Annotated in this window: 56 protein-coding genes and 1 pseudogene (1 of these 57 only partly in view); 27 read left to right on the top strand and 30 right to left on the bottom strand. The window is 59.1% G+C overall.

The features are described from left to right. The 3 genes in view from NKJ13_RS27095 to NKJ13_RS27085 are tightly spaced (at most 33 nt apart) and all read left to right on the top strand, a layout consistent with a single transcriptional unit that may run on beyond the window. Positions 1-333 carry the 3' end of an ABC transporter ATP-binding protein gene (locus tag NKJ13_RS27095; RefSeq protein ID WP_352509051.1) on the top strand. It extends 765 nt beyond the left edge of the window, so 333 of the gene's 1098 nt are visible here — the last part of the coding sequence; its start codon lies beyond the left edge, outside the window; its stop codon occupies positions 331-333. 33 nt (positions 334-366) lie between these two features. After that, a complete protein-coding gene (locus NKJ13_RS27090) occupies positions 367-1530 on the top strand; it encodes a mandelate racemase/muconate lactonizing enzyme family protein (RefSeq protein ID WP_352509052.1) in 1164 nt (387 codons plus the stop codon). 22 nt (positions 1531-1552) lie between these two features. Beyond that, positions 1553-2302 (top strand): ribonuclease activity regulator RraA, encoded by a 750-nt coding sequence (locus tag NKJ13_RS27085; RefSeq protein ID WP_352509053.1) that lies wholly within the window; start codon positions 1553-1555, stop codon positions 2300-2302. On the opposite strand, the gene NKJ13_RS27080 is transcribed toward NKJ13_RS27085, so the two are convergent. The 3 genes from NKJ13_RS27080 to NKJ13_RS27070 are packed head-to-tail and all read right to left on the bottom strand — an operon-like array spanning position 2303 to position 5865. Next, entirely contained in the window at positions 2303-3124 is an 822-nt protein-coding gene (locus NKJ13_RS27080) for an alpha/beta hydrolase (protein ID WP_352706352.1), read from the bottom strand. A gap of 8 nt (positions 3125-3132) precedes the next feature. Beyond that, on the bottom strand, positions 3133-4620 hold the full coding sequence (locus NKJ13_RS27075) for an NAD-dependent succinate-semialdehyde dehydrogenase (RefSeq protein ID WP_352778848.1): 1488 nt from the start codon (positions 4618-4620) through the stop codon (positions 3133-3135). Between the two features lie 18 nt (positions 4621-4638). After that, positions 4639-5865, bottom strand: a complete 1227-nt coding sequence (locus NKJ13_RS27070) for an iron-containing alcohol dehydrogenase (protein ID WP_352778846.1) — start codon at positions 5863-5865, stop codon at positions 4639-4641. Positions 5866-6052: 187 nt separating this feature from the next. On the opposite strand from NKJ13_RS27070, the gene NKJ13_RS27065 reads away from it, so the two are divergent. The 4 genes from NKJ13_RS27065 (at position 6053) to NKJ13_RS27050 (ending at position 8464) form a co-directional block, all read left to right on the top strand. Next, a complete protein-coding gene (locus NKJ13_RS27065) occupies positions 6053-6754 on the top strand; it encodes a GntR family transcriptional regulator (protein ID WP_352739437.1) in 702 nt (233 codons plus the stop codon). Between the two features lie 153 nt (positions 6755-6907). Beyond that, the gene (locus NKJ13_RS27060) at positions 6908-7501 is read left to right on the top strand and encodes a DJ-1/PfpI family protein (RefSeq protein ID WP_254819857.1); all 594 of its coding nucleotides are present in this window, start codon (positions 6908-6910) and stop codon (positions 7499-7501) included. Between the two features lie 301 nt (positions 7502-7802). Continuing rightward, complete coding sequence (locus NKJ13_RS27055) at positions 7803-8030, top strand: CopG family transcriptional regulator (protein ID WP_352479447.1); 228 nt, start codon at positions 7803-7805, stop codon at positions 8028-8030. Continuing rightward, positions 8027-8464 carry a TA system VapC family ribonuclease toxin gene (locus NKJ13_RS27050; RefSeq protein WP_352706342.1) on the top strand — a complete coding sequence of 146 codons (438 nt, stop codon included), beginning with the start codon at positions 8027-8029 and terminating at the stop codon, positions 8462-8464. Before NKJ13_RS27055 ends, NKJ13_RS27050 begins: the two co-directional genes overlap by 4 nt. Before the next feature lie 712 nt (positions 8465-9176). Here the strand turns inward: NKJ13_RS27050 and NKJ13_RS27045 are convergent. The 4 genes from NKJ13_RS27045 to NKJ13_RS27030 all read right to left on the bottom strand — a co-directional run bounded on the left by NKJ13_RS27045 (position 9177) and on the right by NKJ13_RS27030 (position 12477). Next, the gene (locus tag NKJ13_RS27045; protein WP_352509059.1) at positions 9177-9632 is read right to left on the bottom strand and encodes a type II toxin-antitoxin system VapC family toxin; all 456 of its coding nucleotides are present in this window, start codon (positions 9630-9632) and stop codon (positions 9177-9179) included. After that, a complete protein-coding gene (locus NKJ13_RS27040) occupies positions 9613-9855 on the bottom strand; it encodes a type II toxin-antitoxin system Phd/YefM family antitoxin (RefSeq protein WP_292653697.1) in 243 nt (80 codons plus the stop codon). The genes NKJ13_RS27045 and NKJ13_RS27040 overlap by 20 nt, the downstream gene beginning before the upstream one ends. Before the next feature lie 429 nt (positions 9856-10284). After that, a complete protein-coding gene (locus tag NKJ13_RS27035; RefSeq protein WP_352509061.1) occupies positions 10285-11412 on the bottom strand; it encodes an NAD(P)/FAD-dependent oxidoreductase in 1128 nt (375 codons plus the stop codon). 63 nt (positions 11413-11475) lie between these two features. Further along, positions 11476-12477, bottom strand: a complete 1002-nt coding sequence (locus NKJ13_RS27030) for an SIS domain-containing protein (RefSeq protein ID WP_352509062.1) — start codon at positions 12475-12477, stop codon at positions 11476-11478. Positions 12478-12577: 100 nt separating this feature from the next. On the opposite strand from NKJ13_RS27030, the gene NKJ13_RS27025 reads away from it, so the two are divergent. The 5 genes from NKJ13_RS27025 to NKJ13_RS27005 all read left to right on the top strand — a co-directional run bounded on the left by NKJ13_RS27025 (position 12578) and on the right by NKJ13_RS27005 (position 18387). Beyond that, a complete protein-coding gene (locus tag NKJ13_RS27025) occupies positions 12578-13468 on the top strand; it encodes a PfkB family carbohydrate kinase (protein WP_352509063.1) in 891 nt (296 codons plus the stop codon). Between the two features lie 134 nt (positions 13469-13602). After that, entirely contained in the window at positions 13603-14439 is an 837-nt protein-coding gene (locus tag NKJ13_RS27020; protein WP_352509064.1) for an ABC transporter substrate-binding protein, read from the top strand. Positions 14440-14515: 76 nt separating this feature from the next. Then, the gene (locus NKJ13_RS27015; RefSeq protein ID WP_352739439.1) at positions 14516-16045 is read left to right on the top strand and encodes an amino acid ABC transporter permease/ATP-binding protein; all 1530 of its coding nucleotides are present in this window, start codon (positions 14516-14518) and stop codon (positions 16043-16045) included. Positions 16046-16134: 89 nt separating this feature from the next. Then, the gene (locus NKJ13_RS27010) at positions 16135-17265 is read left to right on the top strand and encodes a LacI family DNA-binding transcriptional regulator (RefSeq protein WP_352706336.1); all 1131 of its coding nucleotides are present in this window, start codon (positions 16135-16137) and stop codon (positions 17263-17265) included. 975 nt (positions 17266-18240) lie between these two features. Beyond that, on the top strand, positions 18241-18387 hold the full coding sequence (locus NKJ13_RS27005) for a hypothetical protein (protein ID WP_352739441.1): 147 nt from the start codon (positions 18241-18243) through the stop codon (positions 18385-18387). An 811-nt stretch (positions 18388-19198) separates the two neighbouring features. Here the strand turns inward: NKJ13_RS27005 and NKJ13_RS27000 are convergent. The 11 genes from NKJ13_RS27000 to NKJ13_RS26950 form a co-directional block, all read right to left on the bottom strand. Beyond that, positions 19199-19834 carry a ribbon-helix-helix domain-containing protein gene (locus NKJ13_RS27000; protein WP_352739443.1) on the bottom strand — a complete coding sequence of 212 codons (636 nt, stop codon included), beginning with the start codon at positions 19832-19834 and terminating at the stop codon, positions 19199-19201. 216 nt (positions 19835-20050) lie between these two features. Beyond that, positions 20051-20644, bottom strand: coding sequence for a hypothetical protein (locus NKJ13_RS26995; RefSeq protein WP_352739444.1), 594 nt, complete (start codon positions 20642-20644; stop codon positions 20051-20053). Then, positions 20641-21231 (bottom strand): L,D-transpeptidase, encoded by a 591-nt coding sequence (locus NKJ13_RS26990; protein ID WP_352739446.1) that lies wholly within the window; start codon positions 21229-21231, stop codon positions 20641-20643. Before NKJ13_RS26990 ends, NKJ13_RS26995 begins: the two co-directional genes overlap by 4 nt. Next, positions 21215-22378: a CpaE/TadZ family protein gene (locus NKJ13_RS26985; protein ID WP_352739448.1), complete on the bottom strand. Its 1164-nt coding sequence runs from the start codon at positions 22376-22378 to the stop codon at positions 21215-21217. The genes NKJ13_RS26990 and NKJ13_RS26985 overlap by 17 nt, the downstream gene beginning before the upstream one ends. After that, positions 22375-23010: a TadE/TadG family type IV pilus assembly protein gene (locus NKJ13_RS26980; protein ID WP_352739450.1), complete on the bottom strand. Its 636-nt coding sequence runs from the start codon at positions 23008-23010 to the stop codon at positions 22375-22377. Before NKJ13_RS26980 ends, NKJ13_RS26985 begins: the two co-directional genes overlap by 4 nt. Before the next feature lie 2 nt (positions 23011-23012). Further along, complete coding sequence (locus tag NKJ13_RS26975; RefSeq protein WP_352778844.1) at positions 23013-23540, bottom strand: TadE/TadG family type IV pilus assembly protein; 528 nt, start codon at positions 23538-23540, stop codon at positions 23013-23015. A 5-nt stretch (positions 23541-23545) separates the two neighbouring features. Next, positions 23546-25030 carry a TadE/TadG family type IV pilus assembly protein gene (locus NKJ13_RS26970; RefSeq protein WP_352778842.1) on the bottom strand — a complete coding sequence of 495 codons (1485 nt, stop codon included), beginning with the start codon at positions 25028-25030 and terminating at the stop codon, positions 23546-23548. Positions 25031-25094: 64 nt separating this feature from the next. Continuing rightward, the gene (locus tag NKJ13_RS26965; protein WP_352739456.1) at positions 25095-25361 is read right to left on the bottom strand and encodes a hypothetical protein; all 267 of its coding nucleotides are present in this window, start codon (positions 25359-25361) and stop codon (positions 25095-25097) included. Positions 25362-25371: 10 nt separating this feature from the next. Then, the gene (locus NKJ13_RS26960; RefSeq protein WP_502899861.1) at positions 25372-26817 is read right to left on the bottom strand and encodes a type II and III secretion system protein family protein; all 1446 of its coding nucleotides are present in this window, start codon (positions 26815-26817) and stop codon (positions 25372-25374) included. Positions 26818-26871: 54 nt separating this feature from the next. After that, the gene (gene cpaB, locus NKJ13_RS26955) at positions 26872-27909 is read right to left on the bottom strand and encodes a Flp pilus assembly protein CpaB (protein ID WP_352739459.1); all 1038 of its coding nucleotides are present in this window, start codon (positions 27907-27909) and stop codon (positions 26872-26874) included. A gap of 83 nt (positions 27910-27992) precedes the next feature. Further along, complete coding sequence (locus NKJ13_RS26950) at positions 27993-28166, bottom strand: Flp family type IVb pilin (protein WP_352719138.1); 174 nt, start codon at positions 28164-28166, stop codon at positions 27993-27995. A gap of 537 nt (positions 28167-28703) precedes the next feature. Here NKJ13_RS26950 and NKJ13_RS26945 point away from each other — a divergent pair. The 9 genes and pseudogenes from NKJ13_RS26945 to NKJ13_RS31665 form a co-directional block, all read left to right on the top strand. Next, positions 28704-30086 (top strand): TadA family conjugal transfer-associated ATPase, encoded by a 1383-nt coding sequence (locus NKJ13_RS26945; RefSeq protein ID WP_352706318.1) that lies wholly within the window; start codon positions 28704-28706, stop codon positions 30084-30086. Beyond that, positions 30086-31057 (top strand): type II secretion system F family protein, encoded by a 972-nt coding sequence (locus tag NKJ13_RS26940; RefSeq protein ID WP_352542681.1) that lies wholly within the window; start codon positions 30086-30088, stop codon positions 31055-31057. The genes NKJ13_RS26945 and NKJ13_RS26940 overlap by 1 nt, the downstream gene beginning before the upstream one ends. A 21-nt stretch (positions 31058-31078) precedes the next feature. Beyond that, entirely contained in the window at positions 31079-32020 is a 942-nt protein-coding gene (locus NKJ13_RS26935) for a type II secretion system F family protein (protein ID WP_502899860.1), read from the top strand. Positions 32021-32074: 54 nt separating this feature from the next. Continuing rightward, on the top strand, positions 32075-32626 hold the full coding sequence (locus tag NKJ13_RS26930) for a tetratricopeptide repeat protein (RefSeq protein ID WP_502896167.1): 552 nt from the start codon (positions 32075-32077) through the stop codon (positions 32624-32626). Positions 32627-32635: 9 nt separating this feature from the next. Then, entirely contained in the window at positions 32636-33142 is a 507-nt protein-coding gene (locus NKJ13_RS26925) for a prepilin peptidase (protein WP_352706312.1), read from the top strand. 121 nt (positions 33143-33263) lie between these two features. After that, the gene (locus NKJ13_RS26920; protein ID WP_352706310.1) at positions 33264-34061 is read left to right on the top strand and encodes a sterol desaturase family protein; all 798 of its coding nucleotides are present in this window, start codon (positions 33264-33266) and stop codon (positions 34059-34061) included. A 19-nt stretch (positions 34062-34080) separates the two neighbouring features. Next, positions 34081-34710 carry a methyltransferase family protein gene (locus NKJ13_RS26915; RefSeq protein ID WP_352507990.1) on the top strand — a complete coding sequence of 210 codons (630 nt, stop codon included), beginning with the start codon at positions 34081-34083 and terminating at the stop codon, positions 34708-34710. Between the two features lie 80 nt (positions 34711-34790). After that, the gene (locus NKJ13_RS26910; protein WP_352706306.1) at positions 34791-35792 is read left to right on the top strand and encodes a phosphatase PAP2 family protein; all 1002 of its coding nucleotides are present in this window, start codon (positions 34791-34793) and stop codon (positions 35790-35792) included. A gap of 118 nt (positions 35793-35910) precedes the next feature. Then, positions 35911-36009 (top strand): annotated as a pseudogene (locus NKJ13_RS31665) (transposase); the annotation flags it as partial. An 837-nt stretch (positions 36010-36846) separates the two neighbouring features. On the opposite strand, the gene NKJ13_RS26900 reads toward NKJ13_RS31665, so the two are convergent. Continuing rightward, a complete protein-coding gene (locus NKJ13_RS26900; RefSeq protein WP_352706304.1) occupies positions 36847-37071 on the bottom strand; it encodes a hypothetical protein in 225 nt (74 codons plus the stop codon). Between the two features lie 402 nt (positions 37072-37473). Here NKJ13_RS26900 and NKJ13_RS26895 point away from each other — a divergent pair, with 402 nt between their 5' ends. The 3 genes from NKJ13_RS26895 (at position 37474) to NKJ13_RS26885 (ending at position 39887) form a co-directional block, all read left to right on the top strand. After that, the gene (locus NKJ13_RS26895; protein WP_352706303.1) at positions 37474-37695 is read left to right on the top strand and encodes a hypothetical protein; all 222 of its coding nucleotides are present in this window, start codon (positions 37474-37476) and stop codon (positions 37693-37695) included. 110 nt (positions 37696-37805) lie between these two features. Beyond that, positions 37806-38651 (top strand): ABC transporter permease, encoded by an 846-nt coding sequence (locus tag NKJ13_RS26890; protein ID WP_352778840.1) that lies wholly within the window; start codon positions 37806-37808, stop codon positions 38649-38651. A gap of 3 nt (positions 38652-38654) precedes the next feature. After that, positions 38655-39887, top strand: a complete 1233-nt coding sequence (locus tag NKJ13_RS26885; protein WP_352778838.1) for an ABC transporter ATP-binding protein — start codon at positions 38655-38657, stop codon at positions 39885-39887. A gap of 9 nt (positions 39888-39896) precedes the next feature. Here the strand turns inward: NKJ13_RS26885 and NKJ13_RS26880 are convergent, their stop codons facing one another. The 11 genes from NKJ13_RS26880 to NKJ13_RS26830 all read right to left on the bottom strand — a co-directional run bounded on the left by NKJ13_RS26880 (position 39897) and on the right by NKJ13_RS26830 (position 52465). After that, complete coding sequence (locus tag NKJ13_RS26880; protein WP_352739461.1) at positions 39897-40835, bottom strand: glycosyltransferase; 939 nt, start codon at positions 40833-40835, stop codon at positions 39897-39899. Beyond that, on the bottom strand, positions 40832-41710 hold the full coding sequence (locus NKJ13_RS26875) for a glycosyltransferase family 2 protein (RefSeq protein WP_352706295.1): 879 nt from the start codon (positions 41708-41710) through the stop codon (positions 40832-40834). The genes NKJ13_RS26880 and NKJ13_RS26875 overlap by 4 nt, the downstream gene beginning before the upstream one ends. Beyond that, a complete protein-coding gene (locus NKJ13_RS26870; protein WP_352739463.1) occupies positions 41703-42704 on the bottom strand; it encodes a polysaccharide deacetylase family protein in 1002 nt (333 codons plus the stop codon). Before NKJ13_RS26870 ends, NKJ13_RS26875 begins: the two co-directional genes overlap by 8 nt. Continuing rightward, positions 42701-44263 carry a glycosyltransferase gene (locus NKJ13_RS26865; RefSeq protein ID WP_352739465.1) on the bottom strand — a complete coding sequence of 521 codons (1563 nt, stop codon included), beginning with the start codon at positions 44261-44263 and terminating at the stop codon, positions 42701-42703. The genes NKJ13_RS26870 and NKJ13_RS26865 overlap by 4 nt, the downstream gene beginning before the upstream one ends. Beyond that, positions 44260-45357 (bottom strand): NAD-dependent epimerase/dehydratase family protein, encoded by a 1098-nt coding sequence (locus NKJ13_RS26860; protein ID WP_352739467.1) that lies wholly within the window; start codon positions 45355-45357, stop codon positions 44260-44262. The genes NKJ13_RS26865 and NKJ13_RS26860 overlap by 4 nt, the downstream gene beginning before the upstream one ends. Beyond that, positions 45354-46454 (bottom strand): Gfo/Idh/MocA family protein, encoded by a 1101-nt coding sequence (locus NKJ13_RS26855; RefSeq protein WP_352739468.1) that lies wholly within the window; start codon positions 46452-46454, stop codon positions 45354-45356. The genes NKJ13_RS26860 and NKJ13_RS26855 overlap by 4 nt, the downstream gene beginning before the upstream one ends. Further along, the gene (locus tag NKJ13_RS26850; RefSeq protein ID WP_352706284.1) at positions 46438-47430 is read right to left on the bottom strand and encodes a glycosyltransferase family 2 protein; all 993 of its coding nucleotides are present in this window, start codon (positions 47428-47430) and stop codon (positions 46438-46440) included. Before NKJ13_RS26850 ends, NKJ13_RS26855 begins: the two co-directional genes overlap by 17 nt. Further along, positions 47427-48359, bottom strand: coding sequence for a glycosyltransferase family 2 protein (locus NKJ13_RS26845; RefSeq protein WP_352706283.1), 933 nt, complete (start codon positions 48357-48359; stop codon positions 47427-47429). The genes NKJ13_RS26850 and NKJ13_RS26845 overlap by 4 nt, the downstream gene beginning before the upstream one ends. Positions 48360-48418: 59 nt before the next feature. Beyond that, positions 48419-49390 (bottom strand): NAD-dependent epimerase/dehydratase family protein, encoded by a 972-nt coding sequence (locus NKJ13_RS26840; RefSeq protein ID WP_352706280.1) that lies wholly within the window; start codon positions 49388-49390, stop codon positions 48419-48421. Further along, entirely contained in the window at positions 49387-50637 is a 1251-nt protein-coding gene (locus NKJ13_RS26835) for a glycosyltransferase family 2 protein (protein ID WP_502899859.1), read from the bottom strand. The genes NKJ13_RS26840 and NKJ13_RS26835 overlap by 4 nt, the downstream gene beginning before the upstream one ends. A 421-nt stretch (positions 50638-51058) precedes the next feature. Continuing rightward, positions 51059-52465: a polysaccharide biosynthesis/export family protein gene (locus NKJ13_RS26830; protein ID WP_352778835.1), complete on the bottom strand. Its 1407-nt coding sequence runs from the start codon at positions 52463-52465 to the stop codon at positions 51059-51061. Positions 52466-52624: 159 nt separating this feature from the next. Here NKJ13_RS26830 and NKJ13_RS26825 point away from each other — a divergent pair, with 159 nt between their 5' ends. The 3 genes from NKJ13_RS26825 to cysN all read left to right on the top strand — a co-directional run bounded on the left by NKJ13_RS26825 (position 52625) and on the right by cysN (position 55836). Further along, positions 52625-52903 (top strand): inositol monophosphatase family protein, encoded by a 279-nt coding sequence (locus NKJ13_RS26825; protein WP_502899863.1) that lies wholly within the window; start codon positions 52625-52627, stop codon positions 52901-52903. An 84-nt stretch (positions 52904-52987) separates the two neighbouring features. Beyond that, positions 52988-53935, top strand: coding sequence for a sulfate adenylyltransferase subunit CysD (gene cysD / locus NKJ13_RS26820; RefSeq protein ID WP_352739470.1), 948 nt, complete (start codon positions 52988-52990; stop codon positions 53933-53935). Then, entirely contained in the window at positions 53935-55836 is a 1902-nt protein-coding gene (cysN, locus tag NKJ13_RS26815; protein WP_352706271.1) for a sulfate adenylyltransferase subunit CysN, read from the top strand. Before cysD ends, cysN begins: the two co-directional genes overlap by 1 nt. The last annotated feature ends 159 nt before the right edge of the window (positions 55837-55995 follow it).

The following is a 55995-nucleotide window of genomic DNA, read 5'->3' as shown; positions in this document are numbered from 1 at the left end:
ACCGGCGCCGAGGGCTGGCGCCTTGAGCTCTCAGCGCGCAATGCCCAGAAGGTGGCGAAAGCGACGACCCGGAAAGTCGTGCTCGGCGCACGTCACTCGACGATCAAGCTCCACAAGAGTGCGGTACCAGGCAGCGTCCCTGCCAAGGCCTATACGGTGGAGCCGACCGGCGACGTCACCTTTGTTCAGGCGTTCCTGTCCGGCGCCATCGTCAACGTCAGCGTGCCGCCGAACATTGCCGTCGCGCCCGACGAGCAGATCTGGCTCGAGTTCGACCAGGAGCGGATGCATCTGTTCGACGGCGAAACTGAAATGGCCCTCAAGGCCAACTGAGATAGCGCGAATGCGCGTGAAACGTGGGCGTGGATGACTGAGAAGCTTAAGATCACCGCGATCAAGCCCTATCCGGTGTGGGTGGGAACCCGCAATCAGATGCTCGTCAAGATCGAGACCGACCAAGGCATCTTCGGCTGGGGCGAGAGCGGCTTGAGCGGTCGCGAGAGGGCCGTGGCCGGCGCGGTCGAGCACTATCGCGAGTTTCTCATCGGCCGCGACCCGATGCAGATCGGGCGGATCTGGCAGGAGGTTTACCGCAGCCAGTACTTCGAAGGCGGGCGAGTCCTTCAGGCGGCGATTTCCGCCATCGACATCGCCCTTCACGACATCAAGGGCAAGGCGCTGGGCGTGCCGGTCTATGAGCTGCTGGGCGGCAAGCAGCGCGACCGCATCCCCACCTTCGCCTCGACCGGCGACGAGGCCGAAGGCGATGTTGCCATCGAACGGGCGCGCGAGCTTCGCGCACAGGGGTGGCAGGCAATCCGCTTCTTCCCTTTCGGGCAAAACAGCAAGGACATCTTCGAGCCGCGCGAGTCCATCGGCGCTACCGCGAGTATGCTGAACAAGGCGCGCGAGGCGCTGGGCGGCGACGTGGTCCTCGGTCTCGACTATCATCATCGGCTGTCGGTGGCAGAGGCGGCGAGCTTCTGCAACAAGCTCGGCCGCGGCGTGCTTGATTTCCTCGAGGAGCCGATACGGGCTGAGACGCCGGAGGCCTATGAATCACTGCGCACGATGACCGACATCCCCTTTGCCATCGGCGAGGAATTTGCCAGCAAGTGGCAGTTCCTGCCCTACATCGAGCGCGGCATCCATCAGTTCAACCGGATCGATGTCTGCAATGTCGGCGGGCTCACCGAGGCGATGAAAATCGCTGGCTGGAGCGAGGCGCATTATGTGGACCTGATGCCGCACAATCCGCTTGGTCCAGTGTGCACGGCCGCGACCGTGCATCTCGCTGCAGCGGTACCCAACTTCGCGTGGCTCGAGACCAGGGCGCCCGAAACGAAGCTGGGCTTCGACAATTCCGACTTCTTCCCCGTGCAACCACGGCTCGACGGGACCGATTACCCGGTCGGCGATCTGCCGGGGCTCGGCGTCGAGGTCAACGAAGTTGCGGTCCAGGCGCAAAGTCTGCGTTTCTGGGAAGCGCCTCACCTTAGGCGCCGCGACGGTTCTGTTACGAACTGGTAGTTCCATTCAATCGGAGTCCACAATGACGCATACTTCCGACATCATGCGGCCGCCTAAAGACCTGATCGACGCGCTAAGGGAGATCGGCGCCGCGACGGTGGCCGGCACGCTTGGCCACATGGGCTTCCGCAATCCGCACATGGTCGGTCCGGTGGCGCAAAACCACGGGAAATCGATCGTCGGGCCGGCGTTGACGCTGCAGTTCCTGCCGCAGCGGCCGGACCTCTTCACCGAGGGAGAATATGCCGATCCGGAGACGCAACTGCACCGGCACGTGCTCTATCACGCGCAGGAGGGCGATGTGGTCGTGGTCGACGCGCGCGGCGACATGAGCTCGGGCGTCTTCGGCGATATGATGTCGACCTATTTCAAGGGCAGGGGTGGGGCGGGTATCGTCATCGACGGATGCATGCGCGACCGGCCCAATGTCGAAAAGCTCGACCTGCCCCTATGGCTGCGCGGCTGGACGCCAAACTATCATGTGCAGACCAGCATCTATCCCAATGCCGTCAACGTCCCGATTGCCTGCGGCGGTGTCACGGTGATCCCCGGCGACATCATCGTCGCCGACGACGACGGCGTGGTGGTGCTTCCCGTCGTAATGGCCCCGAAGGTGATCGAAGAATCACAGAAGCATCACGATTGGGAGGAGTTCTCGCGAGCGAAGCTCATGGAGGGCGGGCCGTTGCAACGCTACTATCCGTTGCATGACGATGCCCGCGGGGAGTACGAGGAGTGGCGCAAAACAAACCGCCCCGAGAACCCGAGTTAGTCAGCAGGCCTTGGCGATCAGTTTTGCCAGGCAATCGGCAGCCTCAGTCCCCGGCACGCCAAGATCTCTGACACTGTCCATGTGGTTGCGGTTCGGGAGCACATGCGACGTTACTAGCGATCCCTGCCGCAGCAAGCTTGCTTTGAATCGATCGGCTTGCTGATGGAAGGGTGGCGTCTCATTGGCTCCGACCAGAACCGCCGTCTTGGTTTGAGGATCATGCCGACAAGCGAGAGGTGTGAACATGGCGACTTCCTCGTCGGTGATTCCAATCTCGTTGGCGAGAAAGGAATCCTGGAGCGGCTTCAAATCATAGAGCCCGCTCAACAGAAGGGCTGCCCTCACATTCGAGGGGGTATGCTCTCCCTCGAACAGAAACGTTGCAAGATGTGCTCCTGCCGAATGACCACTGACAGTCAGGGCCATCGGGTTTCCACCATGATCGGCGATGTTGGCCAGGACCCACTGCTTGGCGCGGCGCACCTGGTCGACGATCCTCGCCATTCTGACCTTGGGCATCAGAGCGTAATCAAGGATGACGGCAATGGCCCCGGCCTGGGTAATCGTCGTCGCCATATATGAATAATCGCGCTTGGAGAACATTCTCCAGTAGCCGCCGTGGACAAAGACGTGCACTGGCAGGGCCGTTCTTTTGCCTGCGGGGAAGAACAGGTCCATGGTTTCGGTCGGATCCGGTCCGTAGGCCACGTCCGCGGTCATCGCAATAGTGGCGCGGGCGGCCTTGCTGCGATCAACGAAGTCCTGCACGATTTCGTCAAATTCCGCGACGTGGTCGCGGATGCGAAAGGGGTCGCCTTGCATTCTTCTGCTCACATGCTGATGGCGAGGTATTTCGCCTCCATGAATTCCGCAATGCCGTGATGCTGCCCTCCCTCGCGGCCGAGCCCGCTCTGCTTGACGCCGCCGAAGGGGGCAGCCGGATCGGACATCAGCCCGCGGTTGAGAGCAATCATCCCGGCCTCGATCCGGGAGGCCACCCGCATCCCGCCCGCCAGATCGCGCGTGTAGATGTAGGCAGCAAGCCCATATTCAGTGTCATTGGCGCGCGCGATGACCTCGGCCTCGGTTTCGAAGCTGGAGATTGGCGCCACCGGCCCGAATATCTCCTCATGCGCCATCTTTGCGTCGCCTGGCACGTCGCGAAGCACTGTCGGAGGGTAGAAGAAGCCACGTCCGGGCAGGACTGAGCCGCCGCACATGACCCGCGCGCCGCGTGCGACCGCGTCGGTGACAAGGCGGTCTATCTTCTCGACCGCCTTTTTCGTAATCATTGGCCCGCATTCCGTGTCCGGATCAGTGCCGGGGCCGACCTTGAGCGACGACATCCGCTTCTCGAGGCCATCCGAAAAGGCTTCGTAGATGCCGGATTGCACGTAGAGGCGGTTCGCGGCGGTGCAGGCCTCGCCGGCGTTGCGCATCTTGGCCACCATTGCGCCATCGAGCGCCGCTTCGAGATCGGCGTCGTCGAACACGATAAAAGGGGCATTGCCTCCGAGCTCCATCGAACACGAAACCACATGCCTGGCAGCTTCTGCCAGCAGAGCGCGACCCACACCCGTCGAGCCGGTGAAGGAGAGTTTGCGCACTCGCGGATCGGCCAGCATGGCGGCTGTCAAAGGCCCGGGACTGGAAGTTGTCAGGACGTTGACCACCCCCGGTGGAACGCCTGCGTCCTGGTAGAGCGCAGCCAGCGCGTAGGCGGTAAGCGGGGTCTCACTGGCCGGCTTCAGGATCACCGTGCATCCAGCGGCAAGTGCCGGCGCGATCTTGCGCGTCGCCATTGCGGCAGGAAAATTCCAGGGCGTGATCAGGACGCAGATGCCGATCGGTTCGTAGTCGACCACGATGCGGTTGGTGCCGGAAGGCGCAGTACCGAATTCACCGGTAATGCGAACCGCCTCCTCGGCATTCCAACGGAAAAACTCCGCTGCGTAAGCGATCTCGCCTCGGGCATCCCGCAGGGCCTTGCCATTTTCCAATGCGATGAGAGTAGCCAGCGCTTCCGATCGTTCCGTCATCAGTTCAAAGCAGCGTCGGAGGATCTCGGAGCGCTTTCGCGGCGACGTTGTCCGCCAGCCATGGGCTGCCTTGGCAGCGGCGGCAACGGCGGCGGCCGCGTCCTCCAAGGTCGCATCGGGTACGGCAGCGATGATGGCTTCCGTCGAGGGATCGATAACCGGAATTACCTTGCCATCCGCGGACTGCCGCCATTGGCCGTCAATATAGAGCCCGTGCGAAATTGTGTGGAAGTCGCTGACGCCCTGATCATCCGACAGAACCTGTGAAAACGTGTTCATCTCGATATTCCCGATTGTTTACACGGCGCAGCTGGCGAGGTCGCCATCAAAGGCGGCCTGGACCAGGCGTCGCATGGACCTCAAATCGAATGGCCGCGGATTGTTCTTGATGAGGCGCTCGATACCGATCGCTTGTTCCGCCGTCCAATCGAGCTTGTCGGCGGGCAGCCCTAGCTCGGCCAACGAGGGGGTGATCCCGATTGCCCCAAACAGGCGACTGACCTCGCCAATGGTCGCGTCGGCCAACTCGTCCGGCGTCCGGCCCTTTCCATCGAGGCAGAGCGCGCTGGCGATCTCGGCCATCTCGGTCGCTGCGGCTGTTCTGTTGTACTTCATGACATACGGCAACATGGTGGCGACACCCAATCCGTGAGCGGTGTGGGTTATCGCGCCGACCGGATATTGTACGGCGTGCGCTGCCGCCGTGCCGGCCGTTCCGAACGCGCAGCCGGCTGCAAGTGCGCCCATCATCACGTCGGCCCGAGCGTCCTCGTCAGAGGGCCGGCGGTATGCCGTTTCAAGGCTTCGGCCAAGCAGCTTGATCGCCAGCAGGGCGAAATGGTCGGTCAAGGCGGTTTTGCCGATAAAGACATGTTTCTGCGGAAGGCCGGGATCGGTTCCGCGCCTGGCGGCGGTGAAGGCCTCGATTGCATGCGTCAGCGCATCGGCGCCTGCGATCGCCGTCAATCCCGGCGGGCATGTCATCGTCAGTTCAGGGTCGCATATGGCTGCGGCCGCGATCAGATAAGGGCTGGAGATGCCGACCTTCAGTGTGCGATCCGGATCTGAGATCACGGCAACCGGGGTCACTTCAGAGCCGGTCCCGGCTGTCGTCGGCACCGCGATCAACGGCAGCGTTGGACCGGGCACCTTGAACTCGCCGTAGTAATCCTGGAGCTGACCGCCGTGGCTGATGAGCAACGCGGCGCATTTGGCCATGTCGAGACAACTGCCGCCGCCAATGCCGATCACCATGTCGGGCGCGAACTTCCGCGCCTCCTTAACGCAGACGGCAACCGTGTCTCGGGGAACGTCGGGTAGTACTCGGTCATGCACCAGCACATCTATCGCGGCGGCTCGCAGCGCCGCGACAATCTCTGCGAACGAGCCCGTTGCGGCAAAACGTTCATCGGTGCAGACGAGCGCGCGACGCCCGAGCCTGGCCGCGACAACCGGAATGACGTGGCGTTGGCCCTTCCCGAAGAGGATTTCGCGCGGCAGCCTTATGGCAGCGAAAAGGGTCATGACCTGCGTCCTATGATGATGTCTGGAAAGGCTGCGGGCGCGGCACGCTGCTCCCGCAGAACCACCGCTAGCGCCATTGCTTCGTCTCGTAACCGCGGCAAATGATATCCCTATAAAATCGTATAGGATATAGGATTGCATTGGCCGGAGCATCGTGTTAGCAACTCAATGTGTCAAGAGGCAAAACATGCAGGCCATTAACTTGCTCAATGCAGACGATACGAACCTCGGCGGCGGGCGTATCCAGCGCTCCAGCAGCCTGGTTGAGGACGTCTACGAGGCGATTTTTGCGCAACTCATGTCGCTGAAGATTGCGCCGGGCTCGCGCATCACGGTCGACAGCCTGGTCAAGGAATTCAACGTCTCCCACACGCCGATCCGCGAGGCGCTCGGCCGGCTCGAGGGCGAAGGCCTGGTGCTGAAGACGCATCTGATCGGTTACCGCGCTGCGCCGCAGATCACGAAACGGCGGTTCGACGAACTCTACGAGCTTCGCCTGCTGCTGGAGCCTCATGGTGCAGCAAAGGCAGCGGTGCTCATGGATGAGGTAAAGCTCGCACAACTTCAGAAATCCGCCGGCGTCATGGCGCGCCATGAGGGCAAGGACGAGCGCCTGCGGTATTCCAACTTCGCCCGCCAGGATGCCATTTTCCATGACAAGGTCATGGAATTCGCCAACAACGAACTCGTGCGCGAGACACTGGCTCACCAGCATACCCACTTCCACATATTTCGCCTGATGTTCCATTCGCGCGTCACCGAGGAGGCGCTTGACGAGCATGAGGCCATTCTGGCCGCTTTCGCTGCGGCCGATCCTGCTGCTGCCGAGCAGGCGATGCGTCGCCATATTGAGCATTCCCGCGACCGTTTGTTGTTGGCGTTCGACTGAGACTGTCCCGATGTCCCCGTACCCGCCATCGACGATCATCACGCAGGCCAGTGCCAACGAAGACTACTTCCCCGATTCAGCCTTCTAGAAACTCAAGCTTACCGGGCGAGTACAGGTCTCGCCCGGCCCCGTTCTCACAGGAAAGGAAGTACCATGCCAGGCAAAAAGATCCTGATGCTGACCGGTGAATTCACCGAGGAATACGAAATCTTCGTCTACCAGCAGGCTATGGAAGCGGTGGGCCACACCGTTCACGTCGTGTGCCCAGACAAAAGCGCCGGAGACCTGATCAAAACGTCGCTGCACGATTTCGAGGGCGATCAGACCTACACCGAAAAGCTCGGTCACTATGCCCTGATCAACAAGACCTTCTCCGACGCCGAGAAGCAGCTGGAGCAATACCACGCTGTTTACTGCGCTGGCGGTCGTGGGCCCGAATACATCCGCACGGACAAGCGCGTGCAGGCGATGGTGCGTCACTTCCACGAAAGCAAGAAGCCGATTTTCACGATCTGCCACGGCGTGCAGATCCTGATCGCGGTAGATGGCGTCGTGCGTGGCAAGAAGGTCGGTGCACTGGCGGCATGCGAGCCGGAGGTGACGCTTGCGGGCGGAACCTATATCGACCTGTCTCCAACGGAGGCATATGTGGATGGGACGATGGTTTCGGCAAAAGGTTGGACGGCGCTTGCTGCGTTCATCCGCGAATGCCTGAAGGTGCTGGGAACCGAAATCCGCCACGCGTAGACCTTTGCTCCGACGCATCTCAAAGGGGGTGCGTCGGTCCTTGCTGCAGCCTCCGTAGCTTCTGCCGATAGTCTCCCGAGCTGATAAGCTTCCGGAAGGCACGTCCCTTAGGTAGCGCGGCCATAACGGTCCTTTCGGCCCTGCGCAACTTTGTCGGGAGTCAAAGTATGAGGGAATCCGGACAACTCATCTGCTTACGACGCTACGAAGTCGCACCGCTGTCGGAAGTCGCACAGCTTGAGTATCCGACGTCGCTATTCTATATGATGCGTGATGTTTGATGCGCACCAAGGAGGGCGATATGAGAACCACACTTGCGATCGATGACGATGTCCTGGTCGCGGCCAAGGCCATCGCCCAGCAGCAGGATCGCAGCCTCGGCGAGGTCATCACCGATCTCGCACGGCGCTCGCTGCGCCGGCCTCAAGCCGGCGGCGAGCGTAACGGGATTCCTCTTCTGTCGCCTCGGCCGGACGCACCTCCTGTCACGCTTGAGACGGTCAACGCCTTGCGAGACGAACTGCCTTGACGTTCCTGCTCGACGTCAATGTGCTGGTCGCGCTGATCGATCCTGGCCACGTCGCCCATGACGACGCGCATGGCTGGTTCGAAGTGACCGGTAACGCCGCATGGGCTACGTGTCCCATCACCGAAAACGGCGTCCTGCGCATCGTCGGCAACCAAAGATATCCCAATTGTCCCGGCTCGCCCGCCGTCGTTGCGCAAATCGTTAGCAAGTTGCGGACTCTGCACGGGCACAGCTTCTGGCCCGACGATGTGAGCCTGGTTGGCTCTGGCAACATAGATGCAGCGAAAATCCTGACCTCGGCACAGGTCACCGACACCTATCTTCTCGCGCTCGCCAAGGCGCGTGGCGGCCAGCTTGCAAGCTTTGACCGCAAGCTGTCGGCGGCGGCCGTGAAGGGCGGGAAGTCTGCACTCCACCTGATTCCCACAAGGTAGACCACCGGGGTCTTTGTGTCTGTTCCCGCAGTTGAGATAGGCGTAGCCGCGCAGCACCATCAGGCTGTTGCGCTCAGGCGCAAACGCGCGACCGTTGCTCGAAGGCCCGATTGTCTCGATATGCCGCCTCTCATCGAAAGCGGTTGTTCTTGGGCTCCAGAAAGCCCGGCTCGGATTCTACACCGCGGCCACGATCCAAGGTCGCCTCAGCGTCGTTGGCCGGCTCGCGCTTCTTTCTGTTCCGGCCGCTTTTCCGGCGCCGGCCGTTTCGATGCTGCGCTCGCCGACAGTTGGATACGTGTGGATCGTCCCGACGCGGCTTGTGTCTGCCACGCGACTGCTTTGTCGCCGATGGTCCAATGGGTCGGCTTTACCACGCCGGCCTCGTCGAAGTGATGAGGCGGCATGCCAGCAGCATCTGGCCCCCCAGCATTGCAGCCACCCTTGGCCCGCATATCGGCGCGTTATCGAACTGCCAAGGTCGCTTGTGCCCGTTTCTTTCCGCAAATAGGATTTTAACCGGTTTTCCGGGCCGACCGGCGGTCAAGCGCCTCTGGGCACAAAATGCCTTCCTAGCCAGATGGGGCAGGTTCCCAGGGCGCGGGCGTCGTCGGTCAAAGTTCGGCCAGAAACTTGCGGCGATCCAAGGGCAGCACGGAAACGAGAGACTTTGGCACGTCGAACAACATTGGCAGGTGGTCGAGCGAAGAGGTCAGTTGCCATTCGCGAGCGGCCCCAGAATTCGGACTCCCTGGCCGCGCGCGGCAAATGCGAGCTTACGATCGAGGGTGGCCAGGGGCAACTCGGTTTCGATTGCCAGCGCAAGATAGGCGGCGTCATAGACGCTGAGCCCGTGCGAAGCCGCTAGGCTCAGCACCGCGCCGTCCGACCCGCCGCCCGCGTCCTCTAGCGGCAATCGGCGCAGCCGTGCCATGGTGGTGGCAGCTTCGCCCGCCGCGATGCGGCCACACCGCTCGGCAATCAGTACGACGTTCCGCGCCTCGTGCCAGAACAGAGAAGGGACAGGCGCCCTTGTTCCCGGCAATCGTCGCATCAGGGCGGCCGCCGCCTCGCTGTCTTCATCAGGAAGAATCCAGGCAGCCGCCATGGAAAGGTCGACAACGAAAGGCATCACACGATGATCGCCATCAAGCGCGGCGCCCTTCATCGCGCCAGGCCCGAATTTCGTCCTGCGTCACGGGCTTGGCGCGGGCCCGGGCAGCGCTGATCTCTTCGATCACGGCTTCGACATCGTTGCGCCGTTGAATCCGCGACAGTTTAGCGATGGGATCGTTGCCGCGCGAAATAATCACCTCCTCGCCTGCTTCGACTCTTGAAAGCAGTTCCGAGAGATGCGTCTTGGCCTCGCCAACTTTCACCGTGATGGGCATTTTCTGTCCTTGTACACGTCGGGGCCCCTCGCGGCGAGCCGTGTTCATTGCCGTTGAGCTGAGTGTGGATTGCCCGACAATCGCTGTACACAACAATAGGCGCAATGCTGACGCTTGGTCAATGCTTGGTCAAGTCACTAGGCCTGGACATTGCCGACCCCTCGCAGACCGCAAGGCGGGCCGTCTCTCAACAAGGTGAAGTTGTTCGTTCTGGTGGAACGGGGCTTCTGATCGTGCGCGGTTATCTGGTTTTCGAAGATGCAGAGGCTTGCAACTTGTCGCGGTCAGCGCACTCCAATGGATCGCGAGTGGCCATCTGACCATAAGACGACGACCTGATCACGCGATCCTGTCACCCCTCTCTCGGTAAGGGCAAGATTCCCCAGGCCCGCGGCCATCTGGACGGTTCGGCCTTGCCCAATTGCCCTTTCAGTTGAAACGATTAGGGCGGAACGTTGCAAGCATGGGATGCGGATTGCCTGAGGCGATTTCTTTGGCAAGCAATTCGCCGACGATCAATCCAAGCGTGGCGCCGCTGTGGCTAAAGGCGACGTGAAGCCCGGCAACGGTCTCGACGGAGCCAAGCACTGGCTCGCCATCGCCGGGGATCGGCTTCGGGCCAACTGCATAGGTAGCGAGTTGGAGCCGCGGATTGCCCTCGAGCACCGCACTAGCCTCCTCGAGCAGTCCTTTGACGGTCTTGTCGTGCACGGTGTAGGTTCCGTCGGAGTTGACCATGACTTCTTCCTCCGACCACGCCGAATCCAAAACAAGTGCGCCATCCGGCGTCGGGCGCACCGCCACGCGGGGCGTATTCAGCACGGCACGGAGCTCGGTCTTGATCGGCTTGGTTTTCAAGAGAAGTGAAATCGGGGTGGCGTCGGGGACATGAACTCCGACCGTCGCGAGCATGGCGGGCGTCGCTGGCCCAACGGCAAGGACCACCGCATCCGCCTTTAACGGCATACCGTCGGCAGTGACGACGCCACGCGCGCGACCATCTGTGGCATCTATCCGCACGCGTCCAGCGTTCTGCACGAGTTTGCCGCCGCGGGAGCGGAACTCATTGAGCAGCAGATCGATCAGGCAGGGCAGGTCAACCCATCCTTCGCCAGGATTGAAGATGGCACCCTGCGGGGTGATGGCGCTGGCGTTGACGCCGGGCGCCACTGCGCCGACTTCGGCAGGGCCGAGCAGAAGCGCGTCATACCCGATATCCTGCTCCAGCTGGCAGATGGACGCGATCTGGTTCGCCTCGTCATCCGCATCCCAGGTGAGGCCGCCGTCAAAGCGAAGCCAGGCCGCCGTTTCCGGCCTTGTGGCGGCCAGGGTCCGATAACGGTCGATGCCTGCAAGCCTCAGGCGGTGGTAGGCAGTGTCCGCACGTCGTGCTGAGTTCAGCCAGGAAAGTGAACGGCTGGATGCGCCATTGGCGGGCGCGCCGTCGTTGACAATGGTTACATCAACGCCAAGACGAGCGAGGTGCAACGCGGAAGAGATGCCGAAGATGCCCGCGCCGATAACAACGACATGGCGCGGCTTTGGGAATGCAGTCATAGAGAAATCCTTCTTCGCAGAAGACGGGCTGGAGTTGTTAGATCGCTGCAGAGCGCGGCGGAACTAGTAGTCCGTTAGCTTCTTCATGTAGCGCCGGCCCTCGAGCATCGGCCGGCCGCGCAGACCGGCCAGCTCGTAGGCAAAACGCCACAGAGTGTCGAAGAAGACCAAGGGCACGAGATAGGGTTTGATGCGATTGGACATACCGCTGAGGTCGAGTTCCGCTCCATCGAGCACCAGGGTGTTTTCCCGGCTGCCGTACTTGACAAGGAAGTCGCGGGCGCGTTCCGTGAGGCGCCTCGTTTCGTCCAAGCCCAACATCACGACGAAGCCGGCATCCTTGTCCACCACCTCAAAGGGGCCATGGAAAAACTCGTTGGCGTGTATGGCCTGCGAGTCGTACCATTGCATCTCCATCAACACGCAGATGGCGTAGGAATAGGCCGCGCCATAGCTGGCACCGCTGGCAAGTGTGTAGATCCCCTTGCGCGGCGCGAAACGGGGTGCAAAGGCCCGAAACCGGTCGGCATAGATCCGGTGCGCACGTTCGATGGCCGGCTGAAGATGGCTCAGGCTCATCAGCAGGTCGGCGGTTAGCTTGGCATCCTCCCGAGCATCGATCAGGCCAGCGAGCAACATATAGAGCACGCCGTAATTGCTGTAGGCCGCATCGATTGCTTTGCCCGTCGTGTAGGATGCCTGGTAGGCTACCGGGTGGTCGACCGCCCGCGCGAGGGGCGATGTTTGGTCGAGCGTCATACCGATTGTCGTTGCGCCTCGGTGTTTTGCGTGATTGGCCGCCCGCACGGTCTCCGTGGTGGTTCCTGTCTGCGAGCAAAGGACAACGAGCGTGTCAGGTCCCAACCGTCGCGGATCTCGGCAGACGAACTCATCCGCGTTGTAGATGTCGCAGGCGAATGTGCCGCTGTGACGGTCGACGAAGTATTTGCCTGCCATCATGATCGAGAGCGAGCCGCCGCACGCCACGAGGAATAGGTGCGAAAATCGCTTGCCCGTCGTAGCGGTCAGGGCGCGTTCCACGTCGGCGGGCAGGGCGGAAATCATGAGCTTCCTCGTCTCGTTGACAAGCTTGGCCGGGGGCACAATTGACAGATAGTGGTGATTGTGCGAACGTTCTCATATCCTTTAAACTGAAAGTCATGCAATGGTCAAGATTGCCGCGATGGGTGATAACGTGGTCGATTGTTATCTTGCTCGCGGCGAGATGTTCCCCGGAGGAAACTGCCTCAATGTCTCGGTCTATGTGAGCCGCTTCGGCGGGCAGTCGGCCTATGTTGGAGCGATCGGCAAAGACCGGGCCGGGGACCTGATCTGCGCTGCACTGGCGTCGGAACGCGTGGACGTCACCCGATTGCGTCGCCTCGAAGGGTCGACTGCCTACTGCCTCATAGGTCACCGAAACGCTGATCGGATTTTCCTGGACTTCGACCTCGGCGTCTCGATGTTCACGCCAACGCAAGAAGATCTGGATTTTCTCTCGGGCTTTCAGGCCGTCCACATCGGCCAATCCAGCGGGTTAGACCCGTGGGTTGCCGCGGTATCGAGCAAATCCCTGTTATCTTACGATTTTTCTACACGGCGGGAGCCGGGACACCGGCGCGAGATTGGGCGCTATTGCTATCTGGCCTCCGTCTCGGGCGACGGTCTCAACGACGATAAATTGGCTGCAATCGTATCCGAACTGCTTGCATGTGGTTCAAAATGGGTTCTGGTGACTCGAGGTCGAGCTGGCGCGGTGCTTCACAGCGACACCGTCTCCTACAGCACCCCGGCGCGGCTGGTCGAACCCGTCGACACCCTGGGCGCGGGCGACACCTTCATCGCCAGAACGCTATTCGGCCTGCTTAAGGAAGAGGCGCCTCAAGACATTCTCGGCCATGCCGCGGAGGCGGCGGCCGCTACCTGCCAGTACTACGGGGCGATCGGCCACGCGACAGCAATCGAGTTAGGAAAGATGACGCCGGAGATCCTTCGCGGAGCTAGGCACGCTCAAGACTGGAAACCGTCTAGCAGCGAAATTCTCCGAAGCAATTGACGCGAGAAATGGACAATGCTAGTGAAAATGATAACGTTCTCACCTATCTGACCAAAACGCCACCTAAGAGCGTTTAAATGAGACGTCGAGTGGGATCGCAGGGCCGAGTTCGGCCAATCGTAAGAGGAGAAGACATGCACACGAATTTGAGCAGGCGCCAACTGGTGAAATCCGGTCTGGCGCTGACGATCGCGCTGTTGACAGGACTTGGCACGTTGGCCTCGTCAACGCAGGCAAACGCGGCCGACAACCCCTACAACCTCATCGACCCGACGGTGATCAGCGTCGGAACCATGGGCGATGCGAAACCCTATGTCTTCACCGACGCCAACGGTAACTTCACTGGCTTCGACGCCGAACTGTTCCGTGATGTGGCGCGCCGGCTCGGGTTCAAGGAGGAACAGGTCGTTTTCACCGGCCAGGAATTCTCGGCGCTGCTGCCGTCGGTGGCCAACGGCCGCTTCGACGTCGCTGTCGCGGCCATCGGCACGACCGCGGAGCGCAAGAAGACCGTGGATTTTGGCGACGGCTATCTCGCCGGCTACCTGTCGATCATTTCGGCGGATCCGGCACTGACGAGCAATGAGAGCACCGCCGGAAAGCGCATCGGCGTGATCCAGGGAACGCTGCAGGAAATCTATGCCGAGAAGAATCTGAAGGGCGACATTGTCAAATTCCCCGACAACAACACTGCGGTGGCGGCGCTGAATAACGGGACGATCGATGGCCATTTCACTGATTATGAGTCGGCCAAGCAGTATGTGGAGCGCTATAAGAACCTGAAGATAACAATGAACGTGCCGTCCTTCGATGCGCCGGCCGGGTTCGTGGTCAAGAAAGGCAACGATGCCTTCCGCGAGGCGCTGAATAAGGCGCTGCGCGAGGCCATGGACGATGGCACCTGGAAACGGCTGCATGAGAAGTGGTTCCCGGGCACTCCGATGCCCGATCAATATCTGCCCAAGAAGTAAATTCGCGCGTATTCATTTTCGTTTCCGGCCGGGCCCGTGAGCAACGGTGCCCGGCCGAGTTATAGATGGACTTGATATGAGCTGGTTCGATACCTTCGCCCGCAGCTTCCTTGATTTCCAGGCGATGGCAGAAGTTCTGCCAAACATGGTGATGGTCGGCCTCAAGAACACTTTGATCCTGGCCCTTGCCTCGACGTTTTTCGGGACGCTGATCGGTATCGTCCTCGCTGTCATGGGGATTTCCGAAAACCGGCCGCTGAAACTCCTTGCCCGAGTCTACACCGATATCTTCCGCGGGCTTCCCGCCATTGTCACGATCCTGATTATTGGCCAAGGCTTCGCGCGGTTGGGCCGAGATCTGTTCGGTCCATCGCCTTATCCGCTGGGCATTCTGGCACTCAGCCTGATTGCCGGCGCCTACATCGGAGAGATTTTTCGCGCCGGTATTCAGAGCGTCGAGCGTGGTCAGATCGACGCAACGCGCACTCTCGGTATGACGTACGGCCAAGGCATGCGCCTGGTGGTGATCCCGCAAGGCATCCGCCGCGTCCTGCCTGCACTGGTCAACCAGTTCATCGGTAACGTCAAGGACTCCAGCCTGGTCTATTTCCTTGGCCTGCTCGCCTCCGAACGCGAACTGTTTCGCGTCGGCCAGGACCAGGCCGTGCTGACCGGCAATCTGTCACCACTGTTGCTGGCCGGCGTGTTCTATCTCGTGATCACGGTGCCGCTAACCCACCTCGTCAATTACATCGACGCTCGCATGCGCGTCGGCAAACGTATCACCGCTGTGCAGAGCGGCCTCAAGGAAGTCGCCGAGCTTGCCGAAGCGATCGTGCCGGGCGCAGCGACGTTGCCTGCAGCGGCGCCCACACGCTTCAAGGGCGGCGGCATCGAGGTCAAGAATATCGACATGGCCTACGGCGTCGTCCAGGTGCTCCATGACGTCAGTCTGAAAGTGCAGCCCGGGACCGTCACCTGCCTCATCGGGCCGTCCGGCTCGGGCAAGTCGACCTTGCTGCGTTGCCTCAACCGCCTCGTAGAGTGTCGAGCCGGTGACATTCTGCTCGATGGCGAAAACATCTACAAACAGACCCCTGACCAACTCCGGCGGCGCGTCGGCATGGTTTTCCAGCAGTTCAATCTGTTTCCCGACCGCAGCGCCCTCGCCAACATCACCCTGGCGCTGCGCAAAGTTAAACGCATGTCGCGCGAGGAGGCTGAGGGGGCGGCCTTAGCGAGGCTGAATGAAGTCGGACTGCTGGAGCGCAAAGATCATCGGCCGGCTAATCTCTCGGGTGGGCAACAGCAGCGGGTGGCCATCGCGCGCGCCCTGGCCCTCGAACCTGAGGTTATGCTGTTCGACGAAGTCACCAGTGCCCTCGATCCGGAATTGGTCAAAGGTGTCCTGAATTTGATGGCCGACCTCGGGCGGGGCGGGATGACGATGGTGGTCGTTACACACGAGATGAACTTCGCTCGCAAAGTCGCGAACCAGGTCGTATTCATGGACGAGGGGCGGATAGTCGAGGCAGGACGACCAGAGGACCTTTTCGACAATCCGCAGAGTCCACGTCTTCGGCGCTTTCTGTCAGAGGTGCTGTGATTGCAATGGTGTGCGCAACGGCGGGTGCTTCGGTGTTCGGCCTTGCGGCGCGGGCTTAACTGCCGCTAGGTCCCCGTCACAACGCGCGCATGGGCGGCGGGGTTTGCCGAGTGACTCAAAGATCGTCGAAAAACGCAACTATCATAGAGGTCGCTCGCCGGGCCGGGGTGAGTTCCGCCACGGCCGGGCGTGTCCTTGGTGGGTACGGCTACAGCAGCCCCGAGGTTCAGGAGAAGGTGCGCGCCGCGGCAGCTGCGCTGGGCTATCGGCCCAATCGCCTGGCCAAAGGCCTGATCACCGGTAAGACGCAGACTATCGGAGTTGTCGTCGGCGACATCGAAAGCCCCTTCTATGCCAGCGTCCTGCGCGGAATAGGGGATGTCGCGCGCTGTGGCGGCTTCGGGGTTATCGTCACGAATAGTGACGAAAATGCCGAACTCGAGCGAGAGGCGGTGCAGCTCCTGCTGGAAAAGCAGGTCGACGGTTTAGTTGTCTCGTCGACTTTCGTGGACGAACCGGATCATCTTCGTGAGGCAGTCGCAGCCCGCTGTCCCGTCGTGCAGTTTGACCGCATGGTCGCGGGCCTGGAAACCGATACAGTGGTGGTCGACAATGTTTCCATAACGCGTAGCAGCATCGCGGCGATGATCGGCGCCGGACACAGCCGCATCGGAATTCTGGCGGAGCTCGGACCGGGCCAACGCGATGATGTTGGCTCGTTTGTGGCAAACGCCGATCTCTCCAGCGCTGATATTCGCTATCATCATCCAAGCTGGCAAAGGCTATTGGGTTACCTCGAAGCCCATCGCGCTGCGGGCATTACACCGGATCCGCAGTTGATCCGCCGCGTGGCGATCTATTCTAGCGAGGCGGCCCGCAAGGAGGCACTCGACCTGCTGACAATGCGCAATGCGCCGTCCGCCCTGTTTACCGCCGATGGCGTGATGTCGACAGGCGTTCTGGAGGCGACATCGGCACTGAAGCTTGCGATCCCGGGAAACCTTTCGCTGCTTTGCTTCGACGATCTCGACTGGATGCAATTCGTGGCCCACGGCATCACAGCCATCGCGCAGCCAGCACAATTGATCGGAGCGGCGGCGGCGGAGCTTCTCTTGAGGAGGTTAGGGGAGGCCAGTTTGCCTTTCGAGCACCGTGTGCTGGCGGCCCGCTTGGTGGAGCGTAATTCAATTGCGGTTCACCGCAACCGCGAGGCCGTCTGATCTCCGGCCGCGACGGTCTGGCTGGAGCTGAATTGCAGCGCGTCTATGCCGAGGTTGAGGCCATGCACGGATATTGACGTGTCGTATGTCTCTTCGCTTGCCTACAACAACATCGGCCATCGGGATCGGCTCGGCTGAATGACAGCCCAGGCGGACTGCTGGGCACGACTACTACTGCTTGCGATGCCTCGGCGTAAGCTGCGCAAGAAAACGGGTGAGAACATCCGGGTTCCGATTGCGGATCTCGATGTCGCTCTTGCGCCGGATTGCGCCGCGTACAAGTCTGGCGCCGAGATAGCGGAACGGCTCTGGAGGCAATGCCAGCCGCCGGTCGATGCCGACAAGACCGCTGGCGCTCCGCCGGTCCTTGCGCTGAGCACCAGACTGGCGAGCACGCGGCCGCCGATGGGCGTCTGTGCAATGCCGGTTCCGTTGAAGCCCATGTCATAGAAGATGCGGGATGACCGCGCAGATGATCGAAGACGGGAACATGCTCGGGCGCGAGCTAAAGCGATCTTAGCTATGCCTCAGAGTCCTGTCGGATCCGCCAACAATTCGCAAAGTGTTCGGGGTTCCAGTCGGGAGACCGCCAGCGGCTAATCACCCAATCGAGGGATATAGCTGCGGTGCCTACAGCACGAGATCCTTTTTCAAATGCACCAGTTCATTTTTTTGCAAAATTCGCGTGAAACAGCCGCTGTCGCCAGACAGAACAGCCCAAGCGAGCCGGCCCCAAGCCGCGCGGGGAGCGTTCAAGCCGTTTCCTGTAACGGAGCATCGCGCGCAAAGCTTCGCCGCAGCCAATCGAGAACAGCATGGAGACCGAACTTGTAGGCGTGCGAACCCAAGGTGCGGCGAACATCAAAGCTGCGGCATCGATGATGGAAATGGGCCCAATGACCCGTCTGCAGGGTAGCCAATAACTTGCCAAGGCTGCGCTGTTGACGGGCTCAGGTCTCGTATCGAAAGAGTCGTTTGTCGTTTGGCGCAGTCAAGTTCGAACCTGGAGTTTACGCCGATTTTCTGTTCGGCGACGGTATGGTGATCAGCCCGTATGCGCGAGCGGATATCCAGGAGCGCTTCGGCTATTCCAACACGGCAAGCGTTGAGGGCGAAGAGTGAGTTTGAAGACGCAGACTTCTCGTCGCAATGTCGCAATGTCGTCTGGGTTCAACGCTCAATCGACCACGCCCAGCAGTGAAATTCGCGGCAAGGTGGTCTCAAGACAGTTCCACTGTCAGCGGCAAGCCGGGTGTCAAGATCGCCTTCTGAATCATCGGACGAGGGAACACTCGCTAATCCGAATTGGCGAGCGCGGAGGAATACTGGTTTTTGCCCGCTGTCCTTGCTCGGCCCCTGCCAATGCGATCATTCAGGCCGTCGGGAGGTTCAGCCGATAATTCGCCTCTAGTCAGTGCCGCGACAAGTAAAGAGCAATCGAGCTCCTCGACGAACGTAACCTTCAGGTCACTTTGAGCTGCCATCCGAAGCGATCTCAGTCTTGCTGTTTTTTCGGTACGTTCGGCGTGCTCAGCCTCGGCAATTACCTTCGCGGATCGAGGAAGCTTACTATTTTGCAGCCAACACATGTGTTTCGATCCTGCGATATTTCTTCTTGCAGCTTGCGTAGCTTTTCCACGCGGATCTGCGCGATGATCACCCGAGTTCGGATCCAATTCCGTTTTTACGCTCGCCAAGCCTTCTCTGGCGCCAGTACGTCGTCATGCCCTCTCTCTTCGAGGTTGTCGCCCTTCATTGTAATGAATTCGGTTGATTGGCGATGGTAGAATCCGATCCTGCCAAACGGCGTGGGCCGTCGTGCTGGCCATAGCGGTCGGGTCCAAGCGAAGGCTCGCAGACAGTTCCTATTCGCCCTAAATGACACGAAGCATCTTCATCCCGGATTGAGCCTCGCTCCCCGGAGGCCGCAGCTCTAACTGTTGACGAACGCCATCAGCAACTCCGGTTCGGGTACGGGCGCCCGTACTATATTCAATTGACCTCGATACCGAAGTTCGCCGGCCCCGATTACAAAGCCGCTGGCGATCGGTACTTCGCCGGCGTCGAGTTGGGCAAAGATGTCGGCGACATTAAGATCCAGCGCCAGCTTGAGATTTAGTCGTGCATCATTGTTTGCTCCGATCGGCAACTGACGCTTGACCAATTGCTGGAACGAAGCATTGAACGTCAGGATCTTCTTCGATGACGCCAAGGCAAAAGCGGGCGAGGGGCAGGCAAGCAATATGGCATTGATCGTCCTGATCGATGCAAGCTTCCGCAGGACGATGTTTTCATCGGCGAGCCCGTTTATGCAGGCCACCCGTATCGCCGATGTCAGGTTACCAGTGTTGGTCGCACTTTCGGCGATCTCCTCGATCAGCATGCCGATCGTGCATTTCCTACTTTCAGCCATCTGCTTCAGAGATATCCAAAAAGCCTTTTCCAGACGGATGCCGCGGCGTATGCCGCCACGCGCGACCACCCGGAATTCCAGCCCGAAATCCTCTTTCGTGATCGTTAGAAGCAGCCGATCACGATTGGTGGGAGGAGAGGTGGCGATATCGCTCACTCATGATCTCCTGACGCCTTGATGATCGGCTTCAAAAGGTAACTCAGAGTCGTATTGCGACCCGTCTCGATGTCGACTGAGCACATCATGCCCCCGAATGACCGAATAAGTCTTGCCTCCCTTTCGAGCGTCGATTCGTCTGTCGCGACACGCGCGACGCCAAAAGTGGCGGACGATCTTGTCTGGCAAGCATTCCCTACGCTCCCGTATCCCGCTCTAATCGATCTTGCGATAATACACCTTGCCGTCAGGCTGCTCTATGCGCCGGTAGGAGGAGCTTGGGGCAGGAGGCACCGGTGCTGCGCTCCTCCTTTTGGGCGGGCGTGGTGCTTCGACGATACTGTGTTCGGTCGCTTCTTCACCATCGAGATCGCTGAGCGGCTCCGCCGTGGCGCTGGTCGTCTCAACAAGAGGCTCCGCCACGCTAGAAACGTCGTCGTGGACCAGCGGTAAGTTCTGTTCAATCCGGGCAATGCTGCCGTTGATCTGGCTGAAGCTACCCTGCAGTTGATTGTGCAGTTTTTCGAACCGGCTTTGAAAGCCGTTATTGACGGTGTCGAGCCGGGCCGCAATCCGTTGCTCGAACGATCCGAGCTGTTCCAGCCTCCCTTCGACAGAGCGCAGATCGTTGATGCCGCGGAAGAGATAGAACGCGGCTGTTAGATTTGCGGCTGTGATCAGCAAGGCGCCTGCAGCGACAACGCCGATCATCCTGGCATTGCTCGGTTTCCCAGCGACAGCTTGCTCTATAGGTTGGGTCGCCGGCCCAATGTCGATCGCCGGCATGTCCGGGTCGCTAATCATCGTCATTGGACCACCACCTTTGCACCGACCGAGACGCGCCTGAAAAGATCGATCACATCGGTGTTGGTAAGACGAAAGCATCCCGATGTGCCGTCGAAGCCAACGCCTGAAGGGTCGTTGGTGCCGTGTATGCGATAAAGCGTGTCGTGTCCGTCTCGGGATAAGTAGAGCGCCCGTGCGCCGAGCGGATTGTAGGGACCGGCCGGCACCATATCCGGCAGCTCCGGCTGGCGCGCGCGCATTTCTCTTGGTGGGCGCCATTCCGGCCATTCGGTTTTCGCCCCCACTTCAACGGTGCCGGTCCAGCCAAATCCGTCACGCCCGACGCTGATCTGGTAGCGCAGCGCCTCACCCTCTCGGGTCACAAGATAGAGCGCCTTCTCCTGCTTGCGGATAATGATCGTGCCCGGCTGTTCCGCGGTTTGGAAAACAACGAACTTGCGCAGGCTGGGGCCCATGGCTGGCAGCGGCGGCTGGTCCGATAGCGCGGAGCGGGCATCGGCGCAGTCCCAGGCCGATGCCCCCAATGCCAGGCCCATGATGCAGGCGCCCGCAAGCGTTGGAACGAAGCGATATCTATCGGGCAGTGTCATCGAGCCGCTCTTTGAACATCCGCTTCAAATCCTTGTTGAAGCGTGCCCGCCCGTCCACTTCGGAAGGCATGATGGCTCGGTTCAGCGCATCGGTCAGCAGCGCATTGTCCAGGGCAACCGATTTGATGTGCGGTGCCTTGAATATCTTTTCGAGTTCGCTGCGCGAAAAGTGGTTGCCGAACCATTTGCGCCTGTGCTTGTTGGCGACCAGCGTGATGTTCACCAAATTGCCGCGCAAATCGCGGATCTTCTTGTAGAGCCGCTTGCCCTGCCGCAGCGAGGCGACGTTGAGCTCGAACACGATGAAGATCGCGTCGCTCGTGGAAAGCACAGGATTCTGCCAGGGAGTTTCGATGTTGGGCAGGTCGATGACGATGTCATCGAAGCGATAGGCGACGAGGTCCAGCAGCCGGAACACGAAATCCGCGCCCTGCGGCTCGAATGGCAGTTGCGGCCTTTCGAAGGCGTACAGCGTCAGGCCGGACGGGCGCGAGAGCTTGATAACGTCCATCAGTTCGACATCGAGCCTTTCCGGCTGGCCGATGATGCCGGCAAGGTCGAACTGGTTGAAGAGGTTGAGATAGGCGCCACAATTGGCGCTTTGGAAGTCGAGGTCGACGAGGCAGGTCGAAGCTGCACGTTCGGCGGATTTCGAGGCCAGGAAGTCCGCGGCCGACAAAGCGAGCGTCGTGGCGCCGGCGCCGCCGCTAGCGCTGATGAAGGTGATGATGCGGCTCTTGGTGCCCTGGTTGCCGGTGTCGTGAAAGGTGACCGCATTCAGAAGCTCCTTGGCATCGAGTGGTTTGTGCAGCCAGTCCGAGGCGTTCATGCGCACCAGGATGCGCGTCTGTTCAGAGGTCAGCTCGTCTGAAACCGCAATCAGCGGCACGGCCGCCCACAGGGCGCGCCCCTCGACAATGCCGGGCTTGCCAAGCAGATCGCCATTGGCAAGATCGAGGATTACGATGCCCGGCCGCGTGTCGGGGGTCGGGCCTTTGAGAAAGTCATCCGTTTCGGAAATCCGGACGTCATAGATCGCCAGCGCATCGAGCCGCGTCGCCACGTCATGCTTGAACTGCGAATCCGACGAGAACAGGGCGACCTGCTTTCGTTTGGTTGGGAGAACCTTGGTGTTGATAGCGTTCATGGTGATGTGCTCTTCAGGTCTTCGCCCGTAACCGTGCTTAGCATGGACGGCATGGTGACGTTCGCAAAGCCCATCAGCCCTTGCAGAAAGAAGAACTGAAAGGTCACGTTTTGAAGACTTACGGTGATTGTCGGCACCGGTCCGCCCAGCCGGGTCTGATAGCTCAAGCCAGTCGCGCTGTAGGTGACCACCACGTTGTCGCGGCGCAAGCGCGGAAAGAAGTGGCACATCCCGGGCCGTTGATTTGCTGCGAGTGGGGGACAGGCATCATCGTTGGTGTTTGCCGTGTCCCCGCGGAAGACACGGCTGAAGTTGGCGGCATTGAATGCGCCCCCGTTGGTACAAGCCCCTGTGCCAGCAGTATATGTGCAGACGAAGGGGCCATATGCCGCGGCAACGACAGGCGCACCCGGTGTCGTCGTCGGCGCCGCAGTCGCAAGGGCCGTCGCAATGGGGTCTGAAATCGAGGCCAGCCGGGCGCCGAGCTGGACCGCCTTGGTAGCAGCGTTCCATTGGTAGAAGGCGTGAGCGAAATCGACGAAACCGAGGACAAGGGCAAACAGCAGCGTCGAAACGATGGTCATTTCGACCATCGCCGCGCCGTCGTCCGATTCCGCAAAACGCTTGATCATGATCAGAACCGGATCAGCCGCTCCTCATGAGAGCCGTTCAGCGTGATCGGGCCGAGGCCGATGATCGATAGCATGCCGACCCCGCTGTACGCCAAGGTACCCGCAGCCCTGACGATACAGACCTGCGCGGTGGTTGATCGATATTGGGCGACGCCGGCGACCACAGCGTCATGGCAGGAACCGGCGGCAGCGATTGTCACCGTCACATTCGATTTCTGCCAGCCGCCGACGCGTGCACTGCCTGTTCCCGCCGCATTGCCGAACACCGCGATATTTGCAGCAATGTCGGCGCAGTTGATCGCCGCAAGCCCGGCTTGTGTATACAATTGGCTGTTGCAGCGCGCGGCGAAGCGGCTTGCATCTGAAAGCCCGGCTTCCATCAAGAGTTTTTCGTGAATCAGATTACCGAACTCGAACACGCCACCCGCCAAAATCAGCATCAGCGGCGTGATCAGCGTCATTTCGATGAGCACTGCACCGCGCTGGTCGTATCGAAATCTATCGAGATGACGCAATAGAATTCCAATCATCGCCATCACCGGTAAAGCTGAGCTTCGTCGCGGAGGAAATTGTCTAGCGTGCCTTGGCCACCACCCCCAGTAACGTCTACCAGTTCAACCATCACGGATGCGTCTTCCGACGGCGACGCAACCGGTTCAGTGAGCAAAAAGCTTGCAAAAGCTTCGACCGGCAGACCCGTGCTGTGGCCGGACAGATCGCTGCCGGCTGCTTGGAGTGCATTGCAGTTCAGGATCGCGCCGTAAATCAACCGACGGTCAACCGTCGTGACAGGGGGTTGGCAAGCTGCCGACGGGGTTCCGATCTCTCCACCGGTCGACGCCGTGCCTACCAACCCGGCCGATATTTCGTAACGGTAGACCTGATAGCGCGTCGGCTTGGTCGTATTCCATGAGGATGGATAGGCAGCGGAGCCAAAGTTGGTGCTCCAGTAACCAGAGAAATTCCAATTTCCATCGCCCATTCGGCCGCCGAGGTATGGAGTGGTCGCGTCGCGCGGAAGGCCCATTGTTCCAGCTTCGGTGAATGAAAGTTGGTTCATGGAAGGACATTGGTTTGCGCTCCCTCGGGTCTTAATTGCCCCTTTGCGGACGTTCGCGGCTGGACCGTATTCGGCACTATCAAAATGGTTGCCGCTTGCCGCAATGCCGAAACGAACATTGAAGGCGTCTTGCACTGGGCCGGCGTTCTGGCCAGTCTTCGTGCTAACGCTAGCGGAGCTGTAGCAACCAATCGGCCTTGATGTTGCAATCGTTTGCGCGAGAGCTTGAGCACCGTTGCCCACACCGGCCGGAGGTTCGAGGAAACCGAAGTTGCCAGGACCAGCGGCAGCCCCGTTTCCGACCTTCCTCAGTTCGATCAGTCGACGATGGACAGCCGGATTTGCGATGGCTTGCTCAAGTGTGTATCCGCCCGCTGCATTCGTCCCGTTCACCGTCTCGTAGGGGTTGCACATAAAGACCGGCGTGAAATCGCAGACGGCGGAGGTGAAGCCCGCCACGGCGACTGCGCCGACATTGAAACTGTTGCTGGCGCCGGATGACAAGAAGGAAGCCGGGAAGATTGCGGCAAACCCGACCGGGGTTACAGTGACTTCAACAAAACGGGCAAGTTTGGCGTCATTCAGCTCGTCGGTGATCACATTGGCGGGCACAATCGGGAGATTGTCGGTGGCCGGCAACGAGCGAAGATATCGGCGTGTTACTCCGGCAGAAGCGAGCATTTGAGGAGGGCCGGCGGTCGAGAAGGTGTATCGATTGCTTACCAGCGTAGCGATCGCCCTGTCAGCACGGCTGATAGAGTCCGACGTCCCATCCAGCTCAGCCGCGCCCGCCAGCGCAAACGCATCAGCCCCCTTCTGCAGATCGTTGTGCAGATTGTTGACCCGGCTCATGTCGATCACCAGCAGAGAAAACCCGATGATCGCCGGCAGCATGACGCTGACCAGTATCAGCGCTATTCCCCTCTGATCGTGCCAGAACGCGCGAACAATACGCAGCATGGCCTTGCTCTTTTGCTCTTTGGCGCCAGGATCCCTCGTTTACCTGACGCGCTGATCCTTCCGTTCAATCCGCTGTGTCTTTCGGCGTCCCGACATTGACCGTTATCGCTGGCGGCGGCGGCGGTGGCGGTGGGAACTTGTAACTCTGGGCAAGAGCAGCAGCGCGCGCGCCATCCCCTTCAATAGTGGTCTTTTTCGACGCCGGATTGAGCGGGTCGACCGTCTGCAGAAGCGAATTGTATTTCTGGGTGTCGCCCGCGGCCAATGTCACCGTGTCGTAGCGGTTCAGATAGTCGGCGCAGCCCGTCAGCCCGCTGGCGCACAAAAGCATGATCAACACCCTATTTCTTGACATAGATCATCTTGTCCTTGGATTTCACGTCGAGCATGTGGCCATAGGGGCCGACGACGCCTTCGCCTACTTCATATTTGCGCACCATGTCCTTGGTTACTTCCAGTTGGCCAAGCACGAAAAATTCCGGGTCGTTGGCCGGCCGTGTCTTGTCGAATGGGGTCGCCAGTTGCTCGCCGGGCTTCACTGGGCGAACAATATGCGGGGTGACGATGACGACCAGTTCGGTCTCTTCCTTCTGATTGCTTGAATTGTGGAACAGCGCGCCGACAATCGGCACTTGGCCCAGCCATGGTACCTGCCTCTGGATTTTGGTATTCTTGCTGGACAAAAGCCCGCCGACGGCGAAACTCTGACCGTCGCGCAACTCGACGACGGTCGCCAGCTTGCGGGTGGTGAAGATCGGGTCACCGGCCGGCGTGAAGCCGTTCAGGTCGCTTACCTCCGGCGCTAGCTTGATATGGATCTTGACGTCGTTGAGCACGATCGGCGTGAACTGCAGATTTACGCCGAACTGCTTGTACACAATGTTGATCTGGCCATCGCTGTCGAGGCTGCGGATGGGTACTTCACCGCCGGCGTTGAAGCTGGCCGGCTCGCCGGAAAGTGTGGTGAGATTGGGCTCGGCCAACATGCGCACGACACCCTTTGCCTCAAGCGCCTCGATGATCAGATCGACCTTGATGTTGCTGTCGATGACGCGAGTGATCAGCGCCGCGAATGGATTGGTGTTCGACAGCAGGCCAGTGAGCAGACCGCCCGGTCCGAGCACCACGTTATCTTCATCGACGGCGGCAATGCCCGTTCCAGTTCGTGTCGTTCCGCTGTTGTTCGTGCTCCGGATCGACACACCAAGGTCACGACCGGCATTGCGCTTGGCCTCAAGCACGCGCACTTCCAGATTAACTTGCTGGCTGTCATCAACGGTAACGGCATTGATAATCGCGTCGGGACCGTATTGCTGGGCCACTTCCAGGATCGACGCCAGCGTGGCGCCGTCCTTCACATGCCCGCCAAGCCGGACCTTGCCATTGACCGAACCGATATCGATCCGCGATCTGGGCGCTACCTGCCGAATTGCCTGCGCCATATCATTGACGTCGACGCCGACCTCGATCTGGATTACGCCAAGCGAGCGCTTGTCTTCGGAAAAGAGATTGACGGTGGTGGTACCGGCGCCCTTGGCAATGACGTAGAGCGTCTTGTCGGTCATCGGCTGGGCATCTGCGATCTTCTCGTCGGCGACGACGATATCGCCAAGAGTGGCATTCACCTCAATCGTCAGCGATTGCGACATGGGCAGGAAGACACGATGGACCTTGGGGTTCGACACGTCGATACGGCGATCGGCTGCCGTAGCCTCAAGGCCGATCGGCAGTAATATCACCGAACAGGCCAGCGCGGCGGCTGCCAGTGTTTTCCGGACCGTTCGCATCTGCATTCCCCCTTTTGGCGGCTCTTCGGACGCTCTTTATCCCATATACCAGAGTTATCTTTGTCGCGGTACGTCATATGTTTCGAGCTTCACGCCCCGAAAAACGCCGATAGTCGCACGGGCTGACGGCTCCGGCTGCACATATTTGATCACTTCATTAACGACCTCTTGCGCTTCGGGTGCCGAGGTCACGGCCGGAGCAGGCTTTGCTTTGCTCAAGTCGTCGAGCCGGCTTCCGACCTGTTCGACGGCCCGAGTCAGGCCATTGATCTTGTCGTCGGCTCGCTTGCGCTCGGCTGCCGCAGCAGCATCCGCCGTCGCCTGCCTGGCGAGTTCGGCTTGCCTGGCTGCGACATCGGCCGGCGTTTCGCCGGTCAGGTCGGAAAGCGTGATGCGTTGGGTGATCTCGTCCTTGCCGGCTGCTGCCTGGCGAAGCGCCAGCGACAACTGGCCGGCGCCGGCGGCCAGCGTCAGCTTCTGAGCGTCCTTGGTGCTAGCCTCTACGGTCACCGATTTCACCACCGTCGGACTGTCCGTGCTTTCATCAGCGACCTGGTCGACGGCGAGCACCTTCATGCTCTGCAACAGCACGTCGACGAAACTCTGGTCCGCACCTCCAGGATTGCGCACGGTGCGGGTCAAGAGCACATCGACCCGATCACCTGGGAAAACGAATCCTGCGACCCCGAGCACATCGTTGACTCTGATGGAAACAGCTTTCATGCCTTCGCCGAGCACCGCCGAAAGAGTGGCGCGCTGGCCGGGACCGGTAATCTTGGTGGCAAGAACGGGTTCATTGGCGCCGATCGCCTGCAGCGCCTGCTTTGTGCCTTCGCCAGCGAGTAGATCTTTTGTCGTCTTGAAAGCACCGGCCGGAACCGCGCCCGCCGGCCATGTAATTTCACGCAGCTTATCGGCCGACAGCGTGTCGCCGAATTTCAAAGACACGGCCGCCACCACAATGGTGTCGCGCGGCACGTCCGTGTTCGCCATAGCGCTGCGTTGACTGGTCAGCCAGATATTGGCGAGAACCACTGCGAGCACGCCGAATACGCCGGCGAGAACGATCATAATGACAGTGTTTGCACGCACTTTCTTTCCCCGCCAGACTCCTTCACCCACCGCCTGGATCGACGCCGGGAGACCTCCCGGCGTCAATGATGACAATCAGGATATCACGGCAGCGCCGCCTGGAGCGTTGTCCACTGGCCGGTAACCCAGCCACCGACAAGAATGATGGTGGCGATCACTGCGACAGTGATGATGCCGAGCAGGATGGTATATTCGACCATGGCAGCGCCGTGTTCGTCGTCGCGAAACTGCCGGGTCATCGTCATGAGCCTTTTCATGCCAATTTCTCCCTTTGGAGGTTCAAACCCTGACGAGACGAGCCAAGGATGAAATCGCATACCTAAGCATCCTCCGTCGACTTAATCCTAGGGGCCGATAAAAAGCAGAGTCAAATAAGTTAACGGTTCTTTGACTTCTTTATACCTGGCTGTGCCTGAAATAGTAATAACGTTTCGAGATTCTGTCTGCAGCAAGACGTTGAATCTGCCTGCTTTTCGCCTGTCTGTAACCATCCGTTCACAATTTCGCCGCGCCTGTGGCAGAAGCGAGGCGATATTAGCGGATAGGCATATGCCATTATATCCAAGGCCTTGCCGGAGCCCGTAAAGCGCCTTGTGGTCAAAAAGACACAGGGGATGTTTTGGCAGGCCCTTGTATACTTACGGCCGGACGCCTCCTTCGAATAGATGAGATGTTTTTTTGACCTAAGTGTTAACTGTGCAAGAGCATTGAGTTCGTGGAAGTGCTTGGTGCTGTCGTCTTGCGGGGTTGACGTTTAGGTTCCCCCAACGCGTGTCCAAGGGGGGTAGCGCAAAATGCTGGGCCGATTCACGAAAGGGCCAAGCGAGCCGCGGGTCGAGCCGAAGCTTGATCCGATCGTGCCGGCAGTCCCCGTACTGTCCCGTTCTGCGGAATTCGAATCGCCGGGGGATGATTTCCTTACGCTCAAGGTCGAGCTCCACCGCCACTTGATTGATCGCTTCAACCTGACGGCCCTTGAAAGTGCGTCCAAGGAGGAAATCCTGAACGAGATCCGCCCCATAGTGCGGGAATTCGTTCGTGCTCGCAACGTGCCGCTTAACGCCCGCGAACTTGACCAATTGACCAGCGACACCGCTGACGAGATGCTCGGGCTGGGTCCGATCGAGCCTTTGCTCAAGGATGATTCGATTTCCGATATTCTGATCAACACCCACAAGCGAGTCTTCATCGAGCGGCGGGGAGTCATAGAGGAGACGGCGATCCGCTTTCGCGATGAAGCCCATCTGCTACGTGTCATCAACAAGATCGTCTCGGCTATCGGCCGGCGCGTCGATGAATCGGCGCCAATGGTCGATGCGCGGCTGGAAGATGGGTCGCGAGTCAATATAGCTGTGCGGCCGATCTCGGTGGATGGCCCGCTGGTCTCGATTCGCAAGTTCTCCAAGAACCCCTATTCGCTCGAACGTCTGATGGCGTTTAATTCGATCCGGCAACCGATGGTCGACCTGTTGCGCATTGCCGTGCAGGCCCGCAAGTCGATCCTGGTTTCGGGCGGCACAGGCAGCGGCAAGACGACCCTGCTCAATGCCCTGTCGAGCTACATCCCAGCCAGGGAGCGCCTGATCACCATCGAGGACGCAGCGGAACTGCAACTGCAGCAGCCGCATGTGGGCCGTCTCGAGACGCGTCCGCCCAATGTTGAGGGAAAGGGCGAAGTTCGCCAGCGCGAATTGCTAAAAAATGCGCTTCGCATGCGGCCGGACCGCATCATCGTCGGTGAGGTGCGAGGCGAGGAAGCCTTCGACATGCTGCAGGCTATGAACACCGGCCATGAAGGTTCAATGACCACCATTCATGCCAACACGCCCCGAGATGCGATATCGCGATTGGAACAGATGGTCGGTATGGCCGGCATGCCGATGAGCCACGATTCAATACGGGCTCAGATTGCCTCGGCCATCGACATCATTGTGCAGACGCAACGGCTTTCCGATGGTGGAAGGCGGGTTGTTTCCATATCAGAACTCACCGGTATGGAAGGCAATGTCGTACAGGTTCAGGAACTTTACCATTTCGTCCGCCGCGATGTGACTGCCGAGGGCCAGATCGTTGGTGAATTTCGGGCGACCGGCATTCGTCCGCGCTTTGCCCAGGAAGCGGCGACCCTTGGCCATCAGTTCGCCAGGGACGCGTTCAACCCACAGGTCCCGCTCTAATGTTGACCGGCCAGACATTGCTCTACTTCATCTATGTACTGGCGGCTGCCTCGCTCATCCTCGCGGCCGAGGCTCTGTATGTGACTTACTCCAAGCGGCGCTCAACGGTCAGCACGATCAACCGTCGACTGAAGCGGCTCGCCGACGACGCTCCGGCCGAACAGACCTTGCAGCGATTGCTGCAAGAACGTGGGCTTACCAGCTCGGGCGACTTTCTTTTCAATGCGGTCGGCCTGAACAGGCTGTACACGCAATCCGGCGTTACCGGAAATCCGCTGTCGTTCGTCGCGACATTTGCTCTCGGTGGACTGGCCCTGGCACTGGTATTTGCGTTCCTGCTGCACTTCTCCGCCGTGTTTTCGTTTATCATCTTTCTGCTCATCGTATTCCTCCTGCCGTTTCTGGTTCTCCGCCGCGCGCGCGCCAGGCGAATCCAGAAATTCGCGAAGCAATTGCCGGATGCCCTTGAGATGATCGTGCGTTCGCTGCGTGCCGGTCATCCGACTTCCGTGGCTATAAGCCTTGTCGCACGAGAAATGCCTGATCCGCTGGGCACCGAATTCGGCATTGTTTCCGACGAGATCACCTTTGGCCTCAGCCTTGAAAACGCGGTGCGAAAACTCTCGCAGCGCGTCGGTTTCGAAGGTCTGCATTTGCTGTCGGTGTCGCTGTCGATTCAGGCCAAGACCGGCGGCAACCTTACCGAAATTCTGTCGAATCTCTCAGTGGTGCTGCGCGAAAGGCAGAAACTCAGGTTGAAGATTAGGGCGCTCTCTGCCGAGGGGCGAATGTCCGCGTGGATCATTTCCCTGTTTCCTCTTTTGATGCTCGCCATCCTCACGGGCCTAGCCCCCAGCTACTACGGTGATGTATGGGGCAGCCCCTTGATCATGCCTGTATTCTTGGTTTTCGGGTTCTGGGCGCTGCTCGGCGACTTCATCATGTACCGTATGGTCAATTTCGATTTTTGAGCGATCGGAGCTATAGAAGTTGTGACCCAGGATCTGAGCCTTCTGGTGTCCATCGCCGTCTTCCTGGCGGCCGTAGCGCTGTTTCTGGTGGGCGCGCTCGTCGTCTTGCCGGCGCTGCAGACGAGGAAACTGGTTGCGCAAAGCCTGCTGGCAGAGGGCATTCCCAACCGCCGCTCGCTTTTGGGCCAGGAAGAACTGGCCAAGATTTCAGCACAGCGGCCGGTCGACGCCTATTTCAGATCGATCGAAAAAGAACGCGACCAGCCCAGCGCGCTGGACGCAAAGCTCTTTCGCGCCGGCTTCTATCAGTCAAGCGCGCCAATGATCTATACTCTGTCGCGTCTTGGTGCGGTCTGTCTTGGCTTTTCCGTGACGTTTGCGCTCCTGTCGCGGATATTGCCACCCGGACTTCCCGGTCTTGTCACCTTTGCAGGCTCTGCCCTGCTTGGGCTGGGATGCATCGTCATTCCGAGCATTGCTCTCGATCGATTCGAAAAGGGACAAAAGCAGATTTATCGTCGCGGCTTTCCGGATTTCATGGACATGATGATCACCTGCGCCGATGCCGGCATGAGCCTCGAGGCGGCTGTCGAGCGTGTCGGCAGCGAACTGGCTGGCACCCACAGATGGCTCGGTATCCAACTCGCGATCATGAATCTTCAGTTGCGCGCGGGCAAGCCGTTGCGCGAGGCCCTGCGCGAACTATCCGACCGCGTTGGACTGGAGGAGGCGCGCGCGCTGGCTGTGCTGTTCCGTCAATCCGAAGAGCTCGGCACCAGTTTGACGGACGCCTTGCGCGTCTACAGCGACGAAATGCGGGGACAAAGAATTCTCTTCGCCGAGGAACGCGCCAACGCTTTGCCTGTCAAGATGATGATACCACTGGGGCTATGCATCTTTCCTGTTGTGATGATGGTTGTGATGCTTCCAGTGATCATTCGAATGAAGGGCATTTTCTTCTAGACCGGGATGTGCTTTGGTCAGGGGACGGGATCGGAAAGATCCCTGGGGGATAAAATGAAAAGGCCAATGTGCCTCGTTGCCGCTGCCAGTTTGCTGGTAGTCGTGCTTTCCGGATGTCAGTCGAATGCGACGGATCCAACGGGAGTCGTCCGCACTAACGAGCCGGCGAAAGTGGAGCTTACTGCCTTCGGCGATACCTTCGACGGACTGAAGACGGTCAGCGACGTCGAATATTATGCCTCCGACCAAGCCGTTGCCGAAGCCAAGAACCAGTTCCGCTCGGAAAATTATGGCAATGCGGGCGCCCTGTTCTACAAGGCAACGCAACTTGCCCCCAACGATGGTGTCGCATGGCTGGGCCTCGCCGCCTGCAGCGACCGCATCCACCGCTTCGATCTCGCCGACAGGGCTTATGGCCAGGCCTTCCGGCTGATTGGGCCTACGCCCGAATATTACAATAACGTCGGCTATTCCTATCTGCTGCGCGGCAAGCTGCAGGACGCGCGCAGCAATTTCCTTAAAGCGTACGAACTGGCTCCCAACGATCCGACCGTCGCCAACAATTTGCGACTCCTGTCATCCAGCGTGAAGAACCTCGAACGGTAAGGCGCTAGCATGTTGCTTGCCGGAGCGCTGCTGATGAAAGGGCTGGCGGTTTCTTTGCTGGCAAGGGTTGCATGGCTCGACTTCACCACCCAAAAAATATCTAACCGCGACGTGCTGCTGCTTTTGTGCCTTGGGGTGGGTTCGCTGCAGTTTGTGTCGATCCTCACCGGGTCGTGGTGGGACATGGGCCTGAGCGCGCTTGCCGGCCTTCTGCTGTTCGTTGCGCTTTTCCCGTTCTGGGCCATCCGCAAGGTCGGCGCCGGCGATGTCAAGCTGATGGCGGTGATTTCGTTTCTGATCGGCGGCAGCGGGCTCCTGGTGTTTTCCGTGCTGTTGCTGGTCTTCGCGCTTGCGACCGCGTTAGTCGTGAAGAACCCCTTGATGCTGCCCGAAGGCGCCTTCCGCCTCTACGTTCAGCATCTGGATCGCAAAGGCGTCGTCCCTTTCGGTGTGCCGATCTCGATCGCCGCTATCTGCACGCTAGGGCTTCAGATCTATGGCAACGCACGGTTCTAGGCGGGCTCTCAGTCTGACATGTTTGGCGCGCAAACTAACTTTCAATCAACCTGTGAGAGATCATTAGCTTGCGCTCAAATTGGCGAAGTGCTTGGATTGCGTCTTGCCGGCGGGACGCCGTATGGACATTCTGAATATCAAAGCGCTCTTAATTGCGGTTCTGATCTTCGTTCCGATCGAATACCTGTTCGCTCTGCGCCCCCATCAGAAGATATTTAGGAAAGCCTTCTTCAATGATCTCGTCTATGCGCTGTTTAATGGCATCCCGATAAGCCTTGGCCTGATCGCGGCTATCACGGTAGCAACGAGTACGGTGGGGCGGCTGGTGCCGGCCTATGTCGGCAGCGCAGTATCATCGCAACCTGTTTGGCTCCAGGTATCAGAGATCATTGTCATTGCGGACGTTGGCTTTTACCTGGCCCACCGCACCTTTCACGCCGTTCCCTTTTTGTGGCGCTTCCATTCGATTCATCACAGCATTGAAGAACTGGACTGGTTGGCGGCGCACAGGGTTCATCCTGTTGACCAGGCTCTGACAAAGAGCGCGTCGCTCGTGCCTGTATATCTGCTGGGTTTCAGCAGCCCGGCGATCGCCCTGTTTGCAATAATTTTTCACGTCCACGGACTTCTGCTGCACGCCAACGTCAGGCTGAATATCGGCCCGCTTCGGTGGTTGATCGCGTCACCCCAGTTCCATCATTGGCATCACGCTCACGAGCGCGCGGCATACGACAAGAACTTCGCAGGTCAACTTTCATTGATCGATGCGCTCTTCGGAACGATGTACCTGCCCGGTAACGCTGTCCCGGAGCGCTATGGCGTCGATGATCCGATTCCATCAACTTACGTCGAGCAACTCGCCTATCCAGTGATTCCGAAGGGCAGAATCAATGAAGCTCCCTCCGCCAGAGATACGTGATTTCGCCGGGCGTGCAACGATGACACTCTACTTCACGTTCTGCGCGACTTTGAAGGCCGCAACGTTCTTGGTAGCTCTTGCCGGCGCAGAATGGACGGTGGCGTGGATTATCGATCTCACCGCAGATGTCGCCGCTCTCGGCTTTCTCGTGCTCGTCGTTGTGATGACAGTGGCGCGTCTTCCGCCCCTGGGAACAGCGCACGGAATTGAACCCCGAATCTCTGCGCTCATCGGATGCTTTGCCACCGCAACTTTGATCGCGGTCCCTCGCATCCAGGCAGCTCCGCAGATCGAGTTTGTTGCGGACCTGACCACCATAGTTGGTTTCGCTCTTTGCATCTTGTGCCTGTTCTGGCTTGGCAGATCCTTCAGCATCACCGCGCAGGCCAGGCGGCTCGTCACGGCAGGGCCTTACCAGATCGTGCGTCACCCGCTCTACGTCTGCGAAGCGATCGTCCTGCTCGGCATTCTTCTCGGCAACGCGACATGGGCGACCGTCGCAATCTGCGCGATTGCCCTGGCTTTCCAATATCGGCGGCTCGTGAACGAGGAGAGGGTCTTGCGAGCGGTGTTCCCCGAATACGAAGCCTATGGGCAGACCACGCCAATGCTCATTCCGTCTTTATCCTCATTGTGCCGATGGCAGTGACTGTGCCCCATGCTGACCTGCAGTGTACAGATGTAAGGGCATGCCTGGTGATCTTACACGGCGGCGTTAGGAATGCTTCATTGGCTGACGGAGGTGTTGAAACTCGAAATCACTTAGTAACTATTGCCTTGGTCACAGCTCTTTTCGGGCTGATTGACATTTTTTGGTTGCCATTTTCTACAGTCGATTTTTCACCGAGGAACTGGGTTGACATAGGCAAGGTGGCCCTTGTCCTCAGCGCATCTTGGATGGCATCGGCAATTGCCCTCCATAGATTGAGATCTGATACAAGCCCAATCGCCAGCATAATCAAACATCTTTGTGGCTGCTTGAGAATCCTGGTCGTTTCCGCAGTTGCATTCATACCGCTCGCCATTTCAACCACCGTCTTCATGTACCTGGCGTCGGCCACCTCAAGGCCGCTGGCAGACCCGGTTCTAGCTTCTATCGATTCCTGCCTCGGTTTCGACTGGCGGTGGTTTCTGGCCACGACCAACCAGCCGACTACAGCATCCGTCCTGGTTTTTGCTTATCATGTGCTGGCGTTTCAAATGCCGCTCGTTTTGTTAGTCCACGCGGTGAGAAACCAACGAGAACGAGCACTGGAGTTTGTGGCTCTTCTAGCGGTTGCCTCGGTCTTCACGGGCGCACTGATGGCGTTGGCGCCAGCTGAAGGCGCTTATGCCTATTTCAAGCCGGCGCGCGGGCTATTTTCGAACTTCACCACTGATGCCGGAATGTGGCACCATCATGTGCTTATGGCGCTGCGATCAGGCGAGCCGTTTGATCTAATTATGACTAAAGGCACAGGGCTCGTCACGTTCCCGTCGTTCCACACGGCACTTGGATTGGCATTGGTCTATGCCGCGCGGACCATCCGGCCACTTTTTGTCGTGTTGGCCATGGTGAATGCCGCCATGATTGTGGCCACTCTGCCTGAAGGCGGTCATCATTTAATAGATGTAATCGCCGGCATAATCATCGGTATTCTCTCCATCATTGCCGTCAAGATGCCTAGCTATGCTCGCGGAAAGGCCGACCGCGTTGCGAGATCAGCCGTGGGATCGGACGCGGACCACTGAATTGGCCACGGGCCGTTGCCTTCGGCTGCCTGGCAATGACGTGGCGGCGGCGAGACACAGGGAGGAGGAGCGCCGCCCTGCGGCGGCATCTGCGCAGCTGCATGCACAGGAAGAAGAGAAGAAGATCAACATCTCCACCGTGCTCGCCGGCCAGAGGCTCGGAATCACCGAAGTCGCCGACGACATTTGGCTCGTCTCCTTCATGCACTACGATCTCCGGATATATCGAAATGCTTGCGTGCAACAACTCGGCGCGTTGTGGGAACAGGCTCTGCGCGATGCGCTCACTCGGAGCGTCCGCAGACCCAGCGACGTAGGATTCTATGGTGGAGCTCCCTTAGCCATGCCTGGGGTCCCAAGCATACTGCTGTTTGTAGAATTTGTCTGCGGCGCCGCGGTCGGAATGGCCTGGGTCGCTGGGTGCCAAGTTTTTGTCTTGGCAGGACAGCCGACTGCTTGTTGGCGGCATCGGCGGCTTGCTCTTTGTGTGGCCCTCCGCGCGCATTCCGGGGGTTGGGCGCCTCATCCGCCACCACGCCGACGGCCTGACGCCGACCATGTTAATCGGAGCCGGAATAGCAGGGCTGCTGGGAGGTCTTGTCCTGATTGTGCTGGCCGGTTTCGTCGAGTCACTCATAAGAGGCTGACAGCAGCTCCGAATGAAGAAGATGCTTGGCGCGCACAGATACTTTCCGGCTATCCATCGGCCGCGCTGAAGATTGCTCGGTAACTAAAATATATAGACTTTGTCCTACCTGGGCGCGGGCGCAGCGTCGTACGTGATGGAGCGATCCTGCCGTTTGACGCTTTGACGGTGGCTGGCTCGCGAAATAGATCCCGCGTCGCATCAAGACAATCCCGCCGGCGCGTGCCACCGCCGACTAACGAAAACTCTCCGACGCGCGTCGACGTCTACCCAGAGTGTGGCTGGTGGTAGCGGTTGCTCACGCAACTGCTTGATCTTGATTGATTAGGTGCTAGCGGAGAGCGCTACATCGCGAGACCCACTATCGAAGAGGCCATCTGCTATCGGAGGCGCACGTAGCCTAGACTCCTAGGCTAGAGCGGTTCGCGTTTTGGCTGAATCCAGATTCCCAAGATTGAGCAAATCAAATTCGATGTCCCGGCCGTGGAGGTCGTGACTGATGGCGAAGCCTATTCGGTAGATCTGCGGCAGCGGGCGATGGCACGCCTTGAAGCGGGCGAGACGAGCTATGAGGTGGCGGCGGCACAGCGCCGGTTGTGAGATGACAAAGCGATCTTGTGTGCGTTCGACCATGGCGGGCTGCACCAAACCTCGGCCTGACTTGACGAGATTACACCTCCTGGTGCTTATCGTTTGTGCCGACGCCTTCTGCTTCGATGTCGCGGAAATCGCATCGACAGCGCCCCTTCCGCAGTATTCTCCGAGCCACCCAATCCGGTTGATCCGGCGCAACTCTCCTGGCTACTGTCCTCGATGTTCATTGGGGCCCCACGGGATGGGTCGCCGATCGTTACGGGCGAAAGTTGGTGCTCTCTGGCGTGTTGCTGTTCCTCACTGTGGTCTCGCTCCTTGCCGCGTTTAGCCGAGACATCCAATCCTTTACAGTGCTGCGTGGCATTCGGGCATCGCTCTTGGGGCCTTCCACCTCTGGTCATTTCCTACCTGACGGAAATCCTGCCGCCCAGACGCCGTGGCATGCTGATCCTTCTCGTCAGCACCACCGCCGCCCTTGGCCCCCACTGCTACATCTTCATCGCCCGCTGGCTTGCGCCGCTCCAGCCATTTGGGCTCGACGCGTGGCGCTGGGCGTTTTGCCTCGGCAGTTTCGGCGCAGGGGTCTTAGGGCTCCTGTTTCTGATCCGGAATCACCGCGGTGGCTATTCTCGCAGAGCCGGCTGGCGGAGGCTGAAAAAATAGTCCAGGCATTCGAGCGTTCCCCGAGAATAGACTTCGGAGAAAGTCCTGATTGCACTGCGCGGAAATGTAGGCCTCAATGGGGCCGTCAAGGGAGGGCGGACGCCATCATAGTGTCGGTACGGACAGACCCGCAACCTTTAGCTGTTGAGACAGTGATCGATCCGTCCCGCAAGCGGCGGCTGATCGACCTTTCCGAACTTTGGCGATATCGGGAAGTTGTGTTCTTCCTGGCCTGGCGCGACTTCAAGGTCAAATACCGCCAGACTTATCTGGGTGTGCTCTGGGCAATGCTGCAGCCGCTCGTTGCCATGTCGGTCTTCAGCGTCTTGTTTGGCCGACTCGTGGGCATCTCATCAAACGGAGCGCCATACCCGCTGTTTGTCCTGTGTGGGCTCGTGCCGTGGAATTTTTTTTCGCGAGCGGTTGGCAGCATGACGGGCAGCCTTGTCGGCAACCAGGAACTTGTGAAGCGCGTCTATTTTCCGCGTCTGATCATTCCCATATCCGCTATGGCCACGTGCCTGACCGATATGATCGTCGGCCTCACTCTTTTGTTCGCGGCGCTGCTGGCATTCGGAATCTGGCCGGCACCGCAGGTGATCTTCCTGCCACTGTTCGTGCTCGTCATGGCTGCGTCTGCGACGGGGCTGGGAGTGGCACTATCTGCGATCAATGTCCGCTTTCGCGATGTGGGATATCTCGTGCCGTTCAGCCTTCAGATAGTTCTGTTCATGACTCCGGTTGTCTATCCGGGCAATCTCGTGCCGCACTTTTGGCGGCCGCTCTACAGCCTGAACCCTATGGTGGGGATAGTCGAAGCCATGCGCTGGAGCGTACTGGGCACGCCCGCCGATTGGGTCATGATCTCGATATCGACTCTCTCCTCGCTGGCCCTTCTCGTTGCCGGACTGGCTATTTTCTCAAAGTCCGAACGCGCGTTTCCGGACCTGATCTGAGCAATGACCGACACAGTGATTGAAGCCACCAATCTCTCCAAGGCCTACAGACTGGGGGTGGCGAACAATAGCTTCCCTACCTTGCGGGACGCGCTGGCCAGCGGCGCAAGGCGAATCCTTCACAGGAAGTCCGCTTTGGGTCGACGCAACGGTGGAGACGATCAATTCTGGGCCCTGAGGAACGTCTCCTTCCAGGTGCGCGCGGGCGAAGTCCTTGCCGTGATCGGACCCAACGGCGCGGGAAAGAGCACCATTCTCAAGATATTGGCGCAGATTGTGGAGCCGACTTCCGGTCGCGCGACGATACGCGGACGGCTGGGAGCTTTGCTGGAGGTCGGCACGGGGTTCCACGCGGAGCTGACCGGCCGCGAGAACATCTATCTCAACGGAGCGATACTCGGCATGCGCCGCGCCGAGATCAGATCCAAGCTCGATGAAATCGTCGATTTCTCCGGCATCGAGCCGTTTCTCGACACGCCTGTTAAGCGTTACTCAAGCGGCATGTACTTACGCTTGGCCTTCGCGGTTGCCGCGCATGTCGATCCCGATATTCTGGTGATCGATGAGATATTGGCCGTCGGCGATGCCGCATTCCAGAAGAAATGCATTGCCAAGGCCGAAAGCGTCGCCGAAACGGGCCGCACAGTGCTGATCGCTAGCCACCAGATGTCGGTTCTGCAGCGGCTTTGCAACCGCGCAATTTTTATCGACGGCGGGACGATCCTGGCCGACGGCCCGACGGGCGACCTGGTCCGGAATTATCTGCAGACACTGGAAGCGCGAGCGAGCACCGATCTGAGTACACGAACGACGCGCACCGGGCGAGGCCGCCTGCGTGTCGTCGGCATCGAGGTTTTCAACAAAACGGGTCCCGTCGCGTCGGGGCAGCCGGCGGTTTTTCGGCTTCAGGTCGATGGGCCGCGCGAACTTGCACAATGCCTTATTACCATTATTGACGACCTCGGCGATCCTGTGACGTCATTCGACACGATGGAGCACTCCGAGCATGATCGTCAGGGCGAAGTCTACACGGTGCATGTAGAGAGCCTTATGCTGAGACCAGGGCGCTACAGGATTGATGTGGCGCTAGTGGCGGACGACAGAGTGGTCGAAGACCAGGTCGAGACCGCCGCCGCGTTCGATGTCATGCCCGGCTTGCTCGACAACCGACCGGTTACCGCCCAACCCGGCTTCGGCAGTGTCAGCTTTCCGCACCGATGGGTGACTAGGCGTTGACGCTTGCTTTCAAACTGAAGCACGCACGAGTTTACGCCGAATCCGGCGCCGTTGCTTTGCTGTCCACATCATGATCTTCAGGATAAGCCGGTCGGCCCTGCTTCCAATCGTCGGCGGCACGACGTAGGGCGCACGCGCCAGCCGCAGCGTCCATCGGACGTGGAAGCCTCGCAGTCCACTCTCCTGCAAATGTTGCGCGACCCAGTCGAGGAATGCAGCGCGGGCAGGGTGTTTCCCCATGCCGTCGTAGACCCCTCGCTCAGCCGCCGCCGCCGACGTCGAACCGGAATACTGCCGGTAGCGTGCCAGAGTTACAGGCGTGACAAAGACGGGAAGACGCAGGAATAGCTTCGCCCACAGAGCTTGGTCTTCATAGAGATCGAAGCGCTCCTCAAAGCCGCCGACCGTGCTGATCGCGCTCCTTCGCAAGAGCACCGAACAGGTACACGGAACGTGACCGTTCTGGATCAGCAGAAGTCGCCTTAGAAGCCGCGGGGGCTGATGCAAACGGCCAGCAAGCCCGTCCGTCGGCTCGATCCAGTCGGGGCGCTCACCGTCTGGATACCACCATCTCGTCGGCCCGAAGATCATTGCGGCTTCCGGGTTGGCATCGGCTGCCGCCAGAACCGTCCGGAGCATATGCGGTTCGTACAGATCGTCTGCATCCAGGAAGGCAAGCAAATCGCCGCTGCCGGCCTCTATTCCGGCGTTTCTCGCTGCCGCCGCGCCACGCTTGGATCCGGGAGGCCTGTTCAGCACCTCGATCCGAGGATCGGTTGCTGCAACATCATTGGCGATCCTGACACTGTCATCCGTCGAGCCATCGTCGACCAGCAAAAGCTCCCAGTCCGCAACTGTCTGGGCTTGGACGCTGGCGATCGCTTCGCCCAGAGTTGCCTCCGCATTGAGGAAGGGGGTTATGATCGTCACTCGCGGCAGGGAAGTCATCGCCGAAGCCATCCTTTGATACTTCGCTTGATCACCTTGCGGCGCTCGCGCGCAAGCGCTTTCCAGATTGCTGAACGAATGCGGAAAGAGGCGCCCTTATCCGCCATTGTGCGATTTAGCCATGTGAGAAACGTGATACGCGCGGCCTCGTCAGTGCCTGCCTCAGAGCAGGCAACAGAGCAACTTTCAGAATGCTGGCGGTATTTTGCCCAGGTCCGGCCGGACACGTAGGCGGGCGCGAATGCGAGCGCCTTGGCAAAGAACGTCTGGTCCTCGAACATCAGGCGAAAGCTGTTCTCGAACCCCCCAAGCGTTGCGAATAAGCTTGAACCCATCAGGGCATTGCATGTTGTCGGCGTCTGGACCTCGTTCTGAAGTAGCAGCTCAAACAGCACGGGAGGCTCGTATCGGGTGTCTGGTTCGACGCCGAGCGGGTAGTAGAAGTCCGCGCGGTCAGCAGCCTCTTGCCAGCTATGCCAGATCAGAGTCCGGCCATAGATCATGCCGAGCGCCGGATCGCTTTCCATAATAGAGACCTGTTCGGAAAGCTTTTCGGGCAGCCATGCATCGTCTGCGTCGAGAAATGCGACGTAGGCGCCGCGCGCTTCCGTCAGTCCACGGTTGCGCGAGGCGCTGATACCGTGATTGCCATTGTCATGGTGAGACAATAGTCGCACCTTGCCCGGCAGCCGCTGCTCATAACCGCGTATGATGGCGGGCGACTGGTCAGTCGAGCCATCGTCGACAACGAGGAGTTCCCAGTCGGTGAAGCTTTGACCTACAATGCTGTCAACAGCTTCCCGGAGATAACTCTCACCATTGAACACGACTATAATTGCCGTGACACGCGGCTGTCCGCCTGAATTGTCAGCCATGGCACAGCACCATGCGCCGAAAGTCAGCTTCACCCCAATCGGCGACCGTAACGCGCGGCAATCGGTAAGGGTCGACGCGAGGCCCAGCTTCACGCGGCAGGGTAGTTACTGCATAGTCTATGCCGGCAGACCTTACGGCGTTGGCGGTGCTGCCATCGAAATCTCCAAACGGGTATGCGAATCCCACCACCCGCCGTCCTGTAATCTCCTCGCATTGTTGGCGGCTGCCTGAAATCTCGCGTTCAAGCTCGTCCCGTTTCAGTAGCGGCAAGGATGGGTGCGTACAGGTGTGGGCGCCGATCGAAACGCCATCGGTGTCGGCGAGCTGCCGCAGCTCCGAATGCGTCATGGCGCGATCGCGCCCTCGGGGACTGGCGTCGGTTCCTGCCCATCTTGCCAGCCGCTCAAGGGCCTTCTCGCGTTCGTGTGGACTCAACGGCTTCAGCAGTGCGTGCAAGTTGAAATGGAGCGTCGTGCGGTTGATCGCGTTATTGGAGTCCGCCGGCATTGCGTCCTCCCAAACGCGCCAGTCATAGTTTCGGCCAGCGATCTCGATCTCCAGAGTGTTCGGGAGAGCAGGCATCTCCAAAATGATGCGGGATAGAATGTCCCACCAGAACACTGAGGGATCGGTGATCGCATGGGTGGTGACGAAGACAGTCGCAGGACAGTTCATACGCCGCATGATCGGCACGGCGTTTTGGAGGACATCCGCGTAGCCGTCGTCAAAGGTGATTGCCACCGCATTTCTCGGTGACCGTCTCTCCCCAAGCCGTTGCGCCAGCCATTGCAGGGGAACAATGTCCCGCGCTTTCGTAAGAAGTTCGATCTGGCGTGCGAAATTTTGCGGCGAAACCGCGAGTTCCCAAGGATCGACGAGCGGTTCTGCGATGCGGTGATACATCAGCACGATAGGTCGGCCGAAACCGGCAAGCAGGCGCCCCCGTCGCAGGAATTTGCTGACAGTTTGACGCGCTGTCACGGCGCCGCTCATCGCCTGAAAGCCCGCGCCGCGACTATTACCGGACAATAGGGGTCGTGCACATCAAGTAATGCCGAATTCAGCTCATGTTCCGCCAGGCCGTAGAGGAAGGCCGTAGCAGAATACGCGTTTCCATAGTGACTGACTTCGACGTTCTTCGCCCCGAACCTGTCCGACAGAAGTCGCCTTAGGGCAGCCGGAGTTATCGACCAGAACCAGCTCTCGCCCCATTCTCTCCTGTCAATCGGGCTGACCCAAGGCACTGTAATCAGGAGAACGCCTCCCGGCTTCAGGATCCGCCACAGGGTTGCGACTGCAGCAGGTAGATCGAAAAGAAGGTGCAGGGTCTGGGTGAGTACGATACAATCGAAGGTCTCGGACGGCAGATCGTCGTTATTCGCCAGATCACCCACGAAGGTTGTCAACGGGTGGCCGTTATAACGGTTCAGAACATCGCTTGCGGTAACCCGACTGCCTCCGAAACGCATCGTATAGGCGTTGTCACCGATCTCCAGGACCCTTCCGGATATGTTCAACGAACAGGACGCGAGGAAAGTCTCGACATAGCGGCGGTCCAATGGCTTGCCGCGATCAAAACCGAACTCCGTGCTGAAGGGTACGGTACGCTCGAGGTCACCGAACCGGGCGCTCGAGCGGTGCCGACTTGACCGGCGCCTGAGACGATGCCGGAGCATCACAGCGGTCTGTAACGGCGCTGCAAGCGAAACGGCGATAGTGCTGCTGAGTTGACCGGCGAGTGAAGAGCGGAACCGAAGCGCTGTACCAAGCTGTCCCAGTTGCTTGTCCGTATAATAGCACTTCCATTTTTCGACACCCTGACGGTAGGCGGCCGCCCAATCCGGATTGGTCTGCGCGACGTCCCGCTGCCGGCGAAGGACCTTCAGCGCCGCGCGCAACATCATCGGATTGCTGTTCGACATATTCGTTGCGTGCCGACGGTAATCTGCGAGGTATTCCGGAATGCAGGCCACCTTGTTCGCCCGAGATAGGCGAAGGTAGACGTCGTAGTCCTCGCAAGCCCGCAGTGACCGGTCAAATCCGCCGGCGGCTTCCAATGTCCTGCGGCGATAGAGCACCGTCGCATGCATTCCAATCAGGTTGTCGGTCAGGAAGCATGCATACGGGTCCTCGCCCACCGACCTCAGTGGTACAGTATTCCTGACTGCACCGGCCTCGTCGATGTAGCGGAAAGCGCCGTAGACCAACGCGCAATCGGGATTGTCGTGAAACAAGGCAAGATTGGTGGCCAGCGCTACCGGGCGCAGCCTGTCGTCGGCATCCAGGAAGGCAATGAATTCGCCGCGCGCTGCCGTCATCCCGGTGTTACGGGCAGCGGCCAAACCCTGGTTTTTTTGGCGGATGTAGTGGACGTCGTCATATCGACGAACAACACTTTCGGGATTGTCCGACGACCCATCGTCCACAATGATGATCTCATCCGGCTTCACGGTCTGATTGCGGACGCTGTCGATCGCTTCGGCAAGGAACCGCGCATGATTGTAGGTCGTGATGACAACTGAAACGCTGGATGCAGCGGGGCGGGTGGTCATCTCTCACCCGCTCCGTTTCGGCAGGTCGGGTAGCCGGCAAAGGTCAACCAGCCGACAGATCGCCGACATGCTTCCTCGAAGCTGACGGCAGGCTGGTATCCGAGCTCACGCTCGGCCTTGCGCCATGGAAGTTTCGTCTGGCACTGGTGCAAAAGTGCACGCTCCTCCGATACCATGACCGTTGGGGCCGTAGTCGCACCGGTCGCATTGCGTCCTGCCTTCCGCCACTCGGCATAGCCTGCCTTCAGTCCGCTGCGAACAGGCCTTGGCAGGCTTCGGACAAGCCGCCGATATCCTTGGCTTTCCTTCAGTCCTTGTTTCCATCTCGGAGCAAATGACAATGGCGCTGAAGCCGAAATCGCGGCCAGGTCGAACCCCAGTGCCTCGGCGATCGGTCGGCAAAGATCTGCCCAACTGATCTCTTCCCGGTCTCCGATCAGATAGGTTCGCCCAGAGGCCTCGGGCACTTCGATGGCGAGCTTGATCGCGTGAATGACATTGTCGACATAGGCGCTGTTGCAGATACCACGACCGCCATCCACCAGGTAGGCCGAACCGTCAATGAGCTCGTCGGCAAAACCACCGGTCCAACTGGAGCGTGGGCCAAAGACAATTCCGGGCCGCAGCACCACTACCTGCACCGCGCCGTCGCGTGACAGTTGCCCGAGACGGCGTTCGGCATGAATCTTCGTATTGTTGTACTCGATCGTCTGATCGTCATGCAACGCGCTCGTTTCGTCCGTCCCGGGCGGGGGCGATTGGCCATGAACGGAAGCGCTGCTGAGATAGATCAGACGAAGCACGCCGGCAGCGGTGGCTGCATGATAGACTGGCTCGATAGCATCGACGATGGTGCGGGCGTCACCGGCAACTGCATGTACGACGTACTGACAGCCCGTAAAGGCAGCGGTAAGAGCCTGAATATCACGCGCATCCGCCACCATTGCGTCAATCGCAAAGCGAGACAGACTGGCGAAAGCATCCGGCCTGCGAACGATCGGCCTCACATTCGCCCAGCCGGAAAGTTGCAGCAACTCCACGGTGCGGCAACCTATGAAACCGTTGGCGCCAAGCACTGCAACAGTGCCGGTCATTGTCTGGTCCCGGCGGAAGCAGCGACATGGAGCAATTCTTCCGGACCGAGCCACGGCATGTCCATCAGTTTCCGTCTAGCATAGCATCCTTCGATCAGATCGACCACATTGCGCCCAACACTGGCCGGCACGGAAAGGGGGGCCCCATTTCGGACCGCATCCACCAAGCCCGAAACCTGATCGCAAAATGCATCGACAAAATCGCGCGACCGGCCGTCGGCATTGGTGAAGGAAACGCAGCCTGTCGTGCGACTTCCATTCAAGGCGACCTCCACAGTCTCGGTCTCATTGACCGTCCAGGAAATCGAGCCACGTTCGCCCTCAAGGCGGTACAGATTCGGGCGAGCCCAATCCCGGCTCAACCTGACCGTCGCGTCGAAGCCGCCAAAACGCAGCCGGACAAGGCAGTTCGCCTCGACGCCGCCCATTGCGTCATCGGCGTAGTGGATTTCGTCGGGCTCTCCAAACCACCAGGTCAGGAGGTCAAGGCAATGCGTGCCGATATCCTGAAGCACACCACCACCGGACTCCGCGAAGCTGAAATAGCTCATCGAAGCCACCGGCCACTGGAAGGAGCCGCCCTCAAAACAACTGACGCTTCGTAACCGTCCGATCATTCCGCCCTCCAGCATGGCCTTTATCGACCGCGTCGCAGGGAACTGCCTTCTGACGAGCCCTGTTGCCACATGAAGATTGTTGGCTGCCGCTGCCGCAAGGATACGAGCCGCCTCGGAGCTGCTCGTGGCCATCGGCTTTTCGCACAGAACATGCATCCCGGCTTCCAACGCTTGTGTCGACTGATCAGCGTGATATCCAGGTGGCGAAGCAATGATCGCAATATCGGCGTCCATAGCCAAAAGGCCGTCGAAACTGGCCGCAACCTTGGCTGAGGGCAGTCGCGCCTGAACGAGTGCGGCCTGCTTCGCATCTGGATCGAATATCCCCGCGACTGCAACTTGGCCTCTGCTTTGAAGGCGTGAAAGCGCTTCCGCATAGTAGAGCCTTGTGACAGCTCCACATCCGGCCAAAACGAGCCGGACCGGTTCATCTTCCCGGAGTCCTGCAGGCCGCTGCGCGGTTTCAACTAGGATGGACAATCCTGCCTCCCTGTCTTGCAACGAGCCGCAGCATACGACCAATTGTCTTGAGTGAGGGATCGAAGCGGAACGCTTCGCTCATCTGCGCCAAGCATCCAGCCCAATCGCCGGCGCCGAACAGTCGCCGCGCAGTCTCGAGAGCGCTTAGCGCATAGGTCCGCCGGGCCGACGCGGCGACATCGTCCGCAAGCTCGGTTGGAAGATAGCTCTTGAAAATATCGATCGCCATTCGCGTGTAGGCCATGTCCTCGGCACTTCGGATATGGCGCCCTGTGTTCGATTGGGGGTGCATCCGATAAAGTGCAAGGGCCTGCGGTTCGTACCAGACAGGAAATTGAGAAGCGATGCGGACCCACATCTCCCAGTCTTCACTGCATTTGAGCCGCCGGTCGAAGGCGCCGAGTTCTTCGTAGACCGCGCGGCGCACCACGATTGATGGCGTCATGACGTGCTGTTCCAACGCCAGTCGAGCCGCCGCATTCTCGAGCCGTCCGGGGCTTGACTGCATTACAGGCGGGATCGACAGCTCCTGTCCGTGGGCATCCATGAAGATCGCCCGGCAGAATGCCGCGCCTGTACTCGGGTCCGCATCGAAGCCTCGTCCGAGCAATTCGTAGAAGCCGGGGCGGACGGCGTCGTCGCCGTGCAGGAGATGTACGAGTTCGCCCTGGGCACGATCCAGGCAGGTATGGAAGTTGCCGATATGCCCTAGATTTTGCGGCTGGTGGAAAAAGCCAACGCGGTTCCCACCGATTTCATTCAAGACTCTTTGCGGATCATCGGAAGAACAGTCGTCAACCACCTCGATTTGCATTTGAGCCGGGCCGGGGTCCTGCGCCAGCACACTTTCCAGCGTTGCGGCAAGAAAGCAGGCGCAATTACAGGCGGGGATCATCACTGACCATTTCGGGCGTGCAGCCTCCCGTGGCAACGGCGAGATCGGATCGCGATACTCGAAGTCACGGACCGCCGTCATCGCTGGAGCACCGAGGACTTCAGCAGGTGCAGCCCCAACCTGACAATGTCGCGTTTGTCCACGTCACGTCCGATGCCACCGCTGCGAAGGCTCCGCAGGAAGCACGATCTGGCCGATGGCAAATCGCCTTCTACCAGATACCGCATTGACCATTCATAAAAGTAGCGGGAGCAGCCGCCGCGGGCAGAATTTGCCACCTGCGTGTCCATGACCTGCGCCATGCGCCGGTAGAATCCTTCTATTGCATCCAGCTTGGGTCGGTTTGGCAGTGCCGATATGAGTCCGCCCGGATACAGACGGTAGACACCTGCTACCTCGTCGACAAAAGCGAGATCTGCTGTCCTTGCGCAAAGCACATACAGCGGCCAGTCAGTTATCGGAAAGAAATCAGCATACCACCACGGCACATTTCGAACGCACGCGGTTCGCATCATGCCGGCGCAAGTTGCGAAAGGATTGCCTTCCCAGATATCCCTTTGCGTCACGATGGGTTTCTGGTCCGCCCGCGTCCACCGCGTCGATGTGAACTCATCGCCATCCGCCACGACTGCATTGTGGAATATTGCGGAGAGTTCCGGGTGCGCGTTGAGATGGGCCGCCTGATCTTTGAGCTTGGTCGTGGATGTCCACAGGTCGTCGCCATTGAGGATCGAGACGTACCGCCCACGCGCCATCCGGAGTCCTCTCGTGACGACTTCGTTCGATCTCACATTACTGCCGGAATAGATCGCCGACAGCCTTTCAGGATGGTTGGAAACATATCGCTCGACAATCTTCCGGGTTCCGTCGGTCGAAAAGTCTTCACTGATCAATATCTCGACACCGAAATCGGCCTCTTGCATGAGAGCGCTGTCGATCGCAGCCGCCACGTAGCGTGCGTGATTGTAAGTGACAATAAGGACGGTCACGCGAACCGTTGACTCATTCACCTTCCGCTCCGCAGTCCATGCCGCCCGCCTATCTCAGATCATGCCGATCATTGCTGGCTCTAGATCGCGTGAGTTGCCCTCATTTCCGCAATTCCACCATTGGCCTCAAACCAGCGCAATGTGCGCACGAGACCCTCTTCATAGGGCACTTTGCACGACCACCCCGGCAAGATTCTTCGGCATAGGGTCAGGTCAGGACGCCGGTTGGTCGGATCCTGCGGCGCCGGCTCACCATGAACAATGGTCGTTCCGGGAATGAGGCCTGCAACATACTGCGCGATCTCAAGCACCGAAATTTCCCGGTCGTTTCCTACGTTGACTGCTCCCACATGATTGAAGTTCTCCAGCCAGAACAGCCGTTCGAGCCCATCGACAATATCGTCGACATAACCCCAGCTGCGGGTTTGGAGACCATCACCATGGACGACGATCGGCTTGCCGGCCAACGCATTGGCGATAAAGTTGGAAACAGCACGCCCATCATCGGCTCGGGTGCGCGGGCCGTAGACGTTAAAGAGCCTGGCAACCCGCACATCGACGCCGCGGACACGGTTGCTTTCGAAGAGGAGCGCCTCGGTGCAGCGCTTGCCTTCGTCGTAGGAAGAGCGCGGGCCCGTACAGTCCACTGACCCCCGATACGTCTCGGGCAGCGGGTTGACCAACGGATTTCCATAAACCTCCGAGGACGACGCAAAGCAGATTCGCCCATCCTTTTTGAGCAGCTTCAAGAGCCGCATAGCGCCAATTAGATTTGCTGAGACGGTACGCTCGGGCTCCCGCATATAGACCGGCGGCGACGCGGGCGAGGCAAGATGAAAGATCTCGTCGAATTGGAAATCGGATTTGAAATGCTCCACCTCGGAGCGGACCAGCACTAGGCGTTGATCTCGGATATGACCAACGTTTTCTGCTCTGCCGGTCCATAGGCTGTCGACCACAACCAGCATGTCCAAATCGTTTCTTTTGAGAAGCCGGTCGACCAGGTGCGACCCGATGAATCCTGCTCCTCCAGCCAGCAACAGCTTCTTCATCTCATGTCACGAAGGGGACATAGGCTGTCCGAATTCGTGTCCTCGTTGGGCATTGCAAGCGTCCCTCCTTCGGGAAGCCGCGTCAAATAGGCTCCGCTTGGTCCAAGCTTCTCGTCCATTACAGCAAGATTGCTGAGCACCACGCGGTAGTCGGCTTTCTCGGCGGAATCCGCAAACTCATGAATAGAGTAGTTCCAAAAATTTCCTCCGCTCTCCGAGCCGTTTTCCCCTGAGCTGCGGTCCTCGCTTTCCGGTTGGGGAAGTGCTCGCTTCGCCTTGCGCAGGAAAATGGCCGTAAATGCGGCAACGAGTTTCGCGAACTGCACAGGTGATCGCCAGAGCATTTTAGTGCAGTTCCTGGCGACAGCAGCAAATCGGTGTGTCATCAGCCCAAGCTTGGCAATCTCGACATCGGTGCGGAAGATCGCATCCAGCAGGACCGGCTTCACCGCCTCTGTGCAGCGGGCAAGTACGCTCTCGAGCACCATCCGACGCGAGATGAGCATTCGCACGAAATCTGCCGACATATTCCCTGGCGTTCGGCGGTATCCGACAAGATGCTCCTCAACGACGCCGAAACGGTATTTGGAGGCAATGCTCTGTTGGATGAAGAAGTCCTCGCAACCCTCTGCACCGCTCTCGCGCAGTCGCGAGGAGTAGCCACCCATTTCGAAGAGAACATCGCGCCGAAACATCACCGAACTGCCGTTGCCGATGAAATTTTGTCCGAGATGCTGCATGAACACCCATCCATTTGGGTGCCTCTGCTTCGGCGTGATGATCACCATATCATCGGCGTCAATCGTCCGGTAAAGTGTGTAGACAAGCCCTAGATCATTGCCAGCCGCCGCGAAAACACGCAGCTGCTTTTCGAGCTTGGTCGGGTGCCAGAGATCATCGGCGTCTACAGGCGCTATAAAGATGCCCTTGCTTGCCCGCACCCCCGCATTCCGCGCCGACGCGACGCCACCATTCTTCTGTTGGAGCAATTTGATGCGCCCGTCGCCATCAGCCAGTCGTCGAACGATCGATGCTGTTGCGTCGGTCGAACCATCGTCAACGACTATTATTTCCGTATTTTTATGCGTTTGGGCGAGCACGGACGCCAAGGTACGCTCGATGAATGGCTCTGCGTTGTAGGCAGGGATGATAACCGCCACGAGCGTGTGGGCAGAGTGCTGTGAATTGCCCGGCAAATCCGCCATCCCTAGTCGCGCCCGAAGGAAGAGAATTGCAATCGCCCCCATATTGGCCAGAAATGATTTTTGGACGAGATATCAATTAGACAATCAGGCAGCGTGAAGTTCGCAAAGACCTGACGAGAGATTGACGGACGGAGTGTCATCCAAACCCTTCTCCCTTGGTGTGTGCAGGCGTCCACCACTGAATCTCTTTGCTTTTCAGCATTCTTCGTTTGCTGCTATCCGCCGCAACCTAGGCACAGAGTTGCTGGGATCGGTCGTTCACGCATATATTAGCCGAAACTACTATTCGCGCCAAGGAGCTGAAACCGACATAGCGACGGCGGTGGGCTCTATCTCCGCGTAAAAAGGCGGAACCAAGTCCCGGGCCGTCGTCCACTTCAGGTGCCCGGCAGCAGCTTGCGGGTTTCGTCCTCCGTTTGGCAGGGGAGGTGTGACGATGAACGCCGTAACAATATTTAATCAGTTAGTTCGCGATCGCCGCTCCTGGTGGGGCCTGTAGCGTAATTGTGATGGTGTCACCCGGAGCGAGCAGAGTATCTTCGGTCGCCTCGATCGTCGCTGTCTTTCCGTCATTGGAACGGGTTACACCCATCATAACCCGGCGGCCCCCTTCGGCCAAAAGGTCGCTGCGCAGCTGCCTCACATAGGCGATTTGTTTGGCCAAAGAATCCATCTCAGCGCGCATTTCCATCATCGCCGCGCTTTCAGTCTGCAAGTCAGCCAACAGGTTAATTCGACCCTGGTCGGTAAGCTTCTCAAGGCTGCGCTGCAATTCCCCTTGGTCGCGTTCAAGTCGAGAGATCTCAGCGTTGGTTTGCAAAGCGCGGGTCGCTGACAAGAGCACTGCGCGTTGAGCATCGTTGATCATGGTGATCTGGATCAGACCTTTTTCGAAGAGCTTCTTGAGGCGATCAAGTTCAGCCGCATCCGCTGCCGCGCCAGCTTGATCCGCCTTCTGCTGCTCCTTCAGGTAGCCCATCCGTTCCGCCGCCTTGGTCGTGGCCAACTTGATTGAAGCGCGCTCTTTCTCCTGATCCACATAGAGAGCTTCAAGATGCTTCTGTTCCTGCTGCAAAGCTTCGTCGCGACGGGGTTCGAGGCTCGGGTCACGTTCTGCCTCCGGAACCTCGATCGCCCTGGCGCCGCTCAGCTGCGCCTCTATTCGAGCAGCCTTGATTTGGCTTTCCTGATACTTGATGCGCAGAACGTAGCGGCGGCCGCCAAGGTCCGCTACTGTCATTTCAGGGTTTTCAACCTCGCCGCGACCGAGCTTATAGCCGCCGCCCGCAGCCACAGCTTGTCGGACAGCCATTCCTGGTCGGAAGGCCTGAGTCCCAGGAGAGGCAATGTCCCCGTCGATATAGACCGGTCGGTATTCCTCAATATCAACTATAATCTGATCTGGATAGAACCCGGTCCAATTCTCAGTGCCGTCAGCGGATCGTTGCGGAAGGGACTTCGGTTTTAGGACCTCGATTACCTCCTTGCGAACATCCTCTATTGTCTTCTGGCGAACCTTTAGGGGGCCCAAGACCGGCAACACAATTGTACCGCTCTGGTCGATCACAGCTCGCTTTTGCATCTCGGGATAGCCTATGACCGCGAAGCCGATCACGTCGCCAGTCTGCAGACGGTACTCGTCGACGTTGTACTCCTGTGCTAGGGCAGGGCCATTCGACAGGTTCGCGTAGACGAACAAGAGTAACAAGCATGTGAGCGCGGCGCAGCTGCCTGCTCGCCAGCGCACCGATCTATTCAACATTCGCGCTCTCGTGTGTTCGAACGGCTGACAGTCATACACATAACCAACCAATTCAGCCCCTTGTCGCAACGCATTTAATGGATCGAGCAGTTGCGGATCGAGCAGCATATCAGCTGCTCCAACCTGTCATGAAAATATCGAGTTCACTGTGTCCGCGGTCACAGCGAGTGTCGCCGATATGCCTCATTTATCCCAGGTATCCCGGTATCCCACGTAAAGCTCGGTACAAAAGTCGCACAGGCGGAAGAGTTGGACGGGATCGACATAATGGACCGTATGGTTAGCGCCGTTCCCTCAGGGCCATTGCTGAAGCTCTGGCGTGTAGCGGCAGGTGAGACGGACACCTATCCCCGGCCAGGCAGAACCATGGAGTGGGACACGGCGGCTGGCGACGCAATCCTGCGAGTTGCTGGTGGCATCGTCCTTAATCTCGAGGGACCTACAACAAGGGGGCGCCAACGATCAGATGTCGATTTTGCAAATCTTGTCGCTTACGGCGAAGCAGAATTCTACGTCGGAAAAATTGGGCTCAGAGGCTCGGTGTAGTCCCCGATTGCTCCACGAGCACACCGCGGATGAAAAGCACGCCTCGCTCTGTCGATGGAGGATCGTGAAGAGGGAAAGCGTGAGATGCTGCACGATATGGTGGCCACGAATGGAACCCCCTTCGTCTCCAGCGGAAGATTGACCCACCTTAAGCGACTTGAGGCAGAGTCAATCCACATTTTCCGCGAGGTTGCGGCGGAATTTCAAAACCCGGTAATGCTCTATTCGATCGGCAAAGACTCGTCGGTAATGTTGCATTTGGCGCTCAAGGCGTACTTTCCGTCGCGCCCGCCCTTTCCGCTACTTCACGTCGATACGACTTGGAAATTCAAGCAGATGATTCAGTTCCGTGATGATGCTGCCGAGTGCGCGGGCATGGATCTGATCGTCCATACCAACATGCAGGGCTTGAAGGAAGGGATCAACCCGTTCACTTACGGCTCTTCCACTTACACAAGCGTTATGAAAACCGACGCACTCAAGCAGGCGTTGACCAAGTATAAATTCGACGCAGCGTTTGGCGGGGCTCGACGCGATGAGGAGAAAAGCCGAGCCAAGGAGCGCATCTTTTCCTTTCGAACGGAAAATCACAACTGGGATCCGAAGACCCAGCGCCCGGAACTCTGGAATGTTTTCAACGGGCGGATTCGTCATGGGGAGTCCATCCGTGTCTTCCCTCTTTCCAATTGGACCGAGCTCGACATTTGGCAGTACATCCTGAAGGAAAACATTCCCGTCGTTTCGCTCTATTTCGCGGCCAAGCGTCCGGTCGTGTGGCGCCAGGACGTGCTGATAATGGTCGATGATGACCGGCTGCCGCTTGAGCCCGGCGAAATACCGGAAATGAGAATGGTGCGCTTTCGCACTTTGGGTTGCTACCCGCTGACCGCCGCAATTGAATCGGATGCGTCGACGGTTGCGGAGATCGTCTACGAGATGCTGTTTGCTCGAACGTCCGAGCGCTCTGGGCGTCTAATCGATCACGACGAGTCAGGGGCGATGGAAAAAAAGAGGCGGGAGGGATACTTCTGATGAACGCGATACCGATAGACCCCGCAGCGATCAGCCAGTACCTGGAGCGCCATGAAAGCAAGGACCTGCTTCGCTTCCTGACGTGTGGAAGTGTCGATGACGGAAAATCGACACTGATCGGACGCCTGCTTTACGATGCCAAACTGCTTTTTGAGGATCAGCTCGCGGGTCTGAGACGCGATTCTCGTAAGCACGGAACAACTGGAGATGACATCGATTTCGCGCGTCTGGTGGACGGTTTGGAAGCGGAGCGTGAACAAGGCATCACCATCGATGTCGCCTATCGATTCTTTTCGACCCATCGCCGCAAGTTCATTGTCGCTGACACGCCTGGCCATGAGCAATACACGCGCAACATGGCGACCGGCGCGTCGAATGCCGACCTTGCCGTCATTCTCATCGACGCGCGGAAGGGGGTGCTCACGCAGACACGCCGCCATACTTTCATCGCGTCGCTGCTTGGGATCAAGCACCTCGTTGCCGCAATCAACAAGATCGACCTGGTGGATTACTCCCAGAAGGCCTTTGATCGGATTGGCGCTGACTATCAGACTTTCATCGCGGACCTTGGCTTCAAAACGATACTCTCCATTCCGATGTCGGCACGCTTTGGCGACAACCTGGCGGAGCGGAGCGCCAAGTTGGCGTGGTATGAAGGGCCGACGCTCATCGAGCACCTCGAAACCGTCGATGTGGTCCGCGATGAAACAGCCGGCCCATTCCGGTTGCCGGTGCAATGGGTCAATAGACCGAATTTGAACTTCCGTGGCTATTCGGGAACAATCGCATGTGGCGTGGTCAACGTTGGGGATCCAGTCGTTGTCGCACAGTCCGGTTGTACGTCCAGGGTCAAGTCGATCATCACCTACGACGGCCAGCACGAATGGGCGGCGGCTGGCGAAGCGATTACCTTGGTTCTGGAACACGAAATTGATGTTTCGCGTGGTGACATCATTTGTGCAGCTGCCAGCCGCCCCGAGGTTTCTGATCAGTTTTCGGCCCACGTGATCTGGATGAGCGACGACGAGCTCATCCCAGGGCGGACCTATTATCTCAAGATTGGCTCGCGCACTGTGGGTGCAAGCGTGATGGAGATAAAGTACAAGGTCGACGTGAATACGTTTCAAAAATTGGCGGCCAAGACGCTCCACCTAAACGAGATCGGCGCACTTAACCTGTCGACGCAGGAGCCGATCGCGTTCGAGCCGTATTCGTCCAACCGCGTTATGGGCGGCTTCATCATGATTGATCGGCTGTCAAACCAGACGGTCGGTGCCGGAATGATTGTTTTCGCCTTGCGTCGGGCATCCAATATTCATTGCCAGGCAGTGGAGATAAACAAAGCCATACGATCGCGCCTGAAAGGTCAGAAACCGGTCATCTTGTGGTTTACCGGTCTTTCGGGGGCGGGCAAGTCAACGATTGCTAACCTGGTAGAAAAGCGCCTCGTCTCAATGGGGCGGCACACATATCTTCTCGACGGTGACAATGTTCGCCACGACCTCAACCGTGACCTTGGTTTCACGGATGCTGACCGTGTCGAGAACCTGCGGCGCGCCAGTGAGGTGGGGAAATTGATGGTCGACGCCGGCTTGATTGTCTTGGCGTCGTTCATATCGCCGTTCCGGGCCGAGCGCAAAATGGCCCGAGAGCTATTTGCTGCGGGAGAGTATGTCGAAATTTTCGTGAGTACACCTCTCCACGTGGCCGAGAAACGGGACCCAAAGGGACTGTACAAGAGCGCGCGTCTAGGTCGACTTAAAAATTTCACTGGCATCGACAGCCCCTATGAAGAGCCAGAGTCGCCGGAAATTGTGCTGGCGGCAGGGGTGAGCGCGTCGGAGGAGCTGGCCGAACAGGTTATCAACTATCTCGCGCATCACGGCTACATCGACCGATGAACCGCGCTTTTCAGCCATGTGCCACACGTCCGGCGCCATCACTTCGGTAGGAAGGCATATTCGACCAGATCTACAAGCCGGCCCAGTAGCATTTAGATCAGGACGACATGACCACAGCACCCGCCAAGGCGGGGTGGCGATTCAGGCAGCCGAGCGTCA

The organism is Mesorhizobium sp. M0174 (assembly GCF_040322275.1).
Taxonomy (GTDB): Bacteria; Pseudomonadota; Alphaproteobacteria; order Rhizobiales; family Rhizobiaceae; genus Mesorhizobium.
Note: the sequence above shows the minus strand (reverse complement) of the source record. Positions and strands in the feature narration are given on the sequence as shown.

Excerpts from the sequence above, each read along its gene's own strand:
- NKJ13_RS27090 (WP_352509052.1), top strand. The coding sequence starts at position 367 with ATGACTGAGAAGCTTAAGATCACCGCGATCAAGCCCTATCCGGTGTGG.
- NKJ13_RS27085 (WP_352509053.1), top strand. The coding sequence starts at position 1,553 with ATGACGCATACTTCCGACATCATGCGGCCGCCTAAAGACCTGATCGAC.
- NKJ13_RS27080 (WP_352706352.1), bottom strand. The coding sequence starts at position 3,124 with ATGCAAGGCGACCCCTTTCGCATCCGCGACCACGTCGCGGAATTTGAC.
- NKJ13_RS27075 (WP_352778848.1), bottom strand. The coding sequence starts at position 4,620 with ATGAACACGTTTTCACAGGTTCTGTCGGATGATCAGGGCGTCAGCGAC.
- NKJ13_RS27070 (WP_352778846.1), bottom strand. The coding sequence starts at position 5,865 with ATGACCCTTTTCGCTGCCATAAGGCTGCCGCGCGAAATCCTCTTCGGG.
- NKJ13_RS27065 (WP_352739437.1), top strand. The coding sequence starts at position 6,053 with ATGCAGGCCATTAACTTGCTCAATGCAGACGATACGAACCTCGGCGGC.
- NKJ13_RS27060 (WP_254819857.1), top strand. The coding sequence starts at position 6,908 with ATGCCAGGCAAAAAGATCCTGATGCTGACCGGTGAATTCACCGAGGAA.
- NKJ13_RS27055 (WP_352479447.1), top strand. The coding sequence starts at position 7,803 with ATGAGAACCACACTTGCGATCGATGACGATGTCCTGGTCGCGGCCAAG.
- NKJ13_RS27045 (WP_352509059.1), bottom strand. The coding sequence starts at position 9,632 with ATGAAGGGCGCCGCGCTTGATGGCGATCATCGTGTGATGCCTTTCGTT.
- NKJ13_RS27040 (WP_292653697.1), bottom strand. The coding sequence starts at position 9,855 with ATGCCCATCACGGTGAAAGTTGGCGAGGCCAAGACGCATCTCTCGGAA.
- NKJ13_RS27035 (WP_352509061.1), bottom strand. The coding sequence starts at position 11,412 with ATGACTGCATTCCCAAAGCCGCGCCATGTCGTTGTTATCGGCGCGGGC.
- NKJ13_RS27030 (WP_352509062.1), bottom strand. The coding sequence starts at position 12,477 with ATGATTTCCGCCCTGCCCGCCGACGTGGAACGCGCCCTGACCGCTACG.
- NKJ13_RS27025 (WP_352509063.1), top strand. The coding sequence starts at position 12,578 with ATGGTCAAGATTGCCGCGATGGGTGATAACGTGGTCGATTGTTATCTT.
- NKJ13_RS27020 (WP_352509064.1), top strand. The coding sequence starts at position 13,603 with ATGCACACGAATTTGAGCAGGCGCCAACTGGTGAAATCCGGTCTGGCG.
- NKJ13_RS27015 (WP_352739439.1), top strand. The coding sequence starts at position 14,516 with ATGAGCTGGTTCGATACCTTCGCCCGCAGCTTCCTTGATTTCCAGGCG.
- NKJ13_RS27010 (WP_352706336.1), top strand. The coding sequence starts at position 16,135 with ATGGGCGGCGGGGTTTGCCGAGTGACTCAAAGATCGTCGAAAAACGCA.
- NKJ13_RS26995 (WP_352739444.1), bottom strand. The coding sequence starts at position 20,644 with ATGACGATGATTAGCGACCCGGACATGCCGGCGATCGACATTGGGCCG.
- NKJ13_RS26990 (WP_352739446.1), bottom strand. The coding sequence starts at position 21,231 with ATGACACTGCCCGATAGATATCGCTTCGTTCCAACGCTTGCGGGCGCC.
- NKJ13_RS26985 (WP_352739448.1), bottom strand. The coding sequence starts at position 22,378 with ATGAACGCTATCAACACCAAGGTTCTCCCAACCAAACGAAAGCAGGTC.
- NKJ13_RS26980 (WP_352739450.1), bottom strand. The coding sequence starts at position 23,010 with ATGATCAAGCGTTTTGCGGAATCGGACGACGGCGCGGCGATGGTCGAA.
- NKJ13_RS26975 (WP_352778844.1), bottom strand. The coding sequence starts at position 23,540 with ATGATTGGAATTCTATTGCGTCATCTCGATAGATTTCGATACGACCAG.
- NKJ13_RS26970 (WP_352778842.1), bottom strand. The coding sequence starts at position 25,030 with ATGCTGCGTATTGTTCGCGCGTTCTGGCACGATCAGAGGGGAATAGCG.
- NKJ13_RS26965 (WP_352739456.1), bottom strand. The coding sequence starts at position 25,361 with ATGCTTTTGTGCGCCAGCGGGCTGACGGGCTGCGCCGACTATCTGAAC.
- NKJ13_RS26960 (WP_502899861.1), bottom strand. The coding sequence starts at position 26,817 with ATGCGAACGGTCCGGAAAACACTGGCAGCCGCCGCGCTGGCCTGTTCG.
- NKJ13_RS26950 (WP_352719138.1), bottom strand. The coding sequence starts at position 28,166 with ATGAAAAGGCTCATGACGATGACCCGGCAGTTTCGCGACGACGAACAC.
- NKJ13_RS26945 (WP_352706318.1), top strand. The coding sequence starts at position 28,704 with ATGCTGGGCCGATTCACGAAAGGGCCAAGCGAGCCGCGGGTCGAGCCG.
- NKJ13_RS26940 (WP_352542681.1), top strand. The coding sequence starts at position 30,086 with ATGTTGACCGGCCAGACATTGCTCTACTTCATCTATGTACTGGCGGCT.
- NKJ13_RS26930 (WP_502896167.1), top strand. The coding sequence starts at position 32,075 with ATGAAAAGGCCAATGTGCCTCGTTGCCGCTGCCAGTTTGCTGGTAGTC.
- NKJ13_RS26925 (WP_352706312.1), top strand. The coding sequence starts at position 32,636 with ATGTTGCTTGCCGGAGCGCTGCTGATGAAAGGGCTGGCGGTTTCTTTG.
- NKJ13_RS26920 (WP_352706310.1), top strand. The coding sequence starts at position 33,264 with ATGGACATTCTGAATATCAAAGCGCTCTTAATTGCGGTTCTGATCTTC.
- NKJ13_RS26915 (WP_352507990.1), top strand. The coding sequence starts at position 34,081 with ATGACACTCTACTTCACGTTCTGCGCGACTTTGAAGGCCGCAACGTTC.
- NKJ13_RS26900 (WP_352706304.1), bottom strand. The coding sequence starts at position 37,071 with ATGGTCGAACGCACACAAGATCGCTTTGTCATCTCACAACCGGCGCTG.
- NKJ13_RS26895 (WP_352706303.1), top strand. The coding sequence starts at position 37,474 with ATGCTGATCCTTCTCGTCAGCACCACCGCCGCCCTTGGCCCCCACTGC.
- NKJ13_RS26885 (WP_352778838.1), top strand. The coding sequence starts at position 38,655 with ATGACCGACACAGTGATTGAAGCCACCAATCTCTCCAAGGCCTACAGA.
- NKJ13_RS26880 (WP_352739461.1), bottom strand. The coding sequence starts at position 40,835 with ATGACTTCCCTGCCGCGAGTGACGATCATAACCCCCTTCCTCAATGCG.
- NKJ13_RS26875 (WP_352706295.1), bottom strand. The coding sequence starts at position 41,710 with ATGGCTGACAATTCAGGCGGACAGCCGCGTGTCACGGCAATTATAGTC.
- NKJ13_RS26870 (WP_352739463.1), bottom strand. The coding sequence starts at position 42,704 with ATGAGCGGCGCCGTGACAGCGCGTCAAACTGTCAGCAAATTCCTGCGA.
- NKJ13_RS26865 (WP_352739465.1), bottom strand. The coding sequence starts at position 44,263 with ATGACCACCCGCCCCGCTGCATCCAGCGTTTCAGTTGTCATCACGACC.
- NKJ13_RS26860 (WP_352739467.1), bottom strand. The coding sequence starts at position 45,357 with ATGACCGGCACTGTTGCAGTGCTTGGCGCCAACGGTTTCATAGGTTGC.
- NKJ13_RS26850 (WP_352706284.1), bottom strand. The coding sequence starts at position 47,430 with ATGACGGCGGTCCGTGACTTCGAGTATCGCGATCCGATCTCGCCGTTG.
- NKJ13_RS26840 (WP_352706280.1), bottom strand. The coding sequence starts at position 49,390 with ATGAAGAAGCTGTTGCTGGCTGGAGGAGCAGGATTCATCGGGTCGCAC.
- NKJ13_RS26835 (WP_502899859.1), bottom strand. The coding sequence starts at position 50,637 with ATGGGGGCGATTGCAATTCTCTTCCTTCGGGCGCGACTAGGGATGGCG.
- NKJ13_RS26830 (WP_352778835.1), bottom strand. The coding sequence starts at position 52,465 with ATGCTGCTCGATCCGCAACTGCTCGATCCATTAAATGCGTTGCGACAA.
- NKJ13_RS26825 (WP_502899863.1), top strand. The coding sequence starts at position 52,625 with ATGGACCGTATGGTTAGCGCCGTTCCCTCAGGGCCATTGCTGAAGCTC.
- cysD (WP_352739470.1), top strand. The coding sequence starts at position 52,988 with ATGCTGCACGATATGGTGGCCACGAATGGAACCCCCTTCGTCTCCAGC.
- cysN (WP_352706271.1), top strand. The coding sequence starts at position 53,935 with ATGAACGCGATACCGATAGACCCCGCAGCGATCAGCCAGTACCTGGAG.